Annotated in this window: 55 protein-coding genes (1 of these 55 running past the window's edge); 39 read left to right on the plus strand and 16 right to left on the minus strand. The window is 45.5% G+C overall.

Annotation, left to right across the window (positions count from 1 at the left end; genetic code table 11):
- Window positions 1-132 precede the first annotated feature (132 nt).
- Complete coding sequence (rbr, locus tag Selli1_RS08655; RefSeq protein WP_281872737.1) at window positions 133-801, plus strand: rubrerythrin; 669 nt, start codon at window positions 133-135, stop codon at window positions 799-801.
- Between the two features lie 88 nt (window positions 802-889).
- Here the strand turns inward: rbr and Selli1_RS08660 are convergent, their stop codons facing one another.
- From Selli1_RS08660 to Selli1_RS08670, 3 genes are all read right to left on the minus strand, one after another.
- Window positions 890-3,556, minus strand: a complete 2,667-nt coding sequence (locus Selli1_RS08660) for a heavy metal translocating P-type ATPase (RefSeq protein ID WP_281872739.1) — start codon at window positions 3,554-3,556, stop codon at window positions 890-892.
- A 201-nt stretch (window positions 3,557-3,757) separates the two neighbouring features.
- Window positions 3,758-4,786 (minus strand): helix-turn-helix domain-containing protein, encoded by a 1,029-nt coding sequence (locus tag Selli1_RS08665; protein ID WP_087166780.1) that lies wholly within the window; start codon window positions 4,784-4,786, stop codon window positions 3,758-3,760.
- A 3-nt stretch (window positions 4,787-4,789) separates the two neighbouring features.
- Window positions 4,790-5,170, minus strand: a complete 381-nt coding sequence (locus Selli1_RS08670) for an ArsR/SmtB family transcription factor (RefSeq protein WP_281872740.1) — start codon at window positions 5,168-5,170, stop codon at window positions 4,790-4,792.
- A 230-nt stretch (window positions 5,171-5,400) separates the two neighbouring features.
- Between Selli1_RS08670 and Selli1_RS08675 the strand changes: the two genes are divergently transcribed.
- Entirely contained in the window at window positions 5,401-5,619 is a 219-nt protein-coding gene (locus Selli1_RS08675; protein WP_087166782.1) for a cation transporter, read from the plus strand.
- 116 nt (window positions 5,620-5,735) lie between these two features.
- Window positions 5,736-7,622: a heavy metal translocating P-type ATPase gene (locus Selli1_RS08680; protein ID WP_281872741.1), complete on the plus strand. Its 1,887-nt coding sequence runs from the start codon at window positions 5,736-5,738 to the stop codon at window positions 7,620-7,622.
- On the opposite strand, the gene Selli1_RS08685 is transcribed toward Selli1_RS08680, so the two are convergent.
- Both Selli1_RS08685 and Selli1_RS08690 read right to left on the minus strand, forming a co-directional pair.
- On the minus strand, window positions 7,606-8,412 hold the full coding sequence (locus Selli1_RS08685; protein WP_281872742.1) for a Cof-type HAD-IIB family hydrolase: 807 nt from the start codon (window positions 8,410-8,412) through the stop codon (window positions 7,606-7,608). The two genes, Selli1_RS08680 and Selli1_RS08685, sit on opposite strands and share 17 nt — an antisense overlap.
- 43 nt (window positions 8,413-8,455) lie before the next feature.
- Window positions 8,456-9,610: a double-cubane-cluster-containing anaerobic reductase gene (locus tag Selli1_RS08690; RefSeq protein WP_281872743.1), complete on the minus strand. Its 1,155-nt coding sequence runs from the start codon at window positions 9,608-9,610 to the stop codon at window positions 8,456-8,458.
- 360 nt (window positions 9,611-9,970) lie between these two features.
- On the opposite strand from Selli1_RS08690, the gene licT reads away from it, so the two are divergent.
- From licT to Selli1_RS08715, 5 genes are all read left to right on the plus strand, one after another.
- Window positions 9,971-10,810 carry a BglG family transcription antiterminator LicT gene (licT, locus tag Selli1_RS08695; RefSeq protein ID WP_087252247.1) on the plus strand — a complete coding sequence of 280 codons (840 nt, stop codon included), beginning with the start codon at window positions 9,971-9,973 and terminating at the stop codon, window positions 10,808-10,810.
- A 145-nt stretch (window positions 10,811-10,955) separates the two neighbouring features.
- The gene (locus tag Selli1_RS08700) at window positions 10,956-12,869 is read left to right on the plus strand and encodes a beta-glucoside-specific PTS transporter subunit IIABC (protein WP_204863666.1); all 1,914 of its coding nucleotides are present in this window, start codon (window positions 10,956-10,958) and stop codon (window positions 12,867-12,869) included.
- A gap of 24 nt (window positions 12,870-12,893) precedes the next feature.
- On the plus strand, window positions 12,894-14,351 hold the full coding sequence (locus Selli1_RS08705) for a glycoside hydrolase family 1 protein (RefSeq protein WP_281872745.1): 1,458 nt from the start codon (window positions 12,894-12,896) through the stop codon (window positions 14,349-14,351).
- A gap of 90 nt (window positions 14,352-14,441) precedes the next feature.
- Window positions 14,442-15,272: an acyltransferase domain-containing protein gene (locus tag Selli1_RS08710; RefSeq protein WP_281872746.1), complete on the plus strand. Its 831-nt coding sequence runs from the start codon at window positions 14,442-14,444 to the stop codon at window positions 15,270-15,272.
- A 68-nt stretch (window positions 15,273-15,340) separates the two neighbouring features.
- Window positions 15,341-16,426 carry a M24 family metallopeptidase gene (locus Selli1_RS08715; RefSeq protein WP_087166789.1) on the plus strand — a complete coding sequence of 362 codons (1,086 nt, stop codon included), beginning with the start codon at window positions 15,341-15,343 and terminating at the stop codon, window positions 16,424-16,426.
- Window positions 16,427-16,499: 73 nt separating this feature from the next.
- Here the strand turns inward: Selli1_RS08715 and Selli1_RS08720 are convergent, their stop codons facing one another.
- From Selli1_RS08720 to Selli1_RS08740, 5 genes are all read right to left on the minus strand, one after another.
- Window positions 16,500-17,147, minus strand: a complete 648-nt coding sequence (locus Selli1_RS08720) for an ABC-2 transporter permease (RefSeq protein ID WP_281844227.1) — start codon at window positions 17,145-17,147, stop codon at window positions 16,500-16,502.
- A complete protein-coding gene (locus Selli1_RS08725) occupies window positions 17,144-18,007 on the minus strand; it encodes an ABC transporter ATP-binding protein (RefSeq protein ID WP_281844228.1) in 864 nt (287 codons plus the stop codon). Before Selli1_RS08725 ends, Selli1_RS08720 begins: the two co-directional genes overlap by 4 nt.
- A 4-nt stretch (window positions 18,008-18,011) precedes the next feature.
- Window positions 18,012-18,386 carry a GntR family transcriptional regulator gene (locus tag Selli1_RS08730; RefSeq protein WP_087166930.1) on the minus strand — a complete coding sequence of 125 codons (375 nt, stop codon included), beginning with the start codon at window positions 18,384-18,386 and terminating at the stop codon, window positions 18,012-18,014.
- A 71-nt stretch (window positions 18,387-18,457) separates the two neighbouring features.
- A complete protein-coding gene (locus Selli1_RS08735; RefSeq protein WP_281844229.1) occupies window positions 18,458-19,189 on the minus strand; it encodes an ABC transporter permease in 732 nt (243 codons plus the stop codon).
- The gene (locus tag Selli1_RS08740) at window positions 19,186-20,037 is read right to left on the minus strand and encodes an ABC transporter ATP-binding protein (RefSeq protein WP_191437422.1); all 852 of its coding nucleotides are present in this window, start codon (window positions 20,035-20,037) and stop codon (window positions 19,186-19,188) included. Before Selli1_RS08740 ends, Selli1_RS08735 begins: the two co-directional genes overlap by 4 nt.
- Before the next feature lie 181 nt (window positions 20,038-20,218).
- Between Selli1_RS08740 and Selli1_RS08745 the strand changes: the two genes are divergently transcribed.
- Genes Selli1_RS08745 through Selli1_RS08760 form a run of 4 tightly spaced genes read left to right on the plus strand, consistent with a single transcriptional unit; the run spans window position 20,219 to window position 24,821 of the window.
- Complete coding sequence (locus Selli1_RS08745) at window positions 20,219-22,228, plus strand: glycoside hydrolase family 31 protein (protein WP_281844230.1); 2,010 nt, start codon at window positions 20,219-20,221, stop codon at window positions 22,226-22,228.
- Between the two features lie 14 nt (window positions 22,229-22,242).
- Window positions 22,243-22,884 carry an endonuclease III domain-containing protein gene (locus Selli1_RS08750; protein ID WP_087166795.1) on the plus strand — a complete coding sequence of 214 codons (642 nt, stop codon included), beginning with the start codon at window positions 22,243-22,245 and terminating at the stop codon, window positions 22,882-22,884.
- Window positions 22,885-22,901: 17 nt separating this feature from the next.
- The gene (locus tag Selli1_RS08755; RefSeq protein ID WP_281872747.1) at window positions 22,902-23,843 is read left to right on the plus strand and encodes a putative ABC transporter permease; all 942 of its coding nucleotides are present in this window, start codon (window positions 22,902-22,904) and stop codon (window positions 23,841-23,843) included.
- An 18-nt stretch (window positions 23,844-23,861) separates the two neighbouring features.
- On the plus strand, window positions 23,862-24,821 hold the full coding sequence (locus Selli1_RS08760; protein WP_087252238.1) for a DMT family transporter: 960 nt from the start codon (window positions 23,862-23,864) through the stop codon (window positions 24,819-24,821).
- Between the two features lie 59 nt (window positions 24,822-24,880).
- Here Selli1_RS08760 and Selli1_RS08765 read toward each other — a convergent pair whose 3' ends face one another.
- Entirely contained in the window at window positions 24,881-25,744 is an 864-nt protein-coding gene (locus tag Selli1_RS08765; protein WP_087252237.1) for an AraC family transcriptional regulator, read from the minus strand.
- 163 nt (window positions 25,745-25,907) lie between these two features.
- Between Selli1_RS08765 and Selli1_RS08770 the strand changes: the two genes are divergently transcribed.
- From Selli1_RS08770 to Selli1_RS08860, 20 genes are all read left to right on the plus strand, one after another.
- Window positions 25,908-29,192: a DUF5107 domain-containing protein gene (locus Selli1_RS08770; RefSeq protein ID WP_087252236.1), complete on the plus strand. Its 3,285-nt coding sequence runs from the start codon at window positions 25,908-25,910 to the stop codon at window positions 29,190-29,192.
- 13 nt (window positions 29,193-29,205) lie between these two features.
- Entirely contained in the window at window positions 29,206-29,619 is a 414-nt protein-coding gene (locus Selli1_RS08775; protein ID WP_087166800.1) for an ureidoglycolate lyase, read from the plus strand.
- 277 nt (window positions 29,620-29,896) lie between these two features.
- A complete protein-coding gene (locus Selli1_RS08780; protein WP_087166801.1) occupies window positions 29,897-30,109 on the plus strand; it encodes a FeoA family protein in 213 nt (70 codons plus the stop codon).
- Window positions 30,110-30,158: 49 nt separating this feature from the next.
- Window positions 30,159-30,377, plus strand: coding sequence for a FeoA family protein (locus Selli1_RS08785; RefSeq protein WP_087252235.1), 219 nt, complete (start codon window positions 30,159-30,161; stop codon window positions 30,375-30,377).
- 59 nt (window positions 30,378-30,436) lie between these two features.
- Window positions 30,437-32,623, plus strand: coding sequence for a ferrous iron transport protein B (gene feoB, locus Selli1_RS08790; protein WP_281844235.1), 2,187 nt, complete (start codon window positions 30,437-30,439; stop codon window positions 32,621-32,623).
- A 127-nt stretch (window positions 32,624-32,750) separates the two neighbouring features.
- Window positions 32,751-32,927, plus strand: coding sequence for a FeoB-associated Cys-rich membrane protein (locus Selli1_RS08795; protein WP_087166804.1), 177 nt, complete (start codon window positions 32,751-32,753; stop codon window positions 32,925-32,927).
- 260 nt (window positions 32,928-33,187) lie between these two features.
- Window positions 33,188-33,550, plus strand: a complete 363-nt coding sequence (locus tag Selli1_RS08800) for a heavy-metal-associated domain-containing protein (protein ID WP_087166805.1) — start codon at window positions 33,188-33,190, stop codon at window positions 33,548-33,550.
- 234 nt (window positions 33,551-33,784) lie between these two features.
- Window positions 33,785-34,987, plus strand: a complete 1,203-nt coding sequence (locus Selli1_RS08805) for a class I SAM-dependent rRNA methyltransferase (protein WP_281872750.1) — start codon at window positions 33,785-33,787, stop codon at window positions 34,985-34,987.
- 358 nt (window positions 34,988-35,345) lie between these two features.
- Window positions 35,346-35,999 (plus strand): response regulator transcription factor, encoded by a 654-nt coding sequence (locus tag Selli1_RS08810; RefSeq protein ID WP_087200714.1) that lies wholly within the window; start codon window positions 35,346-35,348, stop codon window positions 35,997-35,999.
- Window positions 36,000-36,003: 4 nt separating this feature from the next.
- Window positions 36,004-36,942 (plus strand): sensor histidine kinase, encoded by a 939-nt coding sequence (locus Selli1_RS08815; RefSeq protein WP_087200715.1) that lies wholly within the window; start codon window positions 36,004-36,006, stop codon window positions 36,940-36,942.
- 75 nt (window positions 36,943-37,017) lie between these two features.
- A complete protein-coding gene (locus tag Selli1_RS08820) occupies window positions 37,018-37,710 on the plus strand; it encodes an ABC transporter ATP-binding protein (protein WP_281844236.1) in 693 nt (230 codons plus the stop codon).
- 3 nt (window positions 37,711-37,713) lie between these two features.
- Window positions 37,714-40,515 carry an FtsX-like permease family protein gene (locus Selli1_RS08825; RefSeq protein ID WP_087252232.1) on the plus strand — a complete coding sequence of 934 codons (2,802 nt, stop codon included), beginning with the start codon at window positions 37,714-37,716 and terminating at the stop codon, window positions 40,513-40,515.
- 535 nt (window positions 40,516-41,050) lie between these two features.
- Window positions 41,051-41,473: a hypothetical protein gene (locus Selli1_RS08830; protein ID WP_281872752.1), complete on the plus strand. Its 423-nt coding sequence runs from the start codon at window positions 41,051-41,053 to the stop codon at window positions 41,471-41,473.
- Between the two features lie 23 nt (window positions 41,474-41,496).
- The gene (locus Selli1_RS18520; RefSeq protein WP_334304928.1) at window positions 41,497-41,679 is read left to right on the plus strand and encodes an IolE/MocC family protein; all 183 of its coding nucleotides are present in this window, start codon (window positions 41,497-41,499) and stop codon (window positions 41,677-41,679) included.
- A gap of 198 nt (window positions 41,680-41,877) precedes the next feature.
- Complete coding sequence (locus tag Selli1_RS08835; RefSeq protein ID WP_087200721.1) at window positions 41,878-42,294, plus strand: pyridoxamine 5'-phosphate oxidase family protein; 417 nt, start codon at window positions 41,878-41,880, stop codon at window positions 42,292-42,294.
- A gap of 414 nt (window positions 42,295-42,708) precedes the next feature.
- Window positions 42,709-43,332, plus strand: coding sequence for a CHC2 zinc finger domain-containing protein (locus Selli1_RS08840; protein WP_087200723.1), 624 nt, complete (start codon window positions 42,709-42,711; stop codon window positions 43,330-43,332).
- Entirely contained in the window at window positions 43,268-44,635 is a 1,368-nt protein-coding gene (locus Selli1_RS08845; RefSeq protein WP_087252231.1) for a DNA primase family protein, read from the plus strand. The genes Selli1_RS08840 and Selli1_RS08845 overlap by 65 nt, the downstream gene beginning before the upstream one ends.
- 242 nt (window positions 44,636-44,877) lie before the next feature.
- Complete coding sequence (locus Selli1_RS08850) at window positions 44,878-45,078, plus strand: helix-turn-helix domain-containing protein (RefSeq protein ID WP_144018242.1); 201 nt, start codon at window positions 44,878-44,880, stop codon at window positions 45,076-45,078.
- Between the two features lie 92 nt (window positions 45,079-45,170).
- Window positions 45,171-46,313: a site-specific integrase gene (locus Selli1_RS08855; RefSeq protein WP_087200728.1), complete on the plus strand. Its 1,143-nt coding sequence runs from the start codon at window positions 45,171-45,173 to the stop codon at window positions 46,311-46,313.
- Between the two features lie 120 nt (window positions 46,314-46,433).
- Window positions 46,434-47,306, plus strand: coding sequence for an aldose 1-epimerase family protein (locus tag Selli1_RS08860; protein WP_087166814.1), 873 nt, complete (start codon window positions 46,434-46,436; stop codon window positions 47,304-47,306).
- Between the two features lie 167 nt (window positions 47,307-47,473).
- Here Selli1_RS08860 and Selli1_RS08865 read toward each other — a convergent pair whose 3' ends face one another.
- The 4 genes from Selli1_RS08865 to Selli1_RS08880 are packed head-to-tail and all read right to left on the minus strand — an operon-like array spanning window position 47,474 to window position 50,501.
- Entirely contained in the window at window positions 47,474-48,022 is a 549-nt protein-coding gene (locus Selli1_RS08865) for an HdeD family acid-resistance protein (protein ID WP_087166815.1), read from the minus strand.
- On the minus strand, window positions 48,023-48,967 hold the full coding sequence (locus Selli1_RS08870) for a radical SAM protein (protein WP_242958907.1): 945 nt from the start codon (window positions 48,965-48,967) through the stop codon (window positions 48,023-48,025).
- A gap of 48 nt (window positions 48,968-49,015) precedes the next feature.
- A complete protein-coding gene (locus Selli1_RS08875) occupies window positions 49,016-49,786 on the minus strand; it encodes an HAD family hydrolase (protein WP_138373019.1) in 771 nt (256 codons plus the stop codon).
- A 13-nt stretch (window positions 49,787-49,799) separates the two neighbouring features.
- Window positions 49,800-50,501: a helix-turn-helix domain-containing protein gene (locus Selli1_RS08880; protein WP_087166817.1), complete on the minus strand. Its 702-nt coding sequence runs from the start codon at window positions 50,499-50,501 to the stop codon at window positions 49,800-49,802.
- A 208-nt stretch (window positions 50,502-50,709) separates the two neighbouring features.
- Here Selli1_RS08880 and pepT point away from each other — a divergent pair, with 208 nt between their 5' ends.
- Genes pepT through Selli1_RS08895 form a run of 3 tightly spaced genes read left to right on the plus strand, consistent with a single transcriptional unit; the run spans window position 50,710 to window position 54,385 of the window.
- Complete coding sequence (gene pepT / locus Selli1_RS08885) at window positions 50,710-51,930, plus strand: peptidase T (protein ID WP_281872755.1); 1,221 nt, start codon at window positions 50,710-50,712, stop codon at window positions 51,928-51,930.
- Window positions 51,931-51,943: 13 nt separating this feature from the next.
- The gene (locus Selli1_RS08890) at window positions 51,944-53,449 is read left to right on the plus strand and encodes a YfcC family protein (protein WP_087252227.1); all 1,506 of its coding nucleotides are present in this window, start codon (window positions 51,944-51,946) and stop codon (window positions 53,447-53,449) included.
- 57 nt (window positions 53,450-53,506) lie between these two features.
- Window positions 53,507-54,385 (plus strand): Sapep family Mn(2+)-dependent dipeptidase, encoded by an 879-nt coding sequence (locus tag Selli1_RS08895; protein ID WP_281872757.1) that lies wholly within the window; start codon window positions 53,507-53,509, stop codon window positions 54,383-54,385.
- 64 nt (window positions 54,386-54,449) lie between these two features.
- On the opposite strand, the gene Selli1_RS08900 is transcribed toward Selli1_RS08895, so the two are convergent.
- On the minus strand, window positions 54,450-54,668 hold the full coding sequence (locus Selli1_RS08900; RefSeq protein WP_008978047.1) for a hypothetical protein: 219 nt from the start codon (window positions 54,666-54,668) through the stop codon (window positions 54,450-54,452).
- Between the two features lie 191 nt (window positions 54,669-54,859).
- Between Selli1_RS08900 and Selli1_RS08905 the strand changes: the two genes are divergently transcribed.
- The 4 genes in view from Selli1_RS08905 to Selli1_RS08920 are tightly spaced (at most 19 nt apart) and all read left to right on the plus strand, a layout consistent with a single transcriptional unit that may run on beyond the window.
- Complete coding sequence (locus Selli1_RS08905) at window positions 54,860-55,387, plus strand: TetR/AcrR family transcriptional regulator (protein WP_071430984.1); 528 nt, start codon at window positions 54,860-54,862, stop codon at window positions 55,385-55,387.
- A 19-nt stretch (window positions 55,388-55,406) separates the two neighbouring features.
- Entirely contained in the window at window positions 55,407-56,924 is a 1,518-nt protein-coding gene (gene cls, locus Selli1_RS08910; RefSeq protein ID WP_008978049.1) for a cardiolipin synthase, read from the plus strand.
- 7 nt (window positions 56,925-56,931) lie between these two features.
- Window positions 56,932-57,393, plus strand: coding sequence for a glycosyl-4,4'-diaponeurosporenoate acyltransferase CrtO family protein (locus Selli1_RS08915; protein ID WP_009295644.1), 462 nt, complete (start codon window positions 56,932-56,934; stop codon window positions 57,391-57,393).
- 9 nt (window positions 57,394-57,402) lie between these two features.
- On the plus strand, window positions 57,403-57,671 hold the 5' portion of the coding sequence (locus tag Selli1_RS08920) for an MGDG synthase family glycosyltransferase (RefSeq protein WP_008978051.1). It continues 850 nt past the right edge of the window; the window shows 269 of its 1,119 coding nt (coding positions 1-269); it begins with the start codon at window positions 57,403-57,405; its stop codon lies off the right edge, out of view.

A 57,671-nucleotide genomic window follows, 5' to 3' on the forward strand; every position in this document is an offset into this window, starting at 1 on the left:
GCACTGAGCTGAAAGAATGCAGGAAAAGAGGCATGACCGTGTCGTTGAGATGCGATTGTGCTTTTTTTCTGGAAAAGTTGGCGATTATAAAATGCTGTTTGTGGCTACCAGAAAGTGTCGCTCGACAACACAATGACAAAATGGAAATGTAAGATCTGTGGTTATATTTATGAAGGAGAGACTCTGCCGGAAGACTTTGTATGTCCGATCTGCAAACAGCCGGCATCCTCTTTTGAAAAGATAGAGGAAATACCGGCGGCAGGAACTTCTCCGTATGCCGGAACAAAGACAGAAAAGAATCTTCAGGAAGCATTCTCAGGGGAAAGCCAGGCAAGAAATAAATACACCTTTTTTGCGCAGGTTGCACAGAGAGAAGGATATGAGCAGATAGCGGAATTATTCCTCCAGACAGCCCGCAACGAACAGGAACATGCCCGCCTGTGGTATCAGGAATTAGGACACATCGGGACAAGTAAAGAAAACCTCCTGGCGGCAGCAGCAGGAGAAAATTATGAGTGGACCGATATGTATGAGCGCATGGCGAAAGATGCCGAGGAAGAAGGTTTTCATGATCTTGCAGAACGGTTCCGGAGAGTAGGCGCGATCGAAAAACGTCATGAGGAACGTTACAGACAGCTTCTGGAGAATCTTGAAAAAGGACAGGTATTTGAGAAAATCGAAGAAACTGTATGGGAATGCCGCGTGTGTGGACACATCCATGTAGGAACAAAAGCTCCGGATGTATGCCCGGTATGCAGCTACAGCCAGTCCTACTTTGAAGTGCATAAAAAGAACTACTAATATGTAAAAATAAAGCTGGAAGAAACCAGTCCTTTTGAAAGGCACGGTTTCTTCCAGCTTTTGTGCAAATAGAGAGTAATGAAGCTATTTAAGCAATGGTCTGAACGCCTGTTACTTCATATCCTTCTTCTGTAACAGCGGCAGTGAGCATTTCATCTGTAACGGATTCCGGTACACAGACAGTTGCTGTCTTGTCTTCCAGGCTGACAACAACATCCGTTGCACCCTCGATTGCTTCAAGAGCTTTCTTTACGTGCTTTACGCAGTTCTGGCACATCATTCCTTCTACTGAGAGTTGTTTTTTCATTGTGATACCTCCTGTATTTTGTTTCGTTTTATTTTGACAGCAGTCTTCTTGCGGGAGGGCTTCCCTGGCGGAAGGCTCTTCGGAAGAGACGTGTTCTGCTATCGTCGTGTGTGTAACAGTAAACGGCTTTATCTCTGTCTCCGTATTGGCGGAAGCGGCAGCGGATCCGTGTTTCGGCTTGAAGAAGCGCAGGCGGAGTGCATTGCTTACGACAAAGACGGAACTGAAGCTCATGGCGAGAGCCGCAACCATCGGATTCATTTTCAGACCAAAGGCGGTGTAGAAGCATCCGGCAGCAACAGGGATACAGATTGCATTGTAGAAAAAGGCCCAGAACAGGTTTTCCTTGATGTTGCGGATGGTCGCTTTGCTCAGTTCGATGGCGCCTGCTACATCCAGCAGGTCGTTCTTCATCAGGACAATGTCAGCGGATTCCATGGCGATGTCAGTACCTGCGCCGATGGCGATTCCGACATCTGCTCTGGCAAGGGCCGGAGCATCGTTGATTCCATCACCGACCATGGCGGTTTTTTTGCCGCTTTCCTGAATCCGGCGGATTTCTTCTTCCTTATCCTGAGGGAGCACTTCGGCGATAACTCGGTCCACACCGACCTGCCGGCGGATTGCTTCGGCAGTCTTTTTGTGGTCTCCGGTCAGCATGACGACTTCAATTCCCATGGCCTGAAGCTCTTTGACAGCATGACGGCTTGTCGGTTTTACGACATCGGCTACAGCGATCATGCCAAGAAGCCGTCCGCCTTCGGCAAAGTATAACGGTGTCTTGCCGTCGGATGCCATTTTATCCTGTAACTGCTCCAGTGCCGGATCATGGATGGAAAAGGCGTCCATCATCTTCTGGTTGCCGGCCAGATATTCTACGCCGTCGATTGTTCCCTTGATGCCCTGCCCCGGTATCTGCTGAAAGTTCTGTACTGCAAGATACGCGATCTGGTGGTTTTCTGCTTCCTCGACAATCGCATGTCCAAGTGGATGCTCAGAGAGCTTTTCCAGAGATGCAGCCACTTGAAGAAGTCGGGCTTCCGACACTTTCGGCTCGCAGACAATATCGGTCACCATCGGTTTTCCCTGGGTGATTGTACCCGTCTTATCCATGACAACCGTCTGGATCGAGTGGGCGGTTTCCAGCGCCTCTGCGGACTTGATCAGAATTCCGTTTGTAGCGCCGCGGCCGGTGCCGACCATGATTGCGGTCGGAGTCGCAAGTCCAAGCGCACATGGACAGGAGACAACCAGAACGGAAACGGCGATGGTCAGCGCAAATTCAAAGGATGCTCCCAGGATCATCCAGACAACAGCGGAAACAATGGCAATGGTAATGACAATTGGGACGAAAACGCCGGCTACCTTATCTGCAAGCTTTGCGATCGGAGCCTTGGAACTGGTCGCTTCATCCACGAGACGGATAATCTGTGCAAGAGCGGTTTCGTCCCCGACTTTGGTTGCCTGCATTTTGAAATATCCACTCTTATTGACAGTTGCGCCGATAACTTTATCTCCGGCCTGCTTGTCAACAGGAATACTTTCGCCTGTTATCGCAGATTCATCAATGGAGGCAGAGCCTTCCATCAGGATTCCGTCTACCGGGATGGATTCGCCGGCCTTTACAATCAGTATATCACCTTTTTCCAGTTCTTCCACCGGAATTGTGGATTCCACACCGTCACGGATGACGGTTGCGGTCTTCGGGGCAAGGTTCAGAAGCTTGTTGATGGCATCGGAAGTCCTGCCTTTTGCACGTGCCTCGAAAAACTTGCCGAGGGTGATCAGCGTCAGGATCGTGCCTGCACCCTCAAAGTACAGGTCGTGGGAAAATTGATGCACCATCGCGATATCCCCGTGTCCGAGACCGAATGAGATCTTGTACAATGCGTAGATGCCGTATGCGAGAGAAGCGCCGGATCCGAGGGCGATCAGGGAATCCATGTTCGGGGATCTGTGAATCAGTGTCTTAAACCCGACACGGTAGTATTTGAAGTTGATAAATACGACCGGAATCAGGAGTAGAAACAGGGTAAAGGCGTAGATCATGGAATTTTCCGTGCCAAGGAAAATATCCGGCAGCGGCCAGCCCATCATATGTCCCATGGAAAGATAAAACAGCGGGACCGTGAAGACAAAGGACCAGATCACCCTCCGTTTCATGCTCTCATATTCTTGCTTTGCGGCAATGGCAGATGCGGACTGCGCTGTTGCGGAAGATGCTTTCTTCTGCCCTCCAGTCTGTAAGGAAGCACCGTATCCGGCCTTCTCGACTGCCTGAATAATATCGGCTCCGGTCAAAGTCTGGTCATCGTAGTTGACGACCATGCTGTTTTTTAAGAGGTTGACCGAACACTCTTTCATGCCGGGAAGAGCCGAGACTGCTTTTTCCACACGGGAAGAGCAGGCAGCACAGCTCATGCCGGTCACATTGTATTTTTCCTGCATATCTATTCTCCTTTCTGGCCGCACGGCTGGAATAAAACCGCCGCATCACGACCATGTATATTCTTATGAGGAAACAAATACACATATACGGGGTATGAGTATCTGTGTGGCTTTAGTATAATCCAAAACAAAAAGTTTGACTTGCCCAATCAGAAATAAAATTAGTCCAAATGGAAGAAGTAGAAAAACGGACAGACGTTTTCATACGTCTGTCCGCTTCTGCTGGATAAAATTTCCTTCTCTGTATTTTTTTCGATAACTGCTCGGTGTCAGATTGGTAAATTCTTTAAATGCCTTGGCGAATTTCCCCTGTGTTTCGTATCCTACTTTTGCGGCAATCTCGGCAATGCTATCGTCTGTCTGCTGCAGAAGTTCCATCGCCTTGCGGATCCGGAATTCTTTCATATAAGTTGCAATGGGCATTCCGTAAACGCCTTTAAAAATTTCTTTGAGCGAGGAAGTGTTGATCAGATACTGGCGGGACAGCTCTTCAATCGTATACCGGCGGTCCAGGTGTTCCGTAAGCTGATGATGGATCTCCTGCATCAGTGCGGCCTGCCGGGACTGGACCTGGGCAGGGGCCGAGATCTCCGGGGACAGGCGGTATAAATAGAGAAGCAGTTCCTGAACTTTCAATTTAAAATATGGCATGCGGAGCTGTTCCGGAAGTCCGTATAATGGGCGGAAAATGACGTCAATATCCGGCCCGGACGGAAGAACGGCCGGGGTCTCCGGCAGACAGAACCATCGATATAGAAGGTCCGGATCCAGCATTATGTCCCGTAAAATCGGAGGCATGTGCAAAGAAAGTTCTTTCAGATTGATAAAAATACTGATCCCTTCGCAGTAACCAAGCGGAAATGTCATAACAGAATCTGCACAGCAGTCTGTACTGTGCAGGGACAGATCCCCGCTTCCGAGGTAGACGGAGGTTCCGCTTTTGAAATTCCAACCGATTCGGCCGAAACGGCAGTGGGTAATTTCAAGAATATGACGGTTGGCACCATGCCGGAAAGAGACCTGATCTGCCAGAAACCAGTCGAGAGAAAGCAGGATGCCGGGAAATACAGGATAGATCTCCAGTTTCCCTTTTCCGGACGTCTGTGATTCGAACTGCTCTGTAAACAGGTTGCTTCCCTGATGATCATCCGTGTGCTGTTCAAGAACAAGGGAACCGTTTGGAATATCGCATAAAATAGATTCGATCTGAATGAATGGCTCATGTTTCATATTCTATTTCCCCTCTTTATGACTGGGTGAGGAAGAAGGACAGGAAATCTGGATCACCTGCTCGATCATGCGATGAAGCAGTTGAGCCTGTACCGTGTCGGCCGCTTTATAATAGACTTCTTTTCCTTCCCGCCGGCTGACAATCAGTCCGGTGATTTTTAACTGTTTCAGATGGTGGGAGACTGCCGGGCTGCTCATTTCTACAAGCGAGGAGATATTGATGACACATTCCTCGCAGTGGCATAAAAGCCAGAAAATCCGGATCCGGCTCTGATCGCTCATCTGTTTGAACAGATCCGCGACAATCTGAAAGTCTTCCGGATTTGGAATCTGATCCGGCATGTGTTCAAATGTCTGGCCGTGATCATGTGGTAAAGTTTTCATAAGCGATTCCTCCTTTGATGCTATTTTTACTATAACAGCATGAACGAAAGAAAACAAGGCAGAAGAAATTTCCGTGAAGAAGAAGGAATTTGCCCAAAAGGAAATAGATTTAGCCGGTTTGGAAGGGAATTTGAGATGATTATTGACCTGAAAGGAAGATATGCTATCATAAAGACAAACGATTAAACAGTTGTTTAATTAAGCAAGAGTAACAGAAAGGATGTAGAATCATGAAAAGAAGTTATAAGATCGAAGTAGACTGTGCGAACTGCGCAAATAAAATGGAAGCTGCGGCAAAGAAGACTCCGGGTGTAAAAGATGCTGTTGTTAATTTTATGCTGCTGAAGATGAATGTTGAGTTTGAAGATGGACAGAATCCGAAGGAAGTGATGCAGGAAGTCCTCAAAAACTGCAAAAAGGTAGAGGCTGACTGTGAGATCTTTCTTTAAAATGTTCGTTTTTGAATAAGTGCACCGTAGATTTACAAGAAAGATTCTGCGGTGCATTTCTTAAGAATAATATATGAATATATGAGCATATATAAAAATGAAAGAAGGGAATTACTATGACAAAAAAACAGAAAATCATGCTGGTGCGGATTTTGATTGCGGCCCTGCTTCTTGTCGGACTGAATTTTGTCCCGGCAGAAGGCTGGCTCCGGTTTGTACTGTACTTGATCCCGTATCTCGTGATCGGTTATGATATTTTACTGAAGGCATTCAAAGGGATCCGGAACGGCCAGGTGTTTGACGAGTGTTTCCTGATGGCAGTGGCAACGATCGGAGCCATTGCTCTGGCACTTTATGAAAGGAGCGGAGATTATACGGAGGCAATCGCCGTCATGCTCTTTTACCAGATCGGAGAGTGGTTCCAGAGCTATGCGGTTGGAAAGAGCCGGCGCAATATCAGCGAGCTGATGGATATCCGTCCGGATTACGCCAATATGGAAAGAGACGGAAAACTGGAAAAAGTAGATCCGTATGATGTAGAAATTGGAAGTACGATTGTAGTTCAGCCTGGAGAAAAGGTACCCCTTGACGGTATTATTGTAGAGGGGAACTCCACTTTAAATACCAGTGCGCTGACAGGAGAAAGTCTTCCAAAAGATGCGAAAGCAGGGGATGAGATTATCAGTGGATGTATTAACATGACAGGCGTTCTGAAAATCCGGACCACAAAAGAATTTGGCGAATCTACAGTATCGAAGATTCTGGATCTGGTGGAGAATGCAAGCTCCAGAAAATCCCGTTCAGAAGATTTTATCTCCAGATTTGCCCGGGTATATACGCCTGCGGTCTGCTATGCGGCACTGGCACTTGCATTCCTGCCGCCGCTTGTCCGGATGCTTTTCATGGGGCTTCCGGCGGACTGGGGAACCTGGATCTACCGGGCGCTCACCTTCCTTGTCATCAGCTGCCCATGTGCCCTTGTGATCAGCATTCCGCTTAGTTTCTTTGCAGGAATCGGAGGGGCAGGTAATGCAGGAGTTCTCGTAAAGGGTTCCAATTATCTGGAAACGCTTTCACGGACAAAGACGGTGGTCTTTGACAAGACCGGAACACTGACGAAGGGCGTCTTTGAAGTCAATGCCATTCATCACAATTCCATGGAGGAGGAAAAACTGCTCGAATATGCGGCTCTTGCGGAGAGTGCGTCTTCCCACCCGATCAGCAGGAGTCTGCAGAATGCCTACGGGAAAGCGATAGACCGTTCCCGTGTGGAGAACATTCAGGAGATCAGCGGCAACGGTGTGACGGCCCGCGTGGACGGTGTGGAAGTGGCGGCGGGAAATGACAAGCTCATGGAGCGTCTGGGAATTCCTTATCAGAACTGCCATCTGGCCGGAACGATTATCCATATGGCGATAGACGGCGCGTATGCAGGTCATATCGTGATTTCGGATATTGTGAAGCCGCATGCCAGAGAGGCTGTACAGACATTGAAAAAAGCAGGGGTCACAAAAACAGTGATGCTGACCGGAGATGCTGCAAAAGTGGCGGATAAAGTAGCTGCAGAGCTTGGAATCGATATGGTTTACAGTGAACTGCTTCCTGCGGATAAGGTAAAAAAAGTGGAAGAGCTTTTAAAGGAAAAACCGGAAAAATCGGCACTGGCATTTGTGGGCGACGGAATCAATGACGCCCCGGTTCTGGGACGTGCGGATATCGGAATCGCCATGGGAGCCATGGGATCGGATGCAGCGATCGAGGCGGCGGATGTAGTGCTGATGGATGATGATCCGATGAAGATTGCAAAGGCGATCCGGATATCCCGGAAATGCCTGCGGATTGTTTACCAGAATATTGTATTTGCCATCGGTATTAAGCTGATCTGCCTGCTTCTGGGAGCGGTAGGAATCGCAAATATGTGGCTGGCTATTTTTGCGGATGTCGGGGTTATGATTCTGGCAGTGCTGAATGCGATCCGTGCACTGTTCATAAAAAAGCTGTAAGCAGGGAACGCACAGCCTCGGCAACACCGTCGTGGTTGTTGGAGGAAACAACAACATCGGCCATGGATCTTAAGGCCGGTACGGCATTCCCCATCGCAAAGCGCAGTCCGGATGCCTGAAACATGGTAATATCATTTTCGCCGTCACCGATGCAGGCGATCTCGTCCTTTGAGACAGAAAGATAGTCTGCTACGGCTGAAAGGGCAGTGCCCTTGGTGGCATTGGAGGAATAAATTTCCGCATAATACGATGTGCGGGCAGAAGAAAGCTCAGGGAACTCAGACACGATGCGTCTGGTACGTTCCCTGGCTTTTTTTGTGAGAAGGAAAAACTGCAGCTCCTCCACGTCCGCGTGCCGGCTTCGGATAAATTCTGCAAGATCCGGCACCGCTTTTGCATGGGAGGCGTCACGGCCATAGATCAGATGTCCGAAGAAAGGCAGAAGCTGACCCTGCAACAGATAATCATGGCGGATATGTGCCGCCATTTTCAGATCCGGCCCCTGGCAGGATTCAATAATTGTCGCCGCTGCTTCGTAAGGCATGAGAGCACGGAAGAGAGTCTTTCGTTCTTTCAGATCTACGGCAACAGCACCGTTGGAGGAGATGACATAGCGGAACAGGCCCGTTTTCCTGAGCTGATGCGGAATACAGGAGAGCGCGCGTCCGGTAGTAGGGACAATCTCAATCCCCGATGTCCGGGCAAGGTATAACGCATCCATTGTCTTTTTGCTGATTTTACTGTAGGAATTCAGACAGGTTCCGTCCATGTCAAGTGCAAGCAGTTTCATAATGTTTTTCCTCTTTTCTTGTTAAAGCAAATGGTGTCAATCGTTACTGTAACAGTTCGACAAAAGCGCCGAGTCTTGTATCGATCTGTGCCTGATCCGACGGGGAATAGTCGGTGTTAATGGCAATATATGGAATATGCTTCTTCTGTGTGACAAATTTCTTGACCGCGTCGGATTCGATAGCAAAGGTGTGGCATGCCTGAAGCAGCACTTCCACGACACCGTCCACCTGGTATTCATCGATCTGCACATCCAGAGCTTCGAGACGGCCAGGGTTCGGACTCATGACGGAGCAGTTGACGCGGAGATATTTCTCTGCAATCGCAGTGATCGGATCCTTTTCTTCATCAATCGGATCTTTCTTTTCACGAGGGCCGCAGCAGTTTTCAAATCCAACAACGTCGGCTCCAAGCTCCTCAATCCGTTTCACGATCTTGTCCATGACGCCGTTTGTCGGACATCCGGTAATGAGGACACGCGGCCGGGACGGCTTTCCTTTATATTCACGTTCATAAAGATCTTTTAATTCGGCGGTACGTTGGTTGAGAAATGCGATTTTTTCTTCCAGATCCGGTGAAAATTCGTTGGAAGAAATCACGGTATTGATTTCATAGCCGCTGATCGGGGATGGTTTCAGCCGTGCCACCTCGAAGAAGTCAAGGACAGCTTTGCGTTCCCGGTTCCGGAGCTTGATGGCATCCCGGATTTTATCTTCTGTAATGGTAATGCCGTAAAACTGTTCCAGATCTTCCTTTACGCTGATGACTTCCTGTTTCCAGAATTCCAGCGCACCCCGTCCGGTCTTTCCGGGCGGAAGCTGCATGATGTGGCAGTGTTTCAGCTCGCCCATCAGCTCGTACATCTTTTTCTTCCCGTCACAGGTTGTTTCGGCCAGAACCATATCCGAAAAATAAAAGAACGGGCACCGGTCGGTCACAGCGGCACCATAGCTGGCCTTGATGAGCGGACAGAGGTTTTTCGGAAGCCGGAGCTCGGCAGCAGGGATGTTGTCGTCTCCGATTCCGCACAGAACAACGGCAACGGCATCCGCGGCAAGGATCAGTTCCCACGGGGTATAGGTACAGAAGACCCCGACGATCCGGCGGCTCTGCTCTTTTAGTTCTTTCATGGTGATAAATGCCTTCTTGCGGGCTTCCGGGTAAGTTTCAAAGTTTTCCGGTAAAGAAAATTCTGGCATTTTGGTTCCTCCTTGGTTGTCAATTATAATTATACTAGATATTATAGGAAAAATCCAAAAAGATTGAAAATAGAAACAGACTATAAGAAGGATAGAGAAAATCGATAATAGAAGTAGGGGGACAATTTTGGATGTTTTGCCTAAAAATAAAGAAATAAAATTATGATAAATGATGAAAAGAAAAATTATAGTGGACAAATGAAGCTGAAGCTGATAATATAGATGCGTAAATGAAGTTTGTTATTACGTAATGGTAAGCAAGACTGTTTATAATACTGATGGACTGGTATTGTAGGCAGTTTTTTATTTTGCATCAAAGTACTTCGCTGTTTCGCCGCTTACCGGAAGGGATGAGAGCAAGTGAAAATTGTCAGAGTTCTAAACACGAACGCGGTCGTATCGACAGACCGGCAGGGAAAGGAAATCATCATCACCGGTGCCGGTATTGGATTTAAAAAGAAAAAAGGCGAGGAACTGGATAAATCTCTTGTAGAGAAGATTTACTGCCTGCAAAGTGAAGAAGATAATCACCGGCTTCAGCAGGTGGTTCGGGAGATTTCGGAGAAGTATCTGGAGACGGCCGGGAAAGTCGTGGTTTCGGCGAGAAATGCGGGATTGAAAGTCCGGGATACTTTGTATGTAACGCTGACTGATCATATCAATTCCGCAGTCGAGCGTTATCAGAACGGGATCAGCCTGAAAAACATGATGCGTCATGAGATCAGGAAGTTTTACCCTCAGGAGTACCGGATCGGCTGTCAGGCAATCGAATGGATTGAGAAAAAGACAGGGATTGATCTTGGAGAAGATGAGGCGGCATTTATTGCCATGCATATCGTATCTTCCGAGTTCGAGACAAGTGAAGTTTCAGATGTGCAGAAGATTACAGAACTGATCAATGCAATTATCAAGATTGTAAAAATGCATTTTAAGATTGATTTCGATGAGGATTCCGTATCCTATCAGAGATTTCTGACACATTTGAAGTTCTTTTCCGCCCGGGTTATGGACGGCGAAGTGTATCAGGACAGCATGGAGGAAATCTACCGTGCCATGGTAGTGCAGAACAGCCGGGCATATACCGGCGTGGAAAAAGTGGCACAGTTTATCGAAAAGCAGTACGGGTACAGGCTTAGTATTGATGAAGAGCTGTATCTGCTGATTCATATAAAAAGAATATTGGATGAACAACAAGAGTAGTTCACAGGTTTGTTATTATTCAGTTAAGCAAGACCTGACCGCAAAAAGAGCGTACATCCCGGGAATGTACGTGCTTTTGTGGTCAGGTCTTTGTATTTTCCGGGAAATTCCGGAGTTATCAAATATGATATGAAGAGGTGAAGACATGGATTACGCAAGTGTAGCCAAAAAAATCCTGCAGCGTGTAGGGGGAAAAGAAAATGTAATCAGTCTTGTACATTGTATGACAAGACTTCGATTCACACTGAAAGATGAGTCCATCGTAGATGATGAGGCGGTAAAAAAGACAAAAGGCGTTATGGGCGTCATGAAGAAGGCGGGCCAGTATCAGATCATTATTGGAAATGATGTAGCCAATGTATATGCAGAGCTCAATAAGCTTGGCAATTTCTCAAGTGAGGCTCCGAAAAAGGCGCCGGAGAAGAAAGAGAAAAAGAATGTGGTTTCCATGCTGATGGATACGATTTCCGGCATTATGGCTCCGGTTATTCCGGCCATCATCGGTGCGGCAATGATCAAGGTACTTTTAACGCTCCTTCCGATGATTGGAGTGCTGAGTACTGAAGGAGATACCTACAATCTGTTAAGTGTAATGGGTGACGGTGCATTCTTCTTTATGCCGGTGCTGATTGCGATTTCCGCATCCAAGAAATTCGGCACCAATATGTATTATGCGGCAAGTATCGCACTGATTATGCTGCATCCGAATTTTATTTCTCTGATGAGCGAGGCAAATGAAGCAGGCGAAATAGTAAAATTTCTGGGATTCATCCCGGTAACGTATGCATCTTATTCCTACTCGGTTATTCCGATTATCCTTGCGGTGTGGTCGCTGAAATATGTGGAAAAACTGGTAGACAAGATTACTCCTGTGGTGACAAAGAACTTCTTAAAACCGATGCTGGTCGTACTGATTGAAGCACCGATTGCACTGATCGTGTTAGGACCTCTTGGGGCTATTTTCGGAAATGTATTGTCTGACGCGGTATACTTTGTTCACGACAAGCTTGGATTTATCGCAATCGGTATTGTAGCCGGTATCTATCCGTTTGTCGTGATGGCAGGAATGCACCATGCATTTACACCGATCAAGCTTGGAATGATCGCGACAACAGGATATGAAAACTTTATCTGTATCGGAGAACTCTGCTCCAACATGGCACAGGGTGCGGCGGCGCTTGCAGTATCCATCAAAAGTAAAAACAAAGATTTCAAACAGATTGCCGGTTCTTCCGCATTTTCCGCACTGTTTGCCGGAATTACGGAGCCTGCTCTTTACGGTGTAACACTTCGTCTGAAACGGCCGATGCTTGGCGCATGTATTGGAGCGGCTGTAGGAGGACTGTTCGGCGGATTCTTCCAGATGAAATGCTTTGGTATTGCAACACCGGCGATTGTAACGATTGTACAGTATGTAGAGGAAGACCGGGCATCCAGCCTTCTGATCGCAGCACTTACGATTCTTCTGACAGTTGTAGTGACATTTATTGCAACAATGATTATCGGATTTGAGGATATTGTGGATGAGGACGATGATCTGGATGAAGTGACAATGGAAGCGGATGTAAAAGAGGAAGCACTGGAAGAGAAACTCCTTAAAGAAGGAGAAGAAATTCACGTATCCAGCCCGATGCAGGGAGAATGTATTCCGCTGGAAGAGGTAAAAGATGCGACATTTTCACAGGGAATCCTCGGAAAAGGAACAGCGGTGATCCCGGAAAAAGGGGAAGTGAGAGCGCCGTTCGACGGTCGGATTGACGTGATGTTTGAGACTGGACATGCAGTTGGAATGACAAGTGAAGACGGGGTAGAACTTCTGATTCACGTTGGAATGGATACTGTAAATCTGGAAGGAAAATATTTCTACCCGAAAAAGTCATCCGGAGACAAGGTGAAAAAAGGAGAAGTGATTCTGGAATTTGACAAAGATGAAATTGTCAAGGCGGGATATGACATTACGACTCCGATTATCGTCTCCAACACAGATAAATTCAAAGACGTGGAGGCTGACGTGACCGGGCCGGTGAAAGAACTGGATGAGATTTTAGTAATTAAATAAGAAAAGAAAGCAGGAGGAAAGGCAATGGAACAGATGAAAGCAGCCGGATTTCCGGAAGGATTTTTATGGGGCAGCGCATCTGCCGCATACCAGATTGAAGGCGGCTGGCAGGAAGGCGGCAAAGGCGTAACAAACTGGGATACATTCGTACGTATTCCTGGAAAGACATTTAAAGCGACGACAGGCGATGTGGCGGTTGATCATTATCACAGATACAAAGAGGATATTGCATTGATGGCAGAAATGGGACTGAAGACCTACCGCTTTTCCATCTCCTGGGCAAGAATCTACCCGGAAGGAAAAGGGAAAGTTAATGAGGAAGGCGTTGCCTTTTACCAGAATATCATTGATGAATGTCTGAAATACCGGATCGAACCAATGGTGACGATCTACCACTGGGATCTTCCTCAGGCACTTGTGGACGCTTATCAGGGATGGGAAAGCCCGCAGATTATCGATGACTTTGTCAATTATGCAAAGACACTGTTCACACGATTTGGAGATAAAGTGAAATACTGGATTACACTGAATGAGCAGAATATTTTCACTTCCCTTGGATGGCTCACTGCACAGCATCCGCCTGGAAAATTTGATGACCAGAAAATGTTTTATCAGGTGAATCACCATGCTTTTATGGCTCATGCAAAAACTGTGCTTGCCTACCGGGAGATGGGCGGAAAAGGCGAGATCGGTGCAAGTTTTGCATATACCCCGTCCTATGCACTGGACTGTAAACCCATCAATGCCATGGCAAAAGCAAATTACGATGATCTGAAAAATTACTGGTGGATGGATGTTTATGCATATGGACGTTATCCGATTGCAGCTCTTACTTATTTAAGAAAGAAAGGATTCGCACCGGACATGGCTGAAGGCGATGAGGAGATCTTAAGAAAGGCGGCCAAAGAGATCACCTTTATGGGCGTAAATTACTATCAGAGCTGTGTCTGCGAATACAATCCGATAGATGGGGTAACACCGTATGGAACGATGAATACAAGCGGTGTCAAAGGCTCTGCTCAGGAAGTGGGAATTCAGGGAATCTATAAGAATCCGGCAAATCCATATCTTCTGACAACCGACTGGGACTGGAGCATTGATCCGTCCGGACTGTGGTTCTGCTGCCGTGAGATTACAAGCCGTTATGGACTTCCGATTATCATTTCCGAAAACGGACTAGGCGCATTTGACAAGAAAACGGAAAAAAATGAGATTCACGATGAGTACCGGATCTGCTATCTGAAAGAACATATCAAGGCGCTGGGAGAAGCGATTGAAGAGGGATGTCAGGTTCTTGCGTACTGCACCTGGTCCTTCACCGACCTCTTAAGCTGGCTGAACGGCTACCAGAAACGCTACGGATTTGTCTATGTAGATCGGGAAGAAGAGGAAGGCGGTACCCTGAACCGCTATAAAAAAGACAGCTTTTACTGGTACCAGAATGTGATCCGGACAAACGGAGTGGAGCTCTTTCAGGAATAGTGGATTTGATGAGGGTACAGTCCGGCTTCCGTTTTAGCACTGTGCCTGCTATAATAATCTCAGCAGATTAAAAAATGCAGGAGTAATCAGATGACATTAGAAGAATTATATAAACGTATTGATTTACAGCCGGAAATGAGAGAAAAATTATGTATTATCGGCGAAGAAGTAAATCTGGAAAAGGTAAATGAGATTTTGCAGCAGATGCAGGAACTGAAAACAGCTGAATCGGCCTATCGGAAGTTGCAAACGGTACTTGCGGAAGATGAAGGGAATCTGAAAATGCTGTATTGCCAGTTGGAATGCGCCAGACAGGTCTGTGAAACCTGTCAGGCAAAAATGATTCCAGACACTATTTTTCTGGACACCATGAAGTGTTTCCCGAGATTTCTGGAAGAGTGCAAAAAGAAAAACGGGCATATGTTTTTTGACAGAGGATGGTGGACTTATCGTCAGACAAGTATGGCGATTTTCAGAATCGGGGAATTGGAATATGAGCGAAAGGAAACAGACGGCGAAAAGGTAATCAGTATTCATATTCCATCCGATGCGGATCTGTCAAAGGAGGCGGTAGAAGATTCTCTGAACAGAGCAAAACTCTTTTTTGGAAACTATTATCCTGAATGGAAAGAGTGCCGGTATACCTGCAATTCCTGGCTGCTTTCACCGGCCCTGCAATCCATGCTGCCAGAAACATCCCGGATCCGGTCCTTTCAGAACCGCTTTGAGATTATAAGGGAAAATAGAGATGACAGGGAATATATGGAGTGGCTGTTTCAGGTTCCCGGGGACATCGATCCAAAAGACCTTCCAGCAGGAACCAGTCTGCAGAAAAATGCAAAAAAATACATTCTGGAAGGCGGCAATATAGGATCTGCTTTTGGCATCTTGAAAGTGCTTTCAGGACATCCCCATGATTGACTTTTATATATGACAAGATTATAATAATATCAGCTAGATAAAAACATATTGAAAGTGGGGTATTAGCAATGGATCAAGCAAAATTAGGAAGAATCTTAACAAAGATGGAAGAGCAGGGAATGCCGCAGATGATCATTTCCGATCCTCCGACAATTTATTACTTAACAGGTAAGTGGATTCATCCGGGCGAAAGAATGTTAGCTCTTTACCTGAATGTAAACGGAAATCACAAACTTGTAATTAATAAGTTATTCCCACAGGAAAAAGATCTTGGTGTTGAGCTTGTTTGGTATGATGATGTAGAGGATGCAGTTGAAATCTTAAGCCAGTTTGTTGAAAAAGACAAACCGATCGGAATTGATAAAGTATGGCCTGCAAGATTCCTTCTCAGACTTCAGGAATTAGGCGCAGGAAGCAAATTCCTTAACGGTTCTATGATCGTTGACTATGTGAGAATGGTAAAAGACGAGCATGAGCAGCAGCTGATGAGAGAAGCTTCCCTTGCAAACGACAAGATTATGGAAGAGCTGATTCCGCTTGTAGTAAAAGGATACACAGAAAACGAACTGAACGCAAAAGTTCGCGAAATGTATGCGGCTACAGGTCATTCAGGAGTTTCCTTTGACCCGATCACAGCATACGGAAAATCCGGTGCAGATCCGCATCATGTAACAGATGATACAAAAGGAAAACGTGGAGACAGCGTTGTACTTGATATCGGCGGTATCTTAAATGATTACTGCTCAGATATGACAAGAACAGTCTTCATCGGAGAAGTATCTGACAAAGCAAGAGAAGTATACGAGATCGTAAAAGAAGCTCAGCAGAGAGGTATCGATGCTGTAAAACCGGGCGCAAGAATGTGTGACGTTGACCTTGCCTGCCGTAACTACATCACAGAAAAAGGATATGGCGAATACTTCACACACAGAACAGGACATTCCATCGGTATGGAAGACCATGAATACGGCGATGTTTCTTCTGTAAACGAAGACATCATCCAGGTTGGACAGGTATTCTCCATCGAACCGGGTATCTACCTGATGGACGAAGGAATCGGTGTTCGTATCGAAGACCTTGTTATCGTAACAGAGGACGGATGCGAAGTACTGAACCACTTCACAAAAGATCTGATCGTAGTTCCGGAAGAATAAGATTTTCATTAAGATTCTGAAAAGACAAATTGAGGCACAGGATGTCAGATCCTGTGCCTCTTGCAATAGTGTCTTATTTCAGTTTTCTTTCATAGAAATGGACGGATAAGAAGAAGCTGATGACCAGAAGAACAATGGAAATCAGAAGCCCGATCACAAACAACAGGGTTCTGTTGAGGAATAACAGGTCCAGAATGTTGAAATTTAATGCCGACACGGCATATGTCATTGCGGTAATACAGGTGACAATGACATACAGGATTGTTCCGAGCTTGGCGCCAAAGAGAAAATAACCAAAGTAGGTAACTGCCATAAAGGTGAGGGAAAGCGGGATTCCCATGGCACAGATCTGCATCCCTTCTGTAAAAGAGGCCACCTTGTAGACAGAAATATAAATCAGTGAAAATCCAAGGGAGACCAGCAGGAAAAATCCTGTACAGAGCAGTGCCAGGATATATTTGGCAAGAACAATCTGCCTCACAGTCAGCGGAAATGTACGCTGTAATTTATAAAAGTGTGCGATCTCATCCTGCTCCATGGAAAACTGAAGCATGGAAGTGCCAAGAATCGGAATCGCCATGCCGCAGAAAAGAACAAATACATATCTGGTCTGGAATACGAGGGTCAGTGCCACGATCATGACCGTGGCAAAAATCCAGTTCAGCAGGTTCTTACGTATGATAATGCTCTCATAAAAATCTTTTAATATAATTCCTTTCATTCCAGTTTCTCCCCCTTTGCGTAAAATAGCATGATTTCCTCCAGATCGGCAGAATGGATTTCCACATCCTGGAAAATCTGTTTGAGACTGTATCTGTTTTTGACAAGGACACGGTAACTGTAGTCCTCTTTCCGGTAATAGACAACGTCTTCCGGATTCAGGTTATCGAGAAAGGATTTTTTGCAGTTGATAATGCCGTACTCATTCTGAAGCTCATCATAGGACTGGAAAAAGAGCAGCCTGCCATGATGAATATAGGCAACATAGTCGGCGATTTTATCCAGGTCGCTTGTAATATGGGAGGCGATCAGGACCGTATGATTTTCTTCCTCGCTGAATTCCCGGAGAAGGTCGAGGATTTCATCCCGGAATACCGGATCCAGGCCGTTGGTCGCTTCATCCATGATCAGAAATTTGGGAGAATGACTGAACGCGATGGCAAACTCCAGCTTGGTTTTCATTCCCCTGGAAAATGTTTTCAGGCGTTTCTTTGCGGGAAGATCGAAGCGTTTCAGATAGGAACGGTAACTGTCCGCATCCCAGTTTTTATATACATGAGAAAGAAACTTCCCGATCTGAAGAGGGGTAAAGTTTTCATCATACCCTGCATCATCAAAAATGACGGCCAGATCCTGCTTGATCAGATTCGGATGTGCGGCGATGTCTTTTCCCAGCAGCTCCAGCTGGCTGTAATCAGCTGGGATGAGGCCGAGGAGTGCATTGATCAGAGTTGATTTTCCGGAACCATTTTCACCGATGATACCGAGAATCGTACCCTGAGGAAGAGAAAAGGAGATATGGTCCAGGGTAAAGTCTTTATAGCGTTTTGTCAGATTTTCAATTACCAGTGCCTGCTGCATGGAATTAGTCCTCCTTGTAAACAAGTTCAAGTGTAGTCTGAAGCTCCTCGAGGGAAAGTCCGTTCTCTCTTCCGAGGGTGGCGGCGTCCGTCAGGAGCTCTTCGATTCTGCGCAGATTTTCTTCACGGATGAAATCCTGATTCTGGGTTGATACAAAAGTCCCCTTTGCAGGAACTGTGATGATAAATCCGTCTCTTTGCAGATCGTCGTAGGCACGCTGCGTCGTGATGACGCTGACGTGCAGGCTTTTGGCGAGCTTGCGCATGGAGGGCATAGCCTCGCCGGGTTTCAGCTCGCCTTTCATAATCATCTCCTTGATCTGAGATGTAATCTGTTCATATATTGGTTTGTCGCTGGAGCTGCTCAGTATGATCTCCACATAATCACCTTTCTTTCCATCTGTTTCACTGTCTTTGTACAGTTTACCTGATAAAAAGGCAGGAGTCAAAATCAATTTGACTCAAAGCCGTTTTTCCGGTAAAGGATGAGAAACAGCAGGATGGAAAGCAGGGCCTCCAGGACAAGTACCAGAATTCCTTTCGTATCGATCACAGACGCTCCGAGATCCAGATTGGTGATGGCCGCGTTAAGCGTTCCGGTAAACAGAAAGCCGGAAATCCGTTCGATCGTTTCGTTCAGACCGGAGAGCATCGGGATGAGCATCAGTACAATCAGAACCGGAGTGGTGATGGTGCCGGCGGTCATCTGGTTTGGTGCAAAGATTCCGAAAATCATGCCGATGATACAGCTGATCATAGAAGCAGCTGTCGAAACAGCCAGGAAAGCCATCCATTCGGAAGCGTCAAAGGTCATTCCGGAAAGGAAGACACAAAGCACATTGACGATGATAAGCAGAGCCAGTGACGGTAGAAGACTTCCGATGGAAAATTCCAGTCCGTTTACGGAGGAGGTCATCAGGGTGCGGAGTGTATGTTTTTCTTTCTCTTCGGCAAGCAGAGCGGCAACGCAGTAGATGCCGGTCATACAGATATTCATCAGTACACCCATGGACAGTGCATAGCCGCTTGTGTCAACGCCGATGTCCATATTTCCGTATATCATTTTGATCAGATAGGTAAAGGCCAGAGAAAATGCCGGCATGATAATCAGGTTTTTACTGAAAAGTGTGCGGCCTTTTACTTCCATAATTGCGGTCAGTTTTCTAAGATGAATGGTTTTCATGATAATGTCCTCCCTGTCACAGTTAAAAATACAGTTTCCAGTGTCGGTTCGCAGGAGTGAATCGTCTCAATCACGTTCTGCGAAATCCAGCCGGCGAGTTTCCGGCTGGTTTCTTCACTTTGTTCCAGCTCATGCCGGCTTCCGTCCTGTAAACGGACCCGGTACCTCTTGAGGGTATTATATTTCAGGCAGATGGATTCCGGTGTGCCGTACTCTACGATGGTGCCTTCGTTTAGCAGGGCAACGTGGTCGCAGAGTTTGGAGGCCTCTTCCATATTGTGAGTGGTCAGGAAAATGGCCATACCGGATTCTTTCAACTCAAGAAGCATCCGGTGGATTTCCAGAGCGGTCGTCGGGTCCAGTCCGCTGGTCGGCTCATCCAGAAAGAGTACTTTGGGGCGGTGAAGGATGGCCCGTGCAAGGATGAGGCGCTGTGTCTGGCCTTTGGAAAGCCTGCCGGCAGGTTTCTTCCGGTGATCATACAGCCCGATCCGCCTCAGAAGAGGGTCAATATCCTTGAGCGGTACATTCAGAAGCCTTGCAAAATATTTCAGATTGTCATAGACGGACAGCCGCTCATAGATTCCGCTTTGATCCGTAACAATTCCGATCTGTTCATAGATGGACTCATCAATGTCCTGACAACGTTTTCCAAGCACTTTGGCTTCCCCGGAAGTAGGGAGAAGCTGTCCGGTCAGGATTTTGATGGTTGTGGTCTTCCCAGCACCGCTAGGGCCAAGAAAACCGAGAATTTCGCCTCGGTGAAGGACGGCGCTGATATCTTTCAGAACGAGGTCGTTCTGAAACTTTTTGGATAGATGGTGAAAGGAAATATATTCGTTGTTCATAAGCTTACTCCTTTTCTTGTTAATACTGTACTTGTTTGATAAGCACAGTCTAGCACGAACTGACATTACTGTCAATGTTAGATATATACAGTTTGATTTTTTTTTCAGGTTTCGTTTGACAACAGGAAAAAACAGTGATTAGATAGGAGTATGCAATTATGAGAAGAAAGGAAGAAAGAGTATGATCAGCAGATATACATATGGAAGTTGCATTGAAACCGGTGCGGTGCCGGAAAAGCCAGAGATCGAGGCGGGAGCGCTTCCTTTTTTTGTGGTAGATGAAGAACAGATGACTTTGACATACCGGATGGCGGAACACGACCGGGTATACGGACTGGGGGAAAATCTGCGCGGAATCAACAAGCGTGGATGGATCTATGAAAGCAAATGTACGGATGACCCGAATCATATGGAAGAAAAGCGTTCTCTTTATGCTGCCCATAACTTTTTTGTAGTGGACGGTTCGGAGACGTTTGGCGTTTTCGTGGACTATCCGGGAATTGTAAGTTTTGATATTGGATATACGAAGATGGAGGAACTGAAAATTCAGGCATCGGACTGGAATCTGGATGTTTACGTGATTACAGGCATGGATGTGAAAGATATTGTAAAGCAGTTCCGGAAAATGATCGGACGCAGTTACATTCCGCCGCTGTGGGCATTTGGATATGGACAGAGCCGCTGGGGATACCGGAGTGAGGATGATGTCCGGGAAGTGGTGAAAGCGTACCGGGATCTTCAGATTCCGTTGGACAGCGTATATCTGGATATCGATTATATGGAGCGGTATAAGGATTTTACCCTCAATCAGGAAACATTTCCGGATTTTCCGGACTTTGTAGAAGAAATGAAGAAGGAAAACATTCACCTGGTACCGATTATCGATGCCGGCGTGAAGGAAGAAAAGGGATATCCGGTATATGAAGAGGGAATCGAGAAGGGATACTTCTGCAAAAAAGAAGACGGGACTCCGTTTGTGGCAGCAGTCTGGCCGGGCAGAGCCTTATTCCCGGATATGCTCAATACCGAGGCGCGTAACTGGTTTGGAGATCAGTACCGTTTTCTTCTGGATCAGGGGATCGAGGGCTTCTGGAACGACATGAATGAGCCGTCCATCTTTTATACGGAGGACAGCCTGAAGGCGGTCATGGAAAAAATCGATACCTATAAAGGAAAAAATCTGGATCTGGACAGTTTCTCTGAATTCCAGGGGCTTGTGGGAGGCCTTTCCAACAATCCGGAAGACTATAAAGCATTTTACCATGATATGGACGGTGTCCGGGTGCGCCATGACCGGGTGCACAACCTGTTTGGATACAATATGACAAAGGCGGCAGGAGAAGCGTTTGAACGTCTGGAACCGGACAAGAGAATTCTCATGTTTTCTCGTTCTTCCTATATCGGTATGCACCGGTATGGCGGAATCTGGCAGGGTGACAACAAGTCCTGGTGGTCCCACCTGCTTTTAAATATCAAGATGATGCCGTCTTTGAATATGTGCGGTTTCCTCTATACAGGAGCGGATCTGGGCGGATTCGGCGCAGATACGACAGAGGAACTTCTGATGCGCTGGCTGGAGTTCGGCATTTTCACGCCGCTCATGCGGAACCATTCCGCCGCGGGAACAAGGGAGCAGGAAGTCTACCGGTTTGGAAATACAGCAGGATTCCGGCATGTGATCGGACTGAGATACCGGCTTATCCCGTATCTTTACAGTGAATATATGAAAGCGGCGCTCCGCGGCGAAATGATGTTCCGCCCGCTGGCCTTTGATTATCCGGACGATAAGTATGCCGCTCAGGTGGAGGATCAGCTGCTTCTTGGCAATGAGCTGATGCTTGCCCCGGTCTATGAGCAGAACGCGAGAGGGCGTTATGTTTACCTGCCTGAGACGATGAAGATGGTACGCTTTAAGGAGGACGGAACGATGGAGACAGAGATCCGTCCGGCAGGACATCAGTACATCGATGTGGAACTGACAGATGTTGTATTTTTCATGCGTCCGGATACGCTGATTCCGCTGGCAAAACCGGCACAGTGTACGCAGGACATTGATTTTGAGCATCTGGAGCTTTTGAAATTTGTGCAAAATGAGATGGCATCTTATGAATATTATCATGATGACGGATACAGCAAGGATTATGAAAATCCGGAACATCTCTCTCTTCTTTTTTCAACGACAGAAGAATAAAATGGAGTGAAAAAATGACCAAAAAAGAGCTGACATTAGAAGTAATTGAAAGATTGAGAAAAGAATATCCGGACGCGGACTGCACGCTGGATTACAATGAGGCGTGGAAGCTTCTGATCAGTGTCCGGCTGGCGGCACAGTGCACCGATGCGAGAGTCAATGTGGTGGTGCAGGATCTGTATGCCCAATATCCGGATATCAACGCAGTGGCGGATGCACCTGTGGAAAAGATTGAAGAAATTGTGCGTCCGTGTGGATTAGGAAAGAGTAAGGCAAGAGATATCAGCGCCTGTATGAAGATCCTGAGAGACGAGTACGGCGGACAGGTTCCGGACGATTTTGACGCCCTGTTGAAACTCCCGGGTGTCGGCAGAAAAAGTGCAAACCTGATTATGGGAGACGTCTTCGGAAAACCTGCCATTGTGACCGACACGCATTGTATTCGTCTGGTAAACAGAATCGGTATTGTGGATGGCATCAAGGAGCCGAAAAAAGTAGAGATGGAGCTCTGGAAACTGGTGCCGCCGGAAGAGGGGAGCAGTTTCTGCCACCGTCTTGTTTACCATGGGCGGGATGTCTGTACAGCAAGAACAAAGCCGTACTGTGACAAATGCTGTTTAAGTGATCTGTGCGGAAAAAACGGGGTTGACAATTAATAAGGAGGAAAATGCGATTGACCTATCAATATACCTTTATTCAGTGGCTGCTGTTTTTCTTCATTTACTGTTTTCTCGGATGGGTATGGGAGAGCTGCTATGTTTCCATAAAGAAGAGGGAATGGATTAACAGAGGATTCCTGCACGGACCGATGCTGCCCATTTATGGAAGCGGTGCGATTATCGTGCTTTTATGTACAATTGGAGTAAGAGATCAGGTGATTCTGATATTTCTTTTCGGAATGACAGGGGCAACCATTCTGGAATACGTGACAGGGGCCTGCATGGAGCGGCTTTTCCGGGTACGGTACTGGGACTACAGCCATATGCCGCTGAATCTGAAGGGCTATATCTGTCTCCCGGTTTCGCTTGGCTGGGGTGTGTTTTCTGTGCTTCTTGTGCGGGTGATCCATGTACCGATTGAAAATCTGGTTCTCCAGATTCCGGAACGGATTGCAGAAGTAGTATCTGTTGTCTGTTCCTCCGCGTTTGCTGTGGACTTTACTCTGTCCTTCAGCGAGGCAATGGACCTGCGGGATATGCTGATCCGGTTAAGCGACAGCAACGAAAAGATCCAAAGACTGCAGAAGCGTCTCGAAGTTGTTTCCGCATTTGCGGAGGATGGACTGATGCAGTATCAGATGAAACGGGAAGAACGAAAGATGTCCCGGAAAGAATTCCTGGAAGGAATGATCGAACGGCAGAGAGAAAACCGTCGTATGATGCTTGTGGAGCTTATTGACAGAGTCAACGAGTCCATAGATGCCGGTCTGGAGAAGCGGGAAGAGCTTCAGAAAATTAAAACACAGATCGAGCAGGAATTTAAGAACATCGGCTCTTTGACGAACCGGGCGGCAAGACGTTCCGCAAGACTGCTGCACCGAAATCCGAATACGGTATCGAAGAGATATGCCGAAGCGTTAAAGCAGGTACAGGAAATGCTGAAGAAAAAGAAATAGGAATGAGGAAAAAACAACATGAAAAAAGAAAAGCTTTTGACCAACGGATGGGTGGTGGCCATCGGGGCCATCATCAGCTGTGCGTTGTGGGGAAGTGCTTTTCCGTGCATTAAAATCGGATATAAGCTGTTGAATATCGCCGCGGATGATGTCAGCACACAGATTTTATTTGCGGGGGTGAGATTTACACTTGCCGGCGTGCTGAGCATTGTATTTGAAAGCATCATAGAAAGAAGAGTACTGCTTCCGAAAAAAAGTTCCATTGGAAATATTCTGAAGCTGTGTATGATGCAGACGGTCATCCAGTACCTCTTCTTCTATGTTGGACTGGCACACTCAAGCGGGGTGACCGGATCGATCATCACGGGAACAAACAGTCTTCTGACGATTCTGATTGCCTGCTTCATCTTCCGCCAGGAAAAAATGACGCTTCCGACCATGATTGGGTGTGTGGTCGGTCTTGCCGGTGTCGTTGTAGCAAATCTTGGAGGGGGTTCCATCGGAACACAGATGCACCTTAATGGAGAGGGATTTGTCTTTATTGCGGCATTATTTTATGCGATCTCATCTATCTATCTGAAGAAATATTCGCAGCAGGATGATCCGGTCATGTTAAGCGGCTATCAGTTCCTTGTGGGAGGACTGATCCTTTCCGTGCTTGGATTTGCAACAGGCGGACGTCTGTCAGGATTTACCTTGCAGTCATCCCTTCTGCTTTTGTATCTCGGATTTTTATCCGCCATGGCTTACGCACTCTGGGGTATTCTTCTGAAATACAATCCGGTGTCCCGCGTAGCGATTTACGGCTTCACCAATCCGGTAATCGGGGTACTCTTATCAGCGTTGCTTCTTGGAGAAGGTGGCCAGGCATTTTCCGCAAAAAATCTGCTGGCACTGTTGCTGGTATGTACGGGAATTATTGTCGTGAACCTGTGGAAAAAGAAAGCAGGGGAACAAAAGGTGCCTCAGGCAGAATAAAATAAAGAAACTTTATTAAATCGGGAATGGTTTATTGGAATCATTCCCGATTTTTATGTTCAGAAGGCGGAAGGGGAGAGGGTGCCGCTTGAGCGATACTGGCTTGGAGTGCATCCTTCCCATTTTTTGAAGGTATTACAAAAACTGGTTTCGCTCTGAAATCCTGTACGAAACGCAATTTCTTTTATGGAAGTGCCGGAAGATTTTAAAAGAAATTTTGCTGCGGAAATCCGGGTGGCGATCAGATAATGGTGGGGTGTCATCCCGGTTTCTTTTGCGAAGATCCTTGTGAAATGGTATGGACTGACATTCGCCTGTTTTGCAAGTGTAGTCAGCGTGAGGGATTCATGAAAGTGTTCATTTATATAGGTGATGGTATCCGTAATAGAGGAAGTGCGAAGGGCGCTTCTCTTTTTGCTCTGCCCGGAAAAGAGAAGACTGTTTAAAATACGGGTAATATAATCGGAGAGAGCATGTTCTTCCAGCGGAGAAGAAGTGCAGAATATTTCATAAATCCGGGAGAGCAGGCCGCCTGGAACTTCCGGATGCGCAGGGGCAATAACAGGACCGCATTCAGACAGAATTTCATCATGGTAAGCGCGGGCGAGAGGACCGTCAAAATGCAGCCAGACAGCCTCCCAGGAATCCTCACTGCCATAGCTGTGAGGGTGGTAGCAGTCCAGCAGAACAAACTGTCCGGCTGAGGCGGTATAGGATTGTGAGCCAGCCGAAACAGTGCAGGTTCCTTTTGAAATATACATGATCAGAAAATTGTCAAAATGATTTCTTTCTATGAAATAACCCGGCTCATAGATAAAATATCCGGTCAGGAGCGGATAGAGGTAGAGCTTTCGGGCAAGGGCGCTTGGGGTGTAGACATAGTAGTCTGACTGAGGTGAAACTTTGAATTCGGTAGAACGCATATGATACCTCCATTTCTTTTAATGCTATTGTAAAGCAATTATCTGTAAAACGCAAAAGAAACAGCAATTTTTTTAAATAGATGAACAAGAAACAATAATGATTTCGCGGAAAATGCATATTACAATATGCTTAAAATAATAAATGCAGACGAGGAGTATCAATATGGAGGAAGTAAAGATCTGGGAAGAAGAGGTAGTCATTCCTACCTACGAGATTGGGGAACCGGATAAAAACCCGATGTTTCTGGAAAAGAGAGTCTATCAGGGCAGCAGTGGAAAGGTGTATCCTTATCCGACGATAGAAAAGATCAGTCAGGAAAAGACAGATAAAGTTTACAAGGCAGTATTTCTTGAGAATCAGTATATTAAAGTGATGATTCTTCCGGAACTTGGCGGACGGATCCAGAGGGCCTATGATAAGACGAACGAATATGATTTTGTATATTATAACCGTGTCATTAAGCCGGCGCTGGTCGGACTTCTGGGACCATGGATATCCGGAGGAATTGAATTCAACTGGCCGCAGCATCACCGGCCGACGACATTCATGCCGGTAGATTATCTGATTCAGGAACATGAAGATGGAAGTAAGACGCTTCTTGTCAATGATGTGGATCAGATGTATGGGACAAAAGGAATTGCAGGATTTACGCTGTATCCGGATAAGGCGTACATTGAAATCAGAGGACAGCTTTACAATCGGACCGCGCTGCCGCAGACCTTTCTGTGGTGGGCAAATCCGGCCGTTGCGGTTAACGACTACACGCAGTCAATCTTTCCGCCGGATGTACATTCGGTAATGGATCATGGAAAAAGAGATGTTTCCCGTTTCCCGATTGCCAACGGGGTGTATTATAAACACGATTACAGTGAGGGAGTTGACATTTCACGATATAAAAATATTCCTGTGCCAACTTCTTATATGGCAGAAAAGTCTGACTATGATTTCGTGGGAGGCTATGATTATCAGAAAGAGGCTGGAATTCTGCATGTGGCAGACCACCACATTTCGCCGGGCAAGAAGCAGTGGACCTGGGGATGCGGGGAATTCGGAAAAGCATGGGACCGGAATCTGACGGACGAGGATGGACCGTATATTGAACTGATGACGGGAGTATATACGGACAATCAGCCGGATTTTACATGGTTAAAGCCGTTTGAAGAGAAGACATTCTGCCAGTATTTCATGCCGTACAAGAAGGTCGGACCGGTAAAAAATGCGTCGATTCATGCAGCTTTAAATATGGAAGTACGAAAAGAGGGCCTGTATGTCTGCGTATATGGTACACAGCCATATGATGACGCGGAAATTGTGGTGACAAAACAAGGAGAAAGAATCTATTCGGAACGTTGTATGATCTCGCCGGTAGATATTTATGAGAAGGTGCTGGACATTACGGTGGAAAAAGAATCAGATCTCAAAGTACAGGTATTTTCAGGAGAAGAGCTGCTTGTTGAGTACCGGCCGGAAGATGCTGGAATTCCGGAGCTTGCAAAGCCGGCGGAGGCGGCAAAAGATCCGGAAGAGATTATGACAAATGAGGAACTGTTCCTCACCGGACAGCACATTGAGCAGTACCGGCATGCGACGTATCTGCCGGATCCATACTATCTGGAAGGATTAAAAAGGGATCCGGGTGATATACGAATCAATAACGCATATGGACTTCTGCTGATGCGAAGAGGATGTTTTGAGGAGGCTGAATCCTGTTTCCGGAAGGCGTTGCAGAGGTTGACCTGGAAAAATCCGAATCCATATGACAGTGAGCCGTACTATAATCTGGGACTGGCATTGTTTTATCAGGGGAAAATGGAAAAAGCTTTTGACGCATTTTATAAGGCAACCTGGTCAAATGAACAGCAGGAAATGTCCTTTTATTATCTGGCGGCGATTGAGTCGGGAAGAGGGCATTATGAGGCTGCGTTGGAGTTCGTCAACAAGGGGCTGGTGAAAAATGTGCATAATATCAAAGCAAGAGGTCTGAAAGCAGTGATATTGCGAAAGCTTGGGAAACAGGAAGAAGCAAAGCGGCAGATCGAAGAAAATCTGAAGGTGGATCCGTTCGACTTTGTGTCTATGTTTGAGAATGCTTTATTGGAAAAGGACAGTCCGGATGCACTCGCTGAGATGAATAAGCGGATGAGAAACTTTGGGGAATCCTATTTGCAGGCAGCCAGAGACTATGCAGAATCCGGAAATTATGAGGAAGCGGTTGCGATTCTGGCACAATGTACGGAAGAAAAGCCGATGCTTTACTATTACAAAGGGTATTATCTGCACTGCATGGGCAGTACCACGGAAGCGAAAGCGGTTTATGAAACAGCTGAAACGTGCAGTCCGCTTTACTGTTTCCCGAACAAGCTGGAAGATATTGCAGTATTGAAGGATGCGATCGCAGCCTGCAGTGATGGAGCAAAAGCATACTATTATCTGGGAAATCTTTATTATGACAAGCTGCAGTTTGATCGGGCTGTTGCTTTATGGGAGGAATCAGAAAAGCGGGATGACAGTTTCCCGACGGTTCATAGAAATCTGGCGATTGCTTATTATAATAAGAAAAAGGATCCGGCGAGAGCACAGGAAGAGCTGGAGCGGGCATATGAACTGGACGAGACAGATGCACGGGTGTTCCTGGAACTGGATCAGTTATATAAAAAGCTGGAAGTCCCGTTTGAACAGCGGATCCAGAATTATGAAAAGCATCCGGAAGTCATAGAAGAAAGAGATGACGTACGGATTGAATATATTACATTACAAAATCTGCTCGGAAACTACAAGAAAGCATATGAATCAATTATGTCCCACACATTTCGTCCATGGGAAGGAGCAGAAGGAAAAATTACGACTCAGTATAAGATTGCACTTCTTGAGATGGCAAAAGAATGTATTGATGTAAAAGAATACGGACAGGCAAAGGACTATCTTGAGAAGGCGCTCAGGTATCCTGAAAATCTTGGAGAAGGACGTCTGGAGGGAACGAAAGATAATCATATTTACTATTATCTGGGAATTTGCAATAAGGCGCTTGGAAAAGAGCAGGAGGCGCACGGATACTTTGAACGGGCTTCTCTGGGAGACATCGAACCTGCCGGAGTAATGTATTACTATGATCAGCCGGCGGATATGATTTTGTATCAAGGACTGGCAAAACGGGAGCTGGGTAAGGAAAAGGAAGCCAGATCACGGTTCTTTAAGCTGCTTGATTACGGGGAACAACATCTGAATGATGAAATGCGGATTGAGTATTTTGCGGTTTCCCTTCCGGATTTTCTGATTTTTGAAGATGACCTGAACAGGAAAAACAAGGCTCACTGCTGGTATTTAATGGGGCTTTCTTCTCTGGGACTGGGCGAACTTCAAAAGGCAGAAGGATTTTTTGACAAGGCGCTGTCATACGATGCCAATCATCAAAATGCACGGATGTACCGGAAAATGACCTTGAAATAGAAGGAGGAGAAGAATGAAAACATTACAGTATGTTCAAAGAGAAACATTTTTACCATATGGAGAGGTCCTGGAATTTCCGGCCGGCATAGAAGAAACATTCTGTATTATTACTACAGAAGAGAAGGAACCATGGCGGCTTGCCGTGTTCCGGTATACAAACAAAGAAATCCAACGGATGGAGTGTCACCCGACATCCCGGGAAAGTTTTGAACCGCTGCATGGGCTGACAGTTCTTGTGGTAGCAACGCATGAAAATCCGGAAGAATACGAAGCATTTATACTGGACAAGCCGGTATGCCTGAAGAAAGGGATCTGGCATCAGGTGCTGGCACTGACAGAGGAAGCACAGGTTAAGATTGTGGAGAATCTGGAAGTACAGTCCGAATTTTATGATCTGGAAAAAGCGATCCACGTTTTGGTAGGATAGATACCGCAAAGAAAACAGACACAGTGGAAAAGGCGTTGTAATCATGGACAGGAGTCTGTAATTACAGCGTCTTTTTGATAAATACCATGTATTTGACAGCCCCGAAGAGAAAGCGGATTCATGACCGATTGAACAGGAAACATAAAATTCTTAAATTATTAAAAAAGTATAAACACATGCTTGACAAAGGAAGTTAGTGGTAGTAAACTTGATAACAGTTAGAAAATGCTAACCATTTTCCGGAAGGAAAAAGATTCTAATAAGCGGAGGGGATTCTATGCAGCCATTGATTTTTTTACAGCAGGGTGATAAGGCCTGGATTAAACGCGTGGGCGGAGCTGAGGAAACAAAACGCTTTCTTGCGGGACTCGGATTTGTTGAAAACGCGGAAGTCAGTGTGATTTCCAAATTGAACGGGAACCTGATTGTAAATATCAAGGATTCCAGAGTCGCGATCAATGAAGATATGGCCAAACGCATAATGGTATAGTCTGACGGAAAACACCGGCTGTTTTTAACCTATAGGAAGGAGAAGAAATATGACATTAAAAGACGCTGAAGTTGGTTCAACAGTAGTAGTAACCAGAATTGAAGGAGACGGGGCATATAAGCGCCGGATCATGGATATGGGAATTACAAAAGGGAGCGAAATTTATATCAGAAAAGTAGCGCCTCTTGGAGACCCGGTAGAAATTACCGTGAGGGGATACGAACTCTCTGTAAGAAAAAATGATGCAGAGTGTGTACAGGTTAAGTAAAACTAACAATATTTTTTTAAACATGAGTTAACATAAACTAACTTTAGGAGGTAGGATTTATGGCAGTAAAAATTGCGCTCGCCGGAAACCCGAACTGTGGTAAGACGACGATGTTCAATGCCTTGACGGGAGCGAATCAATACGTTGGGAACTGGCCTGGCGTTACCGTTGAGAAAAAAGAAGGAAAGGTGAAGAGCAGAAAAGGGAAGGAGGAAGTGATCGTAACAGACCTTCCTGGAATCTATTCTCTTTCACCATATACACTGGAGGAAGTTGTCAGCCGTGATTATCTTCTGAATGAAGATCCGGATGTCATTATTGATCTGGTAGACGCGACAAACATTGAGAGAAACCTGTATCTGACAACACAGCTCATCGAGACAGGAATTCCGGTTGTAATCGCGTTAAACATGAGCGATCTTCTGGCAAAGAACAATATTAAAATCGACGTAAAAAGACTGAGCATGCTGATTGGCTGCCCGATTATTGAAACATCCGCCTTAAAAGGCACAGGATTGAATGAAGTGATTGACGAAGCCGTGAAAGTTGCGAAAAAGTCCGAACACAAGCTTCCGGGAGAAATCTTTGAAGAAGATATTGAAAAAGCGGTTTCTGACGTGCAGGGAATGCTGCCGGATTCTATCAGTGAAAACAAGAAAAGATGGTACGCGGTGAAACTTCTGGAGCGCGACAGCAAAGTCAAAGAAAGCAAGAAGTTTCCACATGCAGTATTAAATCAGGCAGAGACAGAGGCAAAAGAACTGGAAAAAGTACACGATGATGATATGGAAAGTATCATTACCGATGGACGCTATAATTACATACAGAAGCTTGTAGCATCTACTGTGAAAAAGGCAAAAGGACAGCTTACCGTCTCTGACAAGATCGACCGGATTGTGACAAACCGTATTCTCGGTATTCCGATTTTCCTTATAGTTATGGCGGTTGTGTACTACATTTCCGTTACGACAATCGGTACGATTGTAACAGACTGGACGAATGACGTTTTTGTAGTGGCAATTCAGGATGCGGTTTCATCCGGGCTTGGCGCGATCGGCGCAGGGGATCTTGTGACAGGGCTTGTTGTAGACGGCATTATCGGCGGTGTCGGCGCGGTACTCGGATTTGTACCGCAGATGGCAATTCTCTTCCTGTTCCTGTCTCTCCTTGAGGACTGCGGATACATGGTTCGTATCGCGTTCGTTATGGACCGTATTTTCCGTCACTTCGGGCTTTCGGGAAAGAGCTTTATTCCTCTTCTGATCTCTTCAGGATGCGGTATCCCGGGAATCATGGCCTCCAAGACTATCGAGCAGGATAATGACAGACGACTTACTATTATGACAGCAACCTTCATCCCATGCGGAGCAAAACTTCCGGTTATTGCCCTTATGGGAGGGGTTATGGCAAGCTATGCGACAGGAAGCTATGTGGCAGGCGGATTTGTTGCTCCGCTGATGTACTTCATCGGAATTCTGGCGGTACTTGTATCCGCAATCATTTTAAAGAAGACAAAACCATTTTCCGGAAAGCCGGCTCCGTTCGTAATGGAGCTTCCACAGTACCACATTCCGTCTGCAAAGACAGTACTGATGCATGTATGGGAAAGACTGAAAGGCTTCATTATTAAAGCCGGAACGATTCTCTTCCTCGCATGTGTAGTGATGTGGTTCCTCGGAGGATTCGGATTTGCAGACGGAGGATTCGGAATGGTAGAGGACAGCAACAACAGTCTCCTTGCGGTAATCGGCGGCGTGATCGCTCCGCTTTTTGCACCACTCGGCTTTGGGGAATGGCAGCCGGTGGCAGCATCCCTGTCCGGATTCACAGCAAAAGAAGCGATCGTATCCACGATGGGTGTTCTTGCGAACGTAGCAGGGGATACCGAAGATGCAGTTAACGTTGCACAGGGCGTGGCAGCATGGTTCCCGACAACCATCGCGGCATTCTCTTTCCTGCTGTTCAACCTGCTTGACTCTCCGTGCCTTGCAGCGATTGCCACAATGGCGCAGCAGATGCAGTCCAGAAAATGGTTCTGGTTTGCAATCGCATTCCAGAATATATTCGCATACCTTGTATGCTTAAGCGTATACCAGATCGGAAGCTTTGTAATGGGTGGAGCATTCGGAATCGGAACAGCAGCCGGATTTATCGTAGCAATCATTTTCCTGATTTTACTGTTCAGACCGGATCCGTACAAAAACCAGAAAGTCTATACCAAAACTTCTGTTCAGGCAGCAAGATAAGAGGTATAATAAAGAAAGCTGGCTATGATTTACCATGGCCGGCTTTCATGAACATTTCAAGAAATTATTATTAAACAATTCAGAAAGAACATACAAACACATATGAATAGAAGGAGGGAACAAAACCATGATAGCAGGTATTGCCGATATCATTATCCTTGCACTGGTACTTGGATATTGCGGATACATTATTTACAGAAAACATCAGGATAAAAAGAGCGGGAAAGGAGGCTGCGCAGGATGCAGCGGCTGCTCCGGTTCCTGCGCGGGCTGCAGCGCTTCCCTCTATCAGAAAAAGAAATAAACAGCCGAATGAAAACAGCCCGATTGTTCAGGAAAGAAGGTAGAAAAATGGGCGATACAAACTCCATGCTCTATGCCATCGGCGCATTCATTCTCATCTATCTCATTGCGATGGGAATTTACCAGCTGGTTCTCTGGATCAGAAAAAAACGGAAAAACCGATAGAACAGACAGCAGATTACAGATATTCAGTACGGATATTTAAAGTTATTACGGAGATTTTTTCCCAAAATGTAAAAGAAGAAATAAAGGAGTAAAAATATGGTAGACATCATTATCTTACTCATCGTATTAGTTATCATCATTTTCGCAGTCAAAGGAACCATTAAACACTTCAAAGGCGAAGGAGCCTGCTGCGGAGGAGGAAGCAAAGGACTGATCAAAACCGAAGAAAAGAAACTGCAGCATCCAAAAATCGGAGAAAAAACAGTAAAAATCTCCGGCATGCACTGCGAACACTGCGCAGAAAACGTGACCAGATCCATCAACAGAATCGACGGCGCAGCCGCCAAAGTAAGCTTCAAAAAATCACAGGCCATCGTATCCTACGACCGCCAGATCTCAGACGACGACATCCGGAACGCCGTCAAAAAAGCAGGCTACGAAGTAGTAGAAATTATATAATTTTTCATTAACGGGGACGTGTTCCGATGCATCGGAACACGTCCCCGTTGGTGAAATTGTAGAATGTTTTTGAAAGTGTTGTGTTTTCTGGGATTGGGGTGGTTTTTAATGGATTTTGACCTGTCCCCGATGGTGAATTTTCAGAAGATTCGGAATATATGGAAATGGGAGACGGGATCAGGGGGATGTGATATGATAAGGGAGAATTGAAAGTGAAAGATGGGAGATTGAGATATGAGTTTTGCTGTTGTGACGTTGAAAAAGGGGGAGGGCCGGATGTTGAAGTCCGGTGGTGCCTGGATTTTTGATAATGAGATCGATAGTGTATTGGGTGAGTTTGATGATGGGGATATCGTGCTTGTCCATGATTTTGACGGGTATCCGATGGGCAGGGGATTTATTAACCGGCATTCAAAGATTCGTGTGCGGATGCTGACGAGGAATATTGATCAGGAGATTGATGAGGAGTTTTTCTGTATGCGCCTGAAAGATGCATGGGAGTACAGGAAAAAAACGGTGGATACATCGAGCTGCCGGATTGTGTTTGGCGAGGCGGATTTTCTTCCGGGCATGGTGATTGATAAGTTCTCGGATGTGCTGGTGTTTCAGGCGCTTGCTCTGGGAATTGACCGATATAAGGAACTGTTGATTGAGCTGCTCCGGGAGATTCTTTTGGAGGATGGTATCAGGATCCGCGGTGTGTATGAGCGCAGTGACGCGAAGGAGAGAGAGAAGGAAGGACTGAAAAAGGTGAAAGGATTCCTCGGAGAGGAATTTGATACGAATGTTGAGATCGTGGAGAATGGTGTCCGTTATATTGTGGATGTGAAGGATGGCCAGAAGACCGGATTTTTCCTGGATCAGAAGTATAATCGTCTGGCGATTCAGAAGCTCTGCAAGAATGCAAAGGTGCTGGATTGTTTTACACATACCGGATCGTTTGCACTGAATGCGGGAATTGCGGGCGCGGAGAGTGTGCTTGGTGTGGATGCGTCGGATCTGGCGGTAAATCAGGCCAGGGAGAATGCGGATCTGAACGGGCTTTCTGACCGGGTGAAATTTATCAGCCGGGACGTGTTTGAACTGCTTCCGGAGCTGGAGAAGCAGGGAGAAAAGTATGATGTTGTGATTCTGGATCCGCCGGCGTTTACGAAGTCCAGAAGTTCGATTAAAAATGCGGTGAAAGGCTACCGGGAAATCAACCTGCGTGGCATGAAGCTGGTAAAAGACGGTGGTTTTCTTGCAACCTGTTCCTGTTCTCATTTCATGGATTATGAGCTGTTTACAAAGACGATCGCGCAGGCCGCTAAAAGCGTCCACTGTCGGCTCAGACAGGTGGAATTCCGGACACAGGCACCGGACCATCCGATCCTCTGGGCGGCGGATGAATCGTATTATCTGAAGTTTTACATCTTCCAGGTGTGCGATGAGAAATAGGGTGCAGAGGCATCCGGAAATCCTTGATTTATAAGGATTTAAGGTAATGTGGCAATGGAGAAAAAATATCGTAACCTGTTGTCGGATGGTGCAATTTTTTAGAAAAATGGTGTAGTAAATGGTGTAGTGCCAGAATGTAAAAATGAAAATGGTGTAGTACATTGACAGGAACCTGAAACCTGATAATTCATCGTAAAAGAACATATAGAAATACCCTGACAGGTCTTTGAAGCACAGGATGCCTGACAGGGTATTTTTCAGCTTTTTGGAAATATGTGAGAAGAAAAATGAGTGGTCATTTAACGGGCAGAGAAGTATAATCAGATTGACTGGCAGATAAAATAAGAGGTTTATAAGTATGATGATTGGAATTATAGAAGATGACCGCCTTCTGAATCAGGCATTGAATCAGTATTTGACAGATAATGGATATTCCACTGTTTCTGTTCATTGCAAAAAAGAAGCATTGGATATATCTGTTGAAGACATGGACTTGTTTGTAATAGATATTGGACTTCCGGATGGGAATGGAATCAGTTTATATCGTGAACTGACTTCTGAGAGAAGAATTCCGGCGATTTTTCTGACGGCTAGAGACGAAGAAAAGGATATGATCGAGGCCTTTGAAAGCGGAGCGGATGATTATGTCGTAAAACCATTTTCTATGAGGGTGCTTCTGAAACGAATAGAAGCGGTTCTTAAGAGGCATAAAGAGGGCAGCATGCTTACCTGCGGCGACATTACTTTATATCCGGAAAAAAAGAAAGTGTTTTCAGGAAACGAAGAAATTATCCTGACAGCAAAAGAATATCATCTGCTGACTCTCTTTATGGAAAATCAGGGACAGGTATTGACAAAGGAAAATATTCTGGACAGGATCTGGGGACTTGACGGAGCGTTTATAGAAGAGAATACTGTAAGTGTCACGATCAGCCGGCTGAAGAAAAAGCTGGGCGGCGATCGGTCGCATATAAAGAATGTTTTTGGTCTAGGTTACCGCATGGGGGAATAAGAAAATGTATTTGACAACATTGCTTTCTTTTTTGATCGGAATCATCATGGGCGGATGTGCCGTATATATCCGCCAGAAGAAACTGCGCATGGAGGAACTGAAAAAAGCAGCGTCTATGACGGAGGATATTCTGGCAGGCAGAAAACTTTTTGTGTCTTCTCCGGGTGATGAACTTATGCTATCCAGGATCGAAAATCAGCTGGTACGCATTCAGGAGATGTTAGAGGGTAGGAGAAAAGAAGCGGAAAAGAGCCGGGATGAAATCCAGAAACTGATCTCCGAGGTTGCCCACCAGATGAGGACGCCGTTGGCAAATATTGAAAGTTATACCTGTCTTTTGGGGAATGCAGTCGAGGATGTGCTGACGGGGGAGAAAGAGATGGAACAGATCAGCGGGCAGTACATATCTTCCCTGGAAGAAAGTGAAAAGAAATTGCATTTTCTGGTAGACAGTTTCGTGAAGATGGCCCGCTTGGAACACCATGTCATTCAGATCCGTAAAAATGAATGTGATCTGTGCAGGACGATCCAGAACACCTTTGGCCAGATCCAGAACAGGGCGGAGGAAAAAGAAATTCAATTTCACATTGACATGCCGGAACGGGCAGTCTGCAGCCACGACCCTAACTGGTTGGGTGAAGCGATCTATAATATTCTGGACAATGCGGTGAAATACAGTGGACAGCGGGGGATTGTCGAAGTTATATTGGCGCAGAATGAACTGTATTTTAAGTTACAGGTCCGGGATCACGGAATTGGAATTGAAGAGGGGGAAGAAAATCTGATTTTTCGTAGATTTTATCGGGGACGGCGTGTTACCATCCAGGAAGGATTTGGGATTGGGCTTTACCTTGCAAGAGAGATCATCCATTTGCACGGAGGATTTCTGACGGCAAAGAGGGCGGATTTTGGACTGATCATGGAAGTAAATCTTCCTTTATAAGATTAATCATGGATTTTGTCAGTAATTTGTAAGATTTACTGTATATACTGAAAAAACAAAAACAGGAGATTTGATATGGATATGATAAATGCAGTAAATCTGAAAAAATATTATGTTACAGATACTTATGAAGTTCATGCTTTGGATGGAGTCTCGCTGACGGCTGAGGACGGCGAATTCCTTGCGGTGGTCGGAACCTCGGGCAGCGGAAAGACAACACTTCTGAATATGCTGGGTGGTTTGGATGTACCCGATTCCGGGGGAGTCTGGATCCGGGGCAGCAGTCTGAAGGATATGGACCGGGAGGAGCGCACAGTCTTTCGGAGACGGAATATTGGATTTGTTTTTCAGCAGTATAATCTGATTCCGTCTCTCAGTGTTTATGAAAATATCGTACTTCCCCTCAGGCTGGACGGTCAGGGCGTGGATGAAAGTTTTTTTGAAGAGATTACTGGTCTTTTGGGTCTTTCGGATAAATTAGACCGGCTGCCAGGCACGCTCTCCGGAGGTCAGCAGCAGAGAACGGCAATCGCAAGGGCGCTTCTTACGAAACCGGCGGTTCTGTTGGCGGATGAACCTACGGGAAATCTGGATTCTGTTACCGGCATGGAAGTGACGGGACTTCTGAAATCCTGCGCTTCCAGATTCCATCAGACCATGATCGTTGTGACGCATCAGGAGGCGGTGGCCCAGATGGCAGACCGGATCATCCGGATGTCAGATGGACGGATCTGTGAGAACTGCGGGAAGTTCACACAGGAGGGGTAGCTTATGGAAAGAAAAAATTATACCCCGAATGATAACCGGAATGTGATTCGTATGCTTTCTGTCCGGTACGCCGGATCGACCAAAGGAAGAAACAGGATTCTTTTTCTGGCTGTAGTTCTATCTGTCGTTACGCTGACCATGGTATTTGGCATCACCCGCGGAAAGATCCGTGCGGAGGAGATGCGCACAATCCGGACAGCCGGCACGGCGGCATCCGGGACAGTGGAAAAAGGAAGTACATCCCAGTATACCCGTTTAAAATCCTTGAGTTATATAGAGCAGGCAGGAAGATGCATGACGGTAGGACCGGCAGAGCCAGCAAAAACAGATACTGTTCAGGAGAATACAGAAAAGTCGGTCTGTACAATAAAATGGGTGGATACAGATGCCTGGGAAAAGCTGATCTGTCCGGCTTATACAAAAATCTATGGAAGTTATCCTGAAAAGGAACAGGAGATTATGCTTTCAGAAAAGGTTCTGGTAGCTTTTGGAATAAGGAATCCACAGAAAGGGATGGAAATACAACTTACGGTTTCTTATGGATTATTTCAAACTTCAGATGAAACCTTTATCCTGAGCGGATGGTTTGCCGATCATGGTATTGAGAATGCGCCGGGGTACATTTCGGAGAAGAAACTGGCCGACTGGGGAATTCGGTCAAAGGAAGAGGCGGATCTGATTTTCCGCCAGTCAGACCGCCTGGGATGGCAGGAGACAGAAACGCGTTTATATGAAGATCTGCAGATGAGAAATCAGGAACAGAAGATTACTGTAAGCGACACTGCGGTACATCAGGCTGTAGAAGGTATTATGGGCGGTTATGAAATAGCAGTTCTTGGGACAGTGATCGTTCTGTGCGGCATCTTTTTTCTGTGCCACAATGTACTGCAGATTTCCATGGCGGGAGACATTCGGCAGCTGGGGCTTTTAAACACGATCGGAGCAACACAGAAGCAGGTTTCAAAAATTTATTCCCATCAGATTTTGCAGATTCTTGTCCCCGGGACAGCGACCGGCGCTGCATTATCGGCGGTTTTGCTGGCAAGAATTATCCCGACGGTCCTGAGCAGTGAGTATCTTCGGAAGATTGGCGGCGGGGAGGGACTCCGCATTTTTCATCCGGTAATTTTATTACTGGCGATTTTCTTTACAGACGGAATTGTTCTGGCTGCGTCGGCCGGAGTAATCAGGAGAACAGTGAAAATGTCCTGCGCGGAAAGTATCCGCTACACAGAAGTATCGGCCGGGAAACGGCCGGGATCCCGGTATCAACAGAAAAGGAATTCTGTTTTCGGAAAAAAGAAACGCAGTCCAGCCGGGGAAATCCGTTATCTGGCTGGAAGAAATATTGCCGGTTACAGGAAACGGTTTATCATGACGGTACTTTCCCTTTTTCTTGGATTGGAAACGTTTATCTGGGCAGTTGTGATCACGTCCGGAAGCGATTATGAACATGTAATTGAAAAACGGCCGGATTTTCTGATCGCAGGGCAATTCAGTGCATGGGGGCGAGAGAGGGGATACGGGGAAGAATATCAGACCCGGGACGCCGGCCAGGACCCTATGCTGACCGAAGGGAGTTTCTTTGCTCTGTTGTATGATAATGAATATGATGAATTTTCACCGATATCTTCGGATGTCAGAAAAAAATTGATGGGTATCGATGGTTTGAATCTGGAAGAATCGTATATTATGGAAGGCGCTTATCTCGATACGGTTATTTCGAGAAAGGGAATTAAACCTCTGAACGAATCTTCTGCCGGTGACAAGGAAGATCAGGAAATGCTCGAAGGATGGTCTGAAGACGTGGTTCAGATCCTCGGGGACGATGAAATCGAATTACTTACAAAATACGTGAATGACAAAGATCTTGCGGTTGATATGGAGTCCTTTGCAAGTGGTACTGGAGTGTTGATTCTTCACGATCATGCGTTGTCTAAGGGACAGGAACAGTTTGCGCAGGAAAGCGTGGGAGAGCCTGTATATTTTGAAACCTTGCGGTCAAGAGCAGACCAGATCTGGTGGAGCAGTATGACCGATACAGAACGAATGGAACAAGGGGAAGAAGGTAATTTTCAGACAAGACAGTCTGAAGAATTCAGCCTGTGCGGCTATCTGGATAACCAGGCGGATGATTTCCCTGATATTCGCCAGACCTGGCATGGTTCAGAAGGAAATCTGTACTTTCTGATTAGCGAACAGGGGTTTGAAAAAATACCTACAGAAAAGAAAACATTGTACATGGAGCTGGAGATTGACCGGGAAAAAGAATCAGCGGTAAATGCTGAAATCCAGAAGATTATTTCAGAAGAGAATCAGCGCCGGAGCTTGATGACAGAGACTTCTTATGACAGGGGAAGCGGAGAAGCCGGAATCTTCTGTATCAGTAAATCGGATCTCATGAGCGAAGCGGCATCGTATATTCAAGGGAACAGGATGATTCTTGGCAGTATAAGTGTTGTTCTTCTGCTGGCAGGTTTTACAAATTATTTCAATATCATGGTCACAGGTTTTCTTACAAGGAAAAGGGAACTGTCTGTGATGGAGAGTGTAGGTATGACAGAAAGACAGAAAAGAAAACTGATCATAGCTGAAGGTAGTTATTACTGTCTGTTCACTGCCGGTCTGTTACTGACTATGGGGATGGCTGTGCTGATTCCGGTTCGATATTATATGGAACAGAGGCTTTCCTATTTTGTGTTCAGCTGGCCGATATGGGAAGTGATGATTTTGATCGGTGGACTTATTGTAATAAACCATGTAAATGCATGGGTAATATGTCGGATGAGGAAAGCAAAAAAATAGGAATATCAAATCAGTTTCACTTGCGCTCTTTGGATGGTCGGTTTCTTGACAGGGCAGGAATTTGGGTCATGTTTCGGTATCATTTTTTGAAATTTTCGTAGGTTTACATGAGCTTTTTTGACGGCGGGTATAGTCAGCTTAGGATTATTCTGCCGATTGCTTTAACTGATGATTTTGTAGCATTTCGGTGTCGTTTCTGAATATAGTTACCGGGGTAAGTTATTGCGGACGCTATCAGTTATAAGTGTAGCTGATCAACGAGGGCTTGGGGAAATCGTAATCCCCAACAAGATGCCGACCACGGATCATACAAAAGACAGAAAATCTGTTTTTGTATTACCGGGGTGGATCTTGCCCTTATAAAACTGCAAGCTCTCTCATTTAATATAACTAAAGGCAGAAAAAATTCGGGGAATGCTTGAGAAAAAATAAAAAGATGTATCCAAGTATCAGAACAGTTTGAAAATTATAGTGATTTATGAAAAAATAAAGTATAATCAAATTAACGAATTCGGATTTATAAAGGGGACTGACTATGGTAGGAATCTATGATTGTTTCGGTTATGGTGGTAGTTTTGATGTGTCTTTTGAAGATAGATACAAATTAATAAAATGGGCTGGATTTGATTGCGTGATGTTATGGTGGAGCGACAAGTTCGGAAGGGGGACGGGATATCAGGAGGACGTTCGCCTTGCCCAAAATGCTGGATTGGAAATAGAGAATATGCACACACCAGTCCATGAACAGAATCATTTATCATCAGATGATTTGAATGGAGAAAGCGTCTACCAAACATATCTCCAGTGTGTAGAAGATTGCGTCGACTTTCATATCCCTACAATGGTGATTCATCTACCCGATGATCAATATCCGGTTAACGAACTGGGGTTAAATAGATTGCAGAATATTATTCATAAGGCAGAAAATGAAGAGATTCAAATTGCCTTTGAAATTTAGCAAATATAAATAATCTGGATCGTGTGTTGAATACTTTTCAGTCAAAATTTGTAGGCTACTGTTATGACAGTTGTCATCATCAAAACCATGCATCTGATATTGATTTGCTGAACAAGTATGGTAAACGTTTAATGGCGTTACATTTGCAGGATAATGGAGGAAAGCATAATCAGCATCAGCTTCCTTTTGATGGTAATATTGATTGACAAGAAGTCATGAGGAAAATAACGCTCACAGGCTATCAAGGTGCGACAACTCTGGAACCTATGAATTGGGATTATGAAGATTTATCTATTCAGGAATTTTTAGTTTGTGCATATCAAAGAGCAAAACAGTTAGATGATATGAGAAACCTGTAAAGTCCAGTTTATGAAACTGAATAAATAAGAAAAGGAGATGGTCTTGTGAAAAAATTGAGTGAAGATGCTGAAAAAATAATGAGGGAACGTTTTGGAAAAGATACCATTATTGCATTGGCAACAATAGAAAATGCGGTGCCTTTTGTGCGTTATGTAAATGCCTATTATGAGAATGGCGCGTTTTATATTATTACATATGCACTTTCAAATAAAATGAAGCATATAAAAAACAACCCTGCTGTTGCAATAGCCGGGGAATGGTTTACAGCACATGGAAAGAGTATCAATTTGGGATATTTTGGGAAAGAGGAAAATTATCAAATTGCCGAGAAATTGAAAAATGTATTTTCTGAGTGGATTGACAATGGACATAATAATTTTGATGATGAGAATACAATAATTTTATGCATAGAATTAACAGACGGGCTGTTACTCTCGCATGGAACAAGGTATGAGTTTTAGTTCTCAACTTTCGGTTTGAGGAAATGAATTATGTTTTAAAGAAGAACGGTTTGAAAATCTTCTCAAAAATATGCTGGAATAGTTAAAATATGTTGAAAGTAATATTCTATATGAGCCGGGCGGCACGAAACTGCCCGGCTTTTAATATGCGTAAATTTACTCCTGCAATTCTATATAGATTTTTAAAAAATTATTCTTTTCGTTTGTAAAACGCCCATCCTCTTCCCTTATAAGTGAAGGGAAAAATATTTGGGTGACAAAAGCGAGGATCATATTTGATTCCTGTATCGTAAAAAAATAATTAAGAAATTTGAGTTCACCTTGTAAAATTCCCCCTCCCCGTTGGGTTAAGTGAAGGGAAAAATATTTTTTTCCTTTCAGAGACTGTCGATAAATGAAAGGAAGGGATATGAAATGAACGTATTTGAAGCAGTCAAAAACACTGTAACGGCAAGGCAGGCAGCTGAATATTACGGGATCAAGGTGACGAAAAATGGAATGGCATGCTGTCCGTTCCACAGAGACAGACATCCCAGTATGAAACTGGATCAGAGGTTTCATTGTTTTGGTTGCCAGGCGGACGGAGATGTGATTGATTTTACAGCTGCATATTTTGGATTATCTGTCCGGCAAGCTGCCGAGAAATTGGCAAAGGATTTCGGAGTCCGGTATGAGGTACAGCGTCCGCCGGACAGAGGAAAATGCAAAAGGATTGTGACAACAGCATCACTGGAGCGGAATTACGGGAAACTGGAACGGATCTGTTTTTCTATTCTCGGGCAGTATCGGGAGCAGCTTCAGTTTTGGAAAGAACTTTATGCACCAAAGAGACCGGATGAAGAATGGGTTTCCAGATTCTGTGAAGCTCTGGACAGGCTGACCAGAGTTGAGTATCTGATGGATGTCCTGTTGTATTCACCGCTGGAAAAACGGGTGGAACTGCTGTTGTCCGCCGGAAAGGAGATTACGGGGTATGCAGGAAGACTTCAAAAGCCTGAAACCGGAACAGCTGGAAGCTCTGAAAACACTTCTAGGTAAAACGGACACTGCGGAGTCATCCGAATTTGCGGACTGGTTCGATGGAAATAAGATTGATGAGATTGCTCTCTGTGAATATCTGCTCCGGAAGAAAGAACGGAAATGTATTCACGGCAGGCTTTATGATCTGGATGGTGAGATTGAAGATGAAACCGCCCGAAAAGAAATTTTAGATGAGATCCGGCCTTATCAGAAAACCAATGTTGCCAAAACTGTAGAGCGTATCCTAAACACGCTGAAATTAATGTGTCAGTGTGAAAGGCCGCCAATCAGGGAAGACAGGATTCATTTCCACAACGGGACGTATCATCTGGCAGGATATTTTTCAGAAGAAAAAGAATGGACAATGAACCGGCTCCCTGTCAGATATAATCCGGGCGCTCCGGCGCCGGAGAAATGGCTGGCTTTTCTGGATGACCTGTTGGAAAAAGAGGATATTCCGGTACTTCAGGAATTCATGGGTTATGTGATGATCCCCAGCAACCGCGGTCAGAAAATGCTTCTTATGATTGGAAAAGGCGGTGAAGGGAAAAGCCGGATCGGACGGGTGCTGCGGGCTATTCTAGGAGACAACATGAATACAGGGAGCATTCAAAAACTAGAGAATGACCGGTTTAACCGTGCCGACCAGGAAGGAAAACTTCTGTTCATGGATGATGATATGAGGACAGAAGCCCTGCCTTCCACAAACAATATTAAAAGCATCGTCACGATGGAGGATAAGATTGATCTGGAAAGAAAAGGGAAACAGAGTGTACAGGGGATTTTGTATGTGCGCATTATCTGCTTTGGTAATGGTTCACTGAAATCCCTCCATGATCAGTCCTATGGATTCTACCGCAGACAAATTCTCCTGACGACGAAAGAGCGTCCTGCTGACCGGAAGGACGACCGGTATCTGGGGGACAAACTGATCCGGGAGGCAGAAGGAATCGCGCTGTGGTGTCTGGAAGGGCTTCACAGGCTGATTCGGAACGGATTTGAATTCAGCATCAGCGACCGGGCAAAGAAGAACCTGAAGGATCTAATGGAAAATGAGAATAACATCATTTCGTTTCTGAATTCTTCCGGATACGTGAGAAGGGCAGAAGGAACCTATGCCAGCTCCAGACAGCTCTATTTTGCCTATCGCAAGTGGTGCGAAGATAATCTGGAAAGACCCAGGGCAGAGAATACCTTTAAGAAGTATCTGAATGAGAATGCACAGCCGCTGGGGCTGACTTATGATAAGAATCTTCCCGGGAACAACGGGAAGACAGTACGCGGGTTCCGTGGGATCCATGTGGCAATCCGTACAGAGTAGTGAAAAATAATCCAGGCGTTTCAGGCATTCCAGGTGGGTAAAAAGGAATTACTTTTTATTTTATAATTTATTTTTCTCTAAAGAGTGAAAATAAACCGCCTGAACTGCCTAAACCCTGAAAAATAAAGCAAAATTGAAGTTTGTAAATTGCCTGAAGACTGCCTGGGAAGTGTCTGAAAGTATAATGTATTAAGACGGCTTCTTCCTGTCAGGTATTTTTCAGGAGGGAAGGAGATATATTTATGACCAATATCCCAGTAAGGGAAAGAAAAATAGAAAAGCAATTATTGAATATTAAGGAAATTTGTCTTTATCTTGGAATCGGGCAGACGAAAGCCAGGGAACTGGTAAGAGGGAATAATGGCTTTGGCGTTCAGATCGGGAACAGATGGTATGCTAATAAAAAAGAACTGGACAGATGGCTTGAAAAAAATACGGCATAAATATCGCGGATTTAAACAAATAAACAGGAACCTGTGGTATAGTAAAGTATGGGTAAACAGGTTCCTGTTCAATGTGAAGAAAGGAAATATTTATGGGAAAATCATTGAACGGGAAAGAACTTGGAAAAGGAATCACACAAAGGAAGGATGGAATATATCAGGCCAGATTTACGAACAGATTCGGAAAGCGCCAGACGCTGTACGCCTCTACAGTGACAGAAATCACAAAGAAGTTGCGGGAAGAGCAGTTCAACGATGATAAACAGCTCAACGTAATTTCGACCGGTATGACCCTGGATGAATGGTATGAAAAATGGATCACAACATGTAAGAAACATTGCAGAGATACAACAAAAAGGACCTATGCAATCCAATACAACCGCCTTCGTGAGAGCCTGGGCTGGAGAAAGCTGACCAGATTAAATCTGATCATACTTCAGGATGCATTTAATCAGCTGGCTACAGACGCCATGCGGTGCGATTGCAAAGCGCTTCTTGTAGATATGCTCAACAGGGCTGTGGAAGCGGATCTTCTACATAAAAATATTGCAGTCGGCATAAATCCGATTATCGAAAATGAATATAAAGAAGAAAAGCGAATTCTCAGCGATGCGGAAATAAATATTATCCTGGAAGAGTCTAAAGGCGGGCAGCTGTATCCGTTTTTTGTGGTCGCTCTGGGAACCGGAATGCGTATGGGAGAAATCCTCGGACTAACCTGGGATTGTATTGATATGGAAAATGGCACAATACTGGTAGATAAAACACTGTGTTATCTGCCGGAAGACGGGAAAGCTATATATGAATTTCATCAGCCGAAAACAAAAGCCGGGAAGAGAATGATTCCGATGACAGTAGAAGTCCGGGATGTTTTTCAGGAAATGAAATTGCGAAAAGAGCGTATTGCCGTTCGCCATAATCCCCGCATCGGAATGGAAAACCTTGTGTTTTGCAGCAAGACAAACAATCCTATCAATGAGGCAAATATCAGAGGAGCTCTTCGTTATCTGATTAAAAAAATAAACAGAAAGTATCCGGATCTGAATTTTGAACCCTTCACCCCGCATGGTTTACGGCACACGTTCGCTACGAAAGCTATTGAAAAAGGCATGCGTCCCAAAACATTACAGAAGATTCTGGGGCATAATTCCCTGCAGATGACAATGGATCTGTATTGTCATGTGGAAGAGCATACCTTAAAGGAAGAGATGGCGTTGATAGGAAAAGTGGTGTAGTAGTGGTGTATTAAGGGGCACAGTATATGGAAATGCCTTGCTAGACGGGGGATGCAGGGCATCAGCCTGAAGTTTTATATTTTTCAGGTCTGTCGTGACCGGTAAAAGGAGGAACAGTCTATGTTTTGTTTGAAAAATGAAGAACTGACACTGGAAATCGCTTCTCATGGAGCGGAGATGAGGTCTTTAAAGGACAATCAGACCGGACAGGAGTATCTGTGGGATGCGGATCCGGCTTTCTGGAAACGGACGTCCCCGGTGCTTTTCCCTCTGGTTGGAAACTACCGGGATAAGGAGAGTATCTATGAGGGAAAGACGTATTCGATGTCGCAGCATGGCTTTGCCAGGGATATGGATTTTACTGTGACGGAAGAAGCGGAAAATGAAATCTGGTTTGAGCTGCATGAAACGCCGGAAACAAAGGAAAAGTATCCGTTTGATTTCTGCCTGTCCATTGGTTACAGACTGGAAGGCAGAAGTGTGAAAGTGATGTGGAAAGTGGAAAATACAAATGAGAAGACAATGTATTTTTCCATCGGCGGCCATCCGGCGTTTGTCTGCCCGATTTCCGGGAAGGGAAAACAGACGGATTACCGGCTGCGTTTTGACGCGGAAGGTCCGGTGGTCTCCAGCCTCATCGGAGAGGGCGGCCTTCTGACAGAGGAAAAGGCCGAATATCAGCTGGAAAATGGAGAAATGCAGATCGCAGAAGACCTGTTTTCAAGAGACGCGCTGGTTATTGAAAACGACCAGGCACACAACGTAGCTCTTGTAGATCCGGAAGGAAATGCCTATGTGACAGTTGAGTTTGACGCACCGCTCTTTGGAATCTGGGCCCCGAAAGGCGGCAAGGCTCCGTTTGTCTGCATAGAACCGTGGTACGGAAGATGCGACCGGGCGGACTTCAGTAAGAAGCTGGAAGAAAGAGAATGGGGAAATATGCTGGAACCGGGCAGAATCTTTGAGAAATCCTACACGATCACAGTAGGATAAACCGCAAAATAGAACAATAAACTCAGCAAATCAAAAATAGAAAACAGAGGTGCCGGAGCTTTTCTGTACGTAATACCCGTACGAAGAAGTCCGCACCTCTGTTTTTCTATTGTGATGAGAAACTGTCCCGAATTTCAAATCGTTCTAAAGTTTCAGAATATTTCAAATTAGAGATATTTTCGATACAGATAAATTCCCCACAGATCGAAGCATCCGTCTGCCAGCAGTGTAAATCCGAGAAAACGGACAAAGAGAATCGTCGTCTCAAACGGATTGGCAATCAGAATAAGTCCGAAAAGTGCCAGCACCAGTGCCAGAATCAGGGAAATCCACCATCCGTCATAGTCAAGTCTCCGCAGTCGAAGTGACCGCTGAAGGATTCCGATGGCATCCAGCAGAATAATGATCCCAAGGACAAATGGCAGAATGGAAAGAATAATCCGCGGCTGTACCAGGCAGACGACTCCGACGACAATCAGAATCACGCCAAGAATCAGATCCATCTGAAAGGCGGATTCATATTCTTTTCTGCGCAGATAGGAGAACAGTCTGATTCCGCCGTAAAGCAGAGCTGCAATGCCGAGAAAGATGCAGAACAGACGGGTCAGTTCGGTTGGCTTGATCAAAAGTACAATTCCAAGTACAACATAGAGAAACGCCAGTATGTTGTGGCTGAAATGGAGCGTATACTCGTCTCCGGAATGTTTATATTTCATTTAGATTCTCCTTTCTATTCCTTCCAGATTAAAAGCAGGAGTGTACTCCTCCTTTGCGCTGGATTTTTCCTGCATATATCCGTCAGTCAGTCCGAGGCGGACGGCCTCGTCCAGAACCTTTTCGTATTCGTATGTTGTGATCCGCCGGTTGATTTCCGGATAATCGGATGCGTGGTAAAAAGGTGTATACTGGCTCATCAGGCTTAAAAGGAAGCTGCCCTTTTCCAGATGGTCCGCCATCCAGTGCAGAAGACGGATCGAATCAGCTTTTTGTCCCGGAAGAACCATATGGCGCACAATGACGCCTTTCTCCAGAACTCCCTGCTGGTTAAACCGGGGAATGCCGGTCTGGCGGATCATTTCCGGAATGGCCCTGGATGCATAGAAAAAATAATCTCCTGCACGGGAATATTTCTGCGCAATGCCTGTATCATAGTATTTCAGATCCGGAAGAAAAATATCAATATAACCGGAGAGAAGCTGAAGGCTTTCCAACCGTTCATAGCCGCTGCAGTTATAGACAACAGGAACCCGGATCCGGCCTTTAACCAGATCTAATGCAGAAACGACAGACGGCAGGTACTGGTCTGCAGTGACCAGACTGATATTTTCTGCCCCCTGTTCCTGAAGATCCAGAAAAATCCGGGCAAGTTCTTCCGTGGAAATCTTTTTCCCAAATCCCTCCTGACTGATCTGATAATTCTGGCAAAAGCAGCATTTTAATGTGCAGCCGCTGAAAAATACAGTTCCGCTTCCTCCGGATCCGCTGATACATGGCTCTTCCCAGAAATGAAGGGCGGCTCTGGCCGCCGTGATTTCATCGGTACATCTGCAGAAACCGGTCTTGCTGGTCCGGTCGGCATGGCACATTCGGGGACAGAGCGTGCAGTCCTGATACATGAGCTTCAAATCCATCCCTGAGGATGGATGCGGTACAGTCGTCATAATATATTCCTCTCTTTTTTGCAAATTCCGGTAACTGTGCAGACAGGTTTATAAAAGGGTTCGGATGACCTCTTCTACCGAAGAAGTCTGATGTGCGGCGTAGCGCTCCACCCCTTTTGCACAGGTATCCATCGCATAGCTGTTTGGAGTGAATGCAAGCATCTCAATATCATTATATTGATCGCCGAACGTCATACATTCCTCCGGACGGATTTCAAGAGCAGAGGCGATAGCCGCAAGTCCGGTTCCCTTATCTGCATTCGGTGCAATAAAATCAAACCAGATATTTCCGGAGGTGACAATTTTAATACGATCCTGATACTTTTCGCGGAAATATCCGAACGAACGGTCTGCACCGTCAAAGTTACAGATTGCAACTTTCAGGCACAGAGCATCCAGCTGTGTCAGATCATCTGCAAGCTCCACATCATAGTGGACATGATTTTTAATATGGTCGTAAAGACGGTCATTTCCTTTTTCAACGTAGCACTTTTCCGGGCTGGAATAAAGAAGCGAGCAGTCCGGCTGACGGCGTGCTTCCAGAATAATTTCGTTGGCAAGATCCCGGTCAATCTGGCCGGAAGCAACCATTTTTCCCTCATGCATACAAAGAGAACCGTTTTCCGCAACATAGGAAATTTCATCCTGAAGCGGCGCAAAGAGACGGCGGATATTGGCGTACTGGCGGCCGCTTGCAGCGACAAAATGAATGCCTTTTTTCCTGAGGGCAGGAAGCAGTTCAAAAACTTCCGGAGATAGAGCCTGCGCTCCGTTTCTCAAAAGCGTACCGTCAAGGTCGCTGGCGATTAATCGTATCATGACAAATTCCTCCTTATCTGACATTACGGACCACAAGACAGTGTGACTGCTTCAGTTCCCGGAAGTCTTCTCTGGAAAATGTTAAAAGGTCCATTAAATGTTTTCTGTCTGTAAGTTCGCTCCGGGACAGAACCGTTTTAAAAACAACAGGGAGCATAGTATAGTTTGAAAGTCCGGAGACAAGTCCAAGCTGCTGGTTCGAGTTGACCAGATTTTTTACGCAGGAAATCATAACATGCTCAGTAGAAGAAATCTGGTTGTGAAGGATATAGGTTCCGAGGAATCCGTTTTCAGAGTAGTCTCCGGTATAAAAGCCGCTGCAGCTTCCGGGATTTTTAAAATCGCGGACATCATTATAAAGATGAACGCGGTAAGGATCATCAGGAGAAACCGGAGGATACTGTTCAATAAGGCTGCGGACAATCTCCTTTTCAGAACCGCTGTATGTATACATATATATAACCTCGGCATTATGATCAGTCTCAGAATGCTCATTAGAAAGAACCGAGGTGCCGGAAAGAAGGGCAGACGGTGAAATACGGAGAATTTTTGCCGTTTCAAGAAACGTTGTCATATCCAGGGAAATCTCGCCTTTTTCATATTTGGAAATCGTTGAGATGCTTTTATGGAGTTTATCGGACATCTCTTTTAAAGTCATATTATAGGCGGTACGATATTTTTTTATATTTTGTCCGATGATTTTATTGACATCCATATCAAAAACCTTTCATAATAATCGATTATTTTATGAAAAATGCACAAAGAGCTTGGCGCCGAAAAAATTAAGCAGGAATCTTTGTGCTTTTTCGACTGAGCCTATAATATCACGAGAAAAATTTTCGTGTCAAGAAAACGAAGAAGATTTGCAGGAAATACGTTCAGCTTATAAAATAGTTCCAGATAAAAACGGAAGGAGAAAAAAGATGCAGGTAGAAGAGAGGCTTATGAGGTACATTACCGTAAAGACACCGTGCGATGAGAATGTGGAATGTGTACCGACAACAAAATGTCAGTTTGACCTTGCGGAAATTCTGGTCCGGGAACTGAAAGAGCTTGGAATAGAGGACGCAAGACTGGATGCCCATTGTTTTGTATATGGGACCTTAAAAGCGACGGAAGGATACGAGAACCGGAAGAAAATCGGGTTTATCGCCCATATGGATACTGTATCCGAATTCTGTGAAGGAGAAATCACCCCGGTCCGTATCGAGAATTACGATGGGGAAGACGTAAAGCTGAAAGAATGCGGACGGGTAATCAGTACGGAGGATTTCCCTCACCTGAAAGAGTGGAAAGGAAGAACCCTGATCACTTCAGACGGGCGTACCATTCTTGGAGTGGATGATAAGGCCGGAATTGCTGAGATCATGGAGATGCTCCGAATCATCATTGAGGAGGAGATTCCGCACGGACAGATCAGTGTGGCCTTTACTCCGGATGAGGAGTGCGGAGCAGGGGCGGCATACTTTGATTTTGACGCCTTTGATGCCGAAGTGGCTTATACGCTGGACGGAGATGGAGAAGGAGAAATCCAGTATCAGAATTTCAATGCCTGCGAAGCGAAGTTTACGGTAGAAGGAAAAAGTGTCCATCCGGGATCAGCCAAAAACGTAATGATCAATGCGGTACTTCTGGCGGCAGAAATCAATCAGATGCTTCCAAAATATGAGACGCCGAGATATACAGAAGGTTATGAAGGATTTTATCATCTTCTGACCATTCACGGAGATGAAAGCCATGCGGTAATGGAGTATATTGTACGTGACCATGATGAGACAAGTTTCCGTGCAAGAAAGGAAACACTCCGGCATATTGAAAAATCCATGAATGAAATCTGGGGTGAAGGAACTGTTTCCCTTGAACTGAAAGATGAATATAAAAACATGGAATGTATTGTAAAAGATCATTTTTATCTGATCGAAAATGCAAAAAAAGCATGTGAGCTGGCAGGAGCCATGCCTGTCATCTGCCCGATCAGGGGAGGTACGGATGGATGCAAGCTTTCTTTTAAAGGGCTTCCTTGTCCGAATCTTGGAACAGGAGGACATGGATATCATGGACCGCTGGAGCATGTATCGGTAGAAGGAATGGAAAAAGCGGTACAGATTATTGTAGAACTTGTAAAAATATTTGCAGAAAAGTAGAGGAAAACAGGATATGGAAAAGAAAAAGAAAAAGCTGTCGTTCCCGTCAGCATTGACCGTGTTGTTTATTGTTTTGATTTTTGCGGCGATCCTGACAGCGGTTGTGCCTGCGGGTCTGTATTCCAAGCTGGCTTATAACGCACAGACGGAAATGTTTGAAGTTACAAACCCGGAGGGCGAAATCACGGAAATGGATCCTACCCAGGAGACGCTGGATGAACTGGGAGTTACCGGAAATCTGGACAAATTTCTGGATGGAACCATCAGCAAACCGGTTGCGATTCCGGGAACTTATGAAACAGTAGAACAAAACCCGCAGGGAGTTTTTGAAATTCTTCTGGCACCAATCAGCGGGGTATATGATTCGATTGATATCATTCTTTTTATCTTTGTTCTTGGTGGATGTATCGGTGTCCTGAATTATATGGGAGCATTCAATTCGGCGATTGCGGTTCTGTCAAAGATTACAAAGGGAAAGGAATACATTCTGATTGTCCTGATTACGATTATTATTGCGGCAGGAGGAACAACGTTCGGACTTGCGGAGGAGACGATCGCTCTGTATCCGATTCTGGTTCCCGTCTTTTTGGCGGCGGGGTATGATGTCATCGTGTGTATCGCAGCGATCTATATGGGATCATCGATCGGAACCATGTTCCCGACGATTAATCCGTTTTCAGTAGGAAACGCATCCAATGCGGCGGGAATCAGCCTGGCGGACGGAATGGGATTCCGTTTCGCGGCATTGATCATCGGTGTGATTATTACACTGGTTTATATTCTGCGCTATGCGAAAAAGGTAAAAGCGGATCCGACAAAATCAATCTGCTATGATCAGTACGAATATCATATGAAAAAGTTCGGGCATCAGGGGGAGGTTCCGGAATTTACAGGACGCATGAAACTTTCTCTGGCCGTATTTGGAATTACTTTTGGGGTGCTTGTATGGGGACTGGTTGCAAAGCAGTGGTGGTTTGACAGCATGACCGCACTCTTTCTGGCGTGCGCGATCATTCTTGCCTTCACCTCCGGAATCGGAGAAAAGAACTTCATGGATCAGTTCATCGGCGGAGCAGCCGACCTGATGAGCGTTGCACTCGTTGTCGGTGTTGCCCGCGGAATTAATATCATTCTGGAAAATGGGATGGTGTCGGATACAATTCTGGCATTCTTCTCCGGAGCAATCAGCGGAATAAATCCGGTTCTGTTTATTATCCTGATGATGCTTGTATTTATCGTGCTTGGATTTTTCATTTCCTCTTCATCGGGACTGGCAGTGCTTTCTGTGCCGATTATGGCACCGCTTGCGGACACGGTGGGTGTATCCAGAGCGGCGATTGTTTCTGCTTATGCATACGGGCTCGGACTGATTTCCTTTATTACGCCGGCCGGACTGATTCTGGCTTCTCTTGCCATGGTAGATGTAACATACGATAAATGGCTGAAATTTATTATGCCGCTGATGGGAATCATGGCAGGATTCAGTGCGGTAATGCTTGTAATTCAGCTGTTCCTGTAGCGGATGACCAAGTCAGGGGACAGCAAGAGTGTCCCCTGATGGAATAGGGAGGACAAGATGGATTTTGAAAAAAAGATCAAAGATGACAGAGAAAGTCTGATCCGGGATATTATGAAGCTTGTTTCCATAGACAGTGTGGAAAGTAAACAGGCGGAGGGAATGCCGTTTGGAGAAGGTCCTGCAAAGGCACTTCAATGTTATCTCGGCCTGGCGGAGGCAGCAGGTCTTCAGACAGAAAATTTTGATAATTATGCAGGACATGCGGATTATGGAAACGGGGAAGAAACAGTCGGAATTCTGGGACATGTGGATGTTGTCCCGTGCGGGGAAGGATGGATCTGTGATCCCTTCCGGCCTCGGATTATAGATGGAAAACTATATGGAAGAGGTGTGCTGGATAATAAAGGACCAATGGTGGTATGTCTCCATGCAGTAAAAATTCTAAAGGAAATGGGGATTCCTTTGAGCAAAAAGATCCGTCTGATTGTAGGAGCGAACGAAGAGACAGACTGGAAATGCATGGATTATTATTTTGGAGTAAAGAAAATGACTCCTCCGCAGATTTCATTCACGCCGGATGCGGAGTTCCCTTTGAATCATGCGGAAAAAGGGGTGTTCCAGTACCAGCTTGTGACAGACCTGAAGGAAAAGATCGAACTTTCCGGAGGCAATGCATACAACTCGGTAGCGGAATCAGCATCGGCTCTCCTTCCGGCAGGTTTGGAAGAAACGGTGCGGGAGCGGATGCCAAAGTGGGAAGAAGCAACCAGCTGTAAAATCAGCTGTGAGACAGAAAAGCAGGGTGTGAGGCTGTCTGTCCGGGGATTTGCGGCCCATGCGGCCAGCCCGGCTAAAGGGATCAATGCGGTCAGCGGGATGATGTACATGATTGCCGATCTGGGACTGGAAGGGGAACTTTCAGAGATTGCCCGGTGAGACGAGATTTGTCAAGGTTATTTTCTCCCGCTGAATACAAATGTCCAACTTTACTGTGAATAGCTCAGATATAATAAACACAGAGCCGCAGAATGGCCAGGGTTGCCATCACCGCCGCAATGATTAGGATGGTGTTTCGGTTTTCTCCGGCCACTCCGATGTCAATCATACTGGCCAGGGCAGTAGGCAGCAGCATGGCTGTCACAGCGGAGAGCAGCATCAGCGCCAAGAGGGCGGCCACATGCTTTCCGCTGAGTTTTACACGGGAAAAAATCGTACCCATAGTTTTCCTTTCTGCTCGTCGTACTCGCATTTTAGCTTGACAGGGCAAATAGCAAATGATAGTATAAATGAAACGATAGTATCATAGATGCTATGAATATCACAGAAGCAGGCGTTGTCAATAGTCCGAGCGAAAGTGGAACAAATGACAATCCTTGTTTCAATGATACGCAATTAAAGGAGACGTTTCTTATGCGAAGGACAACGGCTACAACAGACTATCTGAAAGAATGTATGGGTACAGCGTTGCTGGAACTAATGAAAGAAAAACCCATTGAAAAAATCAGTATTGAGGAGATGACTGCCAAGGCAGATGTAGGTCGCTCCACTTATTTCCGTTATTTCAAAAGTAAAGATGAAGTTCTGTCTTTCAAAATCACATGTCTGTGGAAGCGCTTTTCCGACGAACACGGTGCTACCAACTTCGCCACTGGTAGTTATGACGGCATCAGGCTGTTTTTTGAATTTTGCCTTTCCACTCGTCCTATTTGTGATCTGCTCTACTCAGCTGATCGCCAATATGTGATTCTAAACTTCTATTTACAAGAAGCGGCATCCATTGTCGCTAATGCCGATGCCAAAACGCACTACTTTATCCAATTTATTACATATGGATTGTTTGGGCTTATGAATGCGTGGGTATTACGAGGCTATAAAGAAACCCCACAGGAAATGGCACAAATAGTTTGCGATTGGGAAGCATCTTCGGAGGAGAAATAACATAGAGGGGGGTAAACATATGGGAAAAATCATTCGACGCATTCTAACAATTATTCCAGCGGTGGCTTTACAATCGCTCTGGCTTTTGCTGTTGATGAAATGGCTGACCCCTTACGCACCGATTATTGTGTCACTGCTTTCCGTTGCAGCGTTTTTCTTGGTGGTATTTATTATTATAAAGAGAGATGAAACCGCTTATAAATTGCTTTGGCTGCTGGTTATTCTGTCACTACCTTTGGTAGGAGCGTTACTATATCTGCTCTTTGGAAATAAACGGACGGCCCGCCCTCTAAAAAGGCGCTTGCAGCAAGTTCAAAAGAGTTGCAATCCGCAGCCTCTTCCAATAAAAGAAGCGCCCTTTGACGGCGAAAAACGCATGGGGCAAACAGTGCGGTGGCTGGAAGAAAAAACGCAATATCCGATGTGTGCAGTTGAGCAGGTTCGTTACTATCCGTTGGGCGATAATATGTTCCCTGATATGCTTGCCGATTTGAAAAATGCAAGAAACTCGATTTACGTAGAATACTTCATTATTGAGCCGGGGCATATGTGGGACGCAATCGTGAACGAACTGGAAGTAAAAATGGAGCAGGGCGTTGATGTACGTGTGATATACGATGATCTTGGCAGTATTTCTTCGTTCAATTTCAGTAATGTCCGTGAACTGAAAAAGAAAGGCATTCCATGTATTCCTTTTAATCCTTTCCTTGCCTTAAAAGGAACTGCAAACTATCGCGATCATCGCAAAATGCTGATTATTGACAACGAAGTTGCTTATAGCGGAGGTATCAACTTATCAGATCGGTATATCAATTTGGAACATCCCTATGGACACTGGAAGGACACAGGCTTTCGGATTACTGGTGAGCCAGTAAAAAATTTTACCCATATGTTCTTGACCTTTTGGAACGCATTTTCGCTGGAAAAAGAAGCAGGACAGCTTGCAATGCCCACATATCCCAAAAGGTATCCTGCGCCGCCGCACACATTTGATGGTTATGTGCTTAGTTACTACGATTCGCCCCTTAACCATGAAGCTACCAGTAATCAGCTCTTTATTGACTTGCTTTCTCAAAGCACGGATTACGCATGGTTTTTTACACCGTATCTTATGCTTGGCGATGACTTGATGGATGCAATGATTTCCGCTGCTCAACGTGGTGTAGACGTGCGGATCATTATGCCCGGCATCCCTGATAAGAAGCTGATTTTCCGTATGTCTCGGAGCTTTTATCAGGTGTTGCTGACTGGCGGCATCAAGATTTATGAGTATACTCCCGGCTTCGTTCATGCAAAGAGCTTTGTATCAGACGACAAAGTTGCGACGATAGGAACTGTCAATCTGGACTACCGCAGTCTCTTTCTCCACTTTGAAAACAATTCGTTCTTTTATCGTTCCAGTATTATTGCAGCAATAAAGGACGATTTCATCGCTACACAGGCAAAATGTAAAGAGGTAAAGCCCTATGATATGAAACATTATTCGCGCCGCTGGGTCGTAGATGGTGTCCTTCGTATTTTCGCACCGCTATGTTGAGGTTTTTATGAAGCATTTTCTTATGTGTCTGCTATATATCGCGGCGTTAGGGGTTCTCTCCTTTGTAGTGGGGCGCTTGATCCCGAAGCATTGGTTTCACGCCGATCGTTTTCCTTGGGTCTGCCACCCGGCAGAGCAAAAACTATGGAAGCGGCTTCATGTTCGGAAATGGCAGGCAAAGATCCCCGATATGAGCCGCATATTCGTTAAAATCATGCCGGAAAAGAAACTGACAAAGGAAAACTATGAGAACTTGCCGCGCATGATAGAAGAAACTTGCGTGGCAGAGTGGACACATATTCTGTTGTCTATCGCCGGTCTTGGACTGCTGAAAATATGGTCCGGTGTTGGCGGGGTATGTATAACGATTATCTACATTGTGCTGGGTAATTTGCCGTTTATTGTTGTCCAGCGCTATAATCGCCCACGCCTGCAAAAGCTGTTTGCTATGCAGCAAAGGAAAAAATAGGAGATTCAAATGCAAACACTAATTCTAAGCTGCAACACTGGCGCAGGGCATAACTCCTGTGCGCAAGCAGTTCAGGAAGCCTACCACTCTCGCGGAGAAATCTGCAATATTACAGATTCTTTGCAGTTTATTTCAGAAAAAGCATCCACGTTTATTTCTAATTGGCATACCCGAATTTACCGCCATGCTCCAAGGCTTTTTGATGCTGGGTATCAGCGTGCGGAATCTCACGAAGATATTTTTTGTGAGGGAACGCCGATCTATAAGCTACTTTCCTC

This window comes from Sellimonas catena (assembly GCF_027924685.1).
GTDB classification, from domain to species: Bacteria; Bacillota; Clostridia; order Lachnospirales; family Lachnospiraceae; genus Sellimonas; species Sellimonas catena.

What these genes read in the sequence shown, in the direction of transcription:
- rbr (WP_281872737.1), top strand. Translation starts at nt 133, where the DNA reads ATGACAAAATGGAAATGTAAGATCTGTGGTTATATTTATGAAGGAGAG.
- Selli1_RS08660 (WP_281872739.1), bottom strand. Translation starts at nt 3,556, where the DNA reads ATGCAGGAAAAATACAATGTGACCGGCATGAGCTGTGCTGCCTGCTCT.
- Selli1_RS08665 (WP_087166780.1), bottom strand. Translation starts at nt 4,786, where the DNA reads ATGAAACATGAGCCATTCATTCAGATCGAATCTATTTTATGCGATATT.
- Selli1_RS08670 (WP_281872740.1), bottom strand. Translation starts at nt 5,170, where the DNA reads ATGAAAACTTTACCACATGATCACGGCCAGACATTTGAACACATGCCG.
- Selli1_RS08675 (WP_087166782.1), top strand. Translation starts at nt 5,401, where the DNA reads ATGAAAAGAAGTTATAAGATCGAAGTAGACTGTGCGAACTGCGCAAAT.
- Selli1_RS08680 (WP_281872741.1), top strand. Translation starts at nt 5,736, where the DNA reads ATGACAAAAAAACAGAAAATCATGCTGGTGCGGATTTTGATTGCGGCC.
- Selli1_RS08685 (WP_281872742.1), bottom strand. Translation starts at nt 8,412, where the DNA reads ATGAAACTGCTTGCACTTGACATGGACGGAACCTGTCTGAATTCCTAC.
- Selli1_RS08690 (WP_281872743.1), bottom strand. Translation starts at nt 9,610, where the DNA reads ATGCCAGAATTTTCTTTACCGGAAAACTTTGAAACTTACCCGGAAGCC.
- Selli1_RS08700 (WP_204863666.1), top strand. Translation starts at nt 10,956, where the DNA reads ATGGATTACGCAAGTGTAGCCAAAAAAATCCTGCAGCGTGTAGGGGGA.
- Selli1_RS08705 (WP_281872745.1), top strand. Translation starts at nt 12,894, where the DNA reads ATGGAACAGATGAAAGCAGCCGGATTTCCGGAAGGATTTTTATGGGGC.
- Selli1_RS08710 (WP_281872746.1), top strand. Translation starts at nt 14,442, where the DNA reads ATGACATTAGAAGAATTATATAAACGTATTGATTTACAGCCGGAAATG.
- Selli1_RS08715 (WP_087166789.1), top strand. Translation starts at nt 15,341, where the DNA reads ATGGATCAAGCAAAATTAGGAAGAATCTTAACAAAGATGGAAGAGCAG.
- Selli1_RS08720 (WP_281844227.1), bottom strand. Translation starts at nt 17,147, where the DNA reads ATGAAAGGAATTATATTAAAAGATTTTTATGAGAGCATTATCATACGT.
- Selli1_RS08725 (WP_281844228.1), bottom strand. Translation starts at nt 18,007, where the DNA reads ATGCAGCAGGCACTGGTAATTGAAAATCTGACAAAACGCTATAAAGAC.
- Selli1_RS08735 (WP_281844229.1), bottom strand. Translation starts at nt 19,189, where the DNA reads ATGAAAACCATTCATCTTAGAAAACTGACCGCAATTATGGAAGTAAAA.
- Selli1_RS08740 (WP_191437422.1), bottom strand. Translation starts at nt 20,037, where the DNA reads ATGAACAACGAATATATTTCCTTTCACCATCTATCCAAAAAGTTTCAG.
- Selli1_RS08745 (WP_281844230.1), top strand. Translation starts at nt 20,219, where the DNA reads ATGATCAGCAGATATACATATGGAAGTTGCATTGAAACCGGTGCGGTG.
- Selli1_RS08750 (WP_087166795.1), top strand. Translation starts at nt 22,243, where the DNA reads ATGACCAAAAAAGAGCTGACATTAGAAGTAATTGAAAGATTGAGAAAA.
- Selli1_RS08760 (WP_087252238.1), top strand. Translation starts at nt 23,862, where the DNA reads ATGAAAAAAGAAAAGCTTTTGACCAACGGATGGGTGGTGGCCATCGGG.
- Selli1_RS08765 (WP_087252237.1), bottom strand. Translation starts at nt 25,744, where the DNA reads ATGCGTTCTACCGAATTCAAAGTTTCACCTCAGTCAGACTACTATGTC.
- Selli1_RS08770 (WP_087252236.1), top strand. Translation starts at nt 25,908, where the DNA reads ATGGAGGAAGTAAAGATCTGGGAAGAAGAGGTAGTCATTCCTACCTAC.
- Selli1_RS08775 (WP_087166800.1), top strand. Translation starts at nt 29,206, where the DNA reads ATGAAAACATTACAGTATGTTCAAAGAGAAACATTTTTACCATATGGA.
- Selli1_RS08780 (WP_087166801.1), top strand. Translation starts at nt 29,897, where the DNA reads ATGCAGCCATTGATTTTTTTACAGCAGGGTGATAAGGCCTGGATTAAA.
- Selli1_RS08785 (WP_087252235.1), top strand. Translation starts at nt 30,159, where the DNA reads ATGACATTAAAAGACGCTGAAGTTGGTTCAACAGTAGTAGTAACCAGA.
- feoB (WP_281844235.1), top strand. Translation starts at nt 30,437, where the DNA reads ATGGCAGTAAAAATTGCGCTCGCCGGAAACCCGAACTGTGGTAAGACG.
- Selli1_RS08795 (WP_087166804.1), top strand. Translation starts at nt 32,751, where the DNA reads ATGATAGCAGGTATTGCCGATATCATTATCCTTGCACTGGTACTTGGA.
- Selli1_RS08800 (WP_087166805.1), top strand. Translation starts at nt 33,188, where the DNA reads ATGGTAGACATCATTATCTTACTCATCGTATTAGTTATCATCATTTTC.
- Selli1_RS08805 (WP_281872750.1), top strand. Translation starts at nt 33,785, where the DNA reads ATGAGTTTTGCTGTTGTGACGTTGAAAAAGGGGGAGGGCCGGATGTTG.
- Selli1_RS08810 (WP_087200714.1), top strand. Translation starts at nt 35,346, where the DNA reads ATGATGATTGGAATTATAGAAGATGACCGCCTTCTGAATCAGGCATTG.
- Selli1_RS08815 (WP_087200715.1), top strand. Translation starts at nt 36,004, where the DNA reads ATGTATTTGACAACATTGCTTTCTTTTTTGATCGGAATCATCATGGGC.
- Selli1_RS08820 (WP_281844236.1), top strand. Translation starts at nt 37,018, where the DNA reads ATGGATATGATAAATGCAGTAAATCTGAAAAAATATTATGTTACAGAT.
- Selli1_RS08825 (WP_087252232.1), top strand. Translation starts at nt 37,714, where the DNA reads ATGGAAAGAAAAAATTATACCCCGAATGATAACCGGAATGTGATTCGT.
- Selli1_RS08830 (WP_281872752.1), top strand. Translation starts at nt 41,051, where the DNA reads ATGGTAGGAATCTATGATTGTTTCGGTTATGGTGGTAGTTTTGATGTG.
- Selli1_RS08840 (WP_087200723.1), top strand. Translation starts at nt 42,709, where the DNA reads ATGAACGTATTTGAAGCAGTCAAAAACACTGTAACGGCAAGGCAGGCA.
- Selli1_RS08845 (WP_087252231.1), top strand. Translation starts at nt 43,268, where the DNA reads ATGCAGGAAGACTTCAAAAGCCTGAAACCGGAACAGCTGGAAGCTCTG.
- Selli1_RS08850 (WP_144018242.1), top strand. Translation starts at nt 44,878, where the DNA reads ATGACCAATATCCCAGTAAGGGAAAGAAAAATAGAAAAGCAATTATTG.
- Selli1_RS08855 (WP_087200728.1), top strand. Translation starts at nt 45,171, where the DNA reads ATGGGAAAATCATTGAACGGGAAAGAACTTGGAAAAGGAATCACACAA.
- Selli1_RS08860 (WP_087166814.1), top strand. Translation starts at nt 46,434, where the DNA reads ATGTTTTGTTTGAAAAATGAAGAACTGACACTGGAAATCGCTTCTCAT.
- Selli1_RS08865 (WP_087166815.1), bottom strand. Translation starts at nt 48,022, where the DNA reads ATGAAATATAAACATTCCGGAGACGAGTATACGCTCCATTTCAGCCAC.
- Selli1_RS08870 (WP_242958907.1), bottom strand. Translation starts at nt 48,967, where the DNA reads ATGACGACTGTACCGCATCCATCCTCAGGGATGGATTTGAAGCTCATG.
- Selli1_RS08875 (WP_138373019.1), bottom strand. Translation starts at nt 49,786, where the DNA reads ATGATACGATTAATCGCCAGCGACCTTGACGGTACGCTTTTGAGAAAC.
- Selli1_RS08880 (WP_087166817.1), bottom strand. Translation starts at nt 50,501, where the DNA reads ATGGATGTCAATAAAATCATCGGACAAAATATAAAAAAATATCGTACC.
- pepT (WP_281872755.1), top strand. Translation starts at nt 50,710, where the DNA reads ATGCAGGTAGAAGAGAGGCTTATGAGGTACATTACCGTAAAGACACCG.
- Selli1_RS08890 (WP_087252227.1), top strand. Translation starts at nt 51,944, where the DNA reads ATGGAAAAGAAAAAGAAAAAGCTGTCGTTCCCGTCAGCATTGACCGTG.
- Selli1_RS08895 (WP_281872757.1), top strand. Translation starts at nt 53,507, where the DNA reads ATGGATTTTGAAAAAAAGATCAAAGATGACAGAGAAAGTCTGATCCGG.
- Selli1_RS08900 (WP_008978047.1), bottom strand. Translation starts at nt 54,668, where the DNA reads ATGGGTACGATTTTTTCCCGTGTAAAACTCAGCGGAAAGCATGTGGCC.
- Selli1_RS08905 (WP_071430984.1), top strand. Translation starts at nt 54,860, where the DNA reads ATGCGAAGGACAACGGCTACAACAGACTATCTGAAAGAATGTATGGGT.
- cls (WP_008978049.1), top strand. Translation starts at nt 55,407, where the DNA reads ATGGGAAAAATCATTCGACGCATTCTAACAATTATTCCAGCGGTGGCT.
- Selli1_RS08915 (WP_009295644.1), top strand. Translation starts at nt 56,932, where the DNA reads ATGAAGCATTTTCTTATGTGTCTGCTATATATCGCGGCGTTAGGGGTT.